Raw genomic sequence first — 46,800 nt, 5'->3', positions numbered from 1 at the left:
AACCAAAGCTGATGGTGCCCGACCAGACGGTTCGAGGCATGGCAGACCTCCACGACGAGCCCCGAGAAGGCCAGCCTACGAGCGTCCGCACGGTCCGGCACGCGCTGCGCGGGACGCTCCGAGCCCGCGGTCCGGATGCACATCCGGACGGGCCGGGCGAGCCTGAGACCATGTCCGGAGAGCTGCACGTGATCGTGTACCCGCCATCCCCGGTCGACGGCGGCCGCCAGGTGCGCGTCAACGGAGAGATCCTCGGCTTCGCACACTCACTGCGTGACCTGACCGCCTTCCTCCGGTACGCCGGGATGGAAGGTATCGACGAGATCGATGTAGCCGACTCGCACCTCATCGAATGGCACGGAGGCGGACCCGAAGCGTGGTCGCCGCCGACGTGACGAGGCCCGAAAACGTCAGGCAATGGCGCCCAGGTTCGATCCGTTGTCAGTGGCGGCAGCGATGACGCAGGCATGGCGACCGCGATGCAGAACTACGGCCTCACCTGGACCGACCCCGACGGCACACCCCGAGCCTCCGTCGTCAGCTACGACAAGACCAGCGCCGACCGGCGGAAGGCCGAGCTTGAAGCTGCGGGCTGCACCAGCGTGGAGGTCGTCGAGACCAAGCCCGGGGAACGGCTCACGCCGAAGGGCTGACGAGTGGACGCGCGAGCCCGCTACGTTGCCGCCCTCACCGCACGCGCCTTGGGGGGCACCATGAAAATCGTTGCACTGCTGCTCGCAATCCTGTTCATCTGCCTCGCCCTCGGCGGGCTCATGAGCGCAGCCCACGGAACGGACACCCCGTCCGTCGTCGGCGACCTCGTCATCAGCGCACTCCTCGGCTGGGTAGCCATCAGCCTCTGGAAGAAGGCGAGACGCTGACGCGCGAGCGCCCGCCCCAATCCGGGGCGGGCGCAAGGCGGACGCTGGTCCATGAGGCCAGTGCGACGGTGCGGATGCCGGAACGTGTGTCTGTAAGCACTTGTTTTGGGGTCTGGCCCAAGTCGTGTGGTCCGTCACTGAGGGTGTCAGCTCCTGAGGAAAAGCAAGCTCCGTAGTAGGGCAGCGACTCTCCCGGGCTGGCTGATGAAGGGTGAGTGGCTCGTGTGCCATGTCAACGTGCTGGAACAGTGCCTGCTCATCTCCCTCTGCAGGTCGGGTTCAATCGCGCGATCCTGAGCACATATGACGTAGGTGGAAGGCGTGTTCTGCCACGATTGGTGTTTCGGCACGCCTCGACCACATCCCGGTCTCTGGGGTCGCAGCAACGATGCTGCCCAGGTCGCACGCTCTATCGGGGCGTCGTCGTAGAACACTTCCACGGCCGCTGTGGAGTCCACGTGGGTCAGGCCGTCTCCGTCATGCACGATGGAGGAAGCGAGGAGCTTGGTCGAGCCACCGAGACGGGCCGCGCTTTCGCCTTCAGCAGGCACAAAGGCTGCCAGATACACCAAGTGCCCAGCGCCCGTCAGCCCGGTGATGACTGACCCGCCGTAAGAGTGGCCCATAACCAAGGGCGGTTCTCCCATGGCATCGACGACTGCTTGCACCGCTTCGGTGTCGGCCAGAAGCGAGCCACGATGCAGTTCCGGAACAGCAACCTCGACTCCGTCAGCACGCAACTTCCCAACGACCAAGTCGAAGTGTTGTGGGTCGTGGTACAGGCCGTGCACCAACACCACGCCGTTCATGAAAGTCCCCCAGTTCAACAGAGCAGTTCACTTCTCTCAGGTCATGATCGCCTGTGCGTCGGCGGTCATGCCAGAAGCACACGTTTACGGAGGAGGGGGAAGCCGGCTCGCCCGAACATTTGCCTTTTGAGCATCTTGATCCTGTTCACGGCGCCCTCGACGGGGCCGGAGTTCCAGTGGGTGGTCAGGCCTGCGTGGACCGCGTCGTAGTCGCTGTTCAGGCCGATGGCGAAGGTGCTGATGCCGGGCAGGCCGGAGGTCATGGCGTCGGTGATCCATTCGGTCAGGCGTCCTCCGTCGAGCGTGGTGAGCATCTCCGCGAACGAGCTGATCAGGCTCGCGGCGGCCTCCAGCTCCGGGCAGTGGGCGAGGACTGCCTTCCTGCGGACCTTCTCGTCCTCGGTGAGGGTGGCAGGGTGGCGGGTGAGCCAGCCGGTGACCTGCCGGATGGACGGCCTGACGGGCCGTGGTGGTGTGCTGTCCGGCTGCGGCAGGGCCTTGCGCACCCACAGCTGCACGGTGGAGTAGCTCCCGCGCCAGCCGCGTTCGGTGATCTCCCGGTGCAGGTCGAGGATGGTCACCCGGCCGTTCGTCTCGGTCCAGCGATGTTCCAGATACGCCTTGAACGGGTCAAGCTTGCTGGACTGATGGCGCTTGCGGCCCTTCACCATGTCCTGCCAGCAGGCAGCGCGGGCATACCTCTGGACGGTGTGACGTCCCCAGCCCAGGTGCCGGGCGGTCTCCCGCAACCCCAGCCCCTGGCCGAGGAGTTCATGGACGAGAGCGTGATGGGCGCGGGCACGTTCGGCGAACTTCCCAGAAGGCTCGTCCGGCTGCTCCGGAGCCGGCTCGGCGGCGCACTCCCATGCGGGCTCCGGCTCCGGTGCCGCGGTCGGGAGTTCGCCAAGTGCTGGTGGTGGGCAGCGACGGTCTTCTCGGCCGCCTGGGCGATGTTCTGTCACAAATGGAAACGATCAGCAACTTGCATGGCCTGCGGTGCGGCGGTGCTGGCCGCGTCCGCGTAGGCGCCGGCCCGATCCCGGCAGATCACTTCGATGTCCGGGTGGCCGGCCAGCCATGGGGCCAGTGTGGCGGTGTCGCGTTCCGGCAGCAGGTCCAGGACACGGTGGGTTTCGGCGTCGATGATCACGGTTCCGTAGACATGCCCCCGCCGCAGAGCGAAGTCGTCCACGCCGACCGCGCGCGGCTCGGTGGCGGCCGGGTCGGGCAGGTCCATCACCCGCCGCAGCAGCGTGCTGCGGCTCGTCGCGATCCCCATGAGTGCCGCGAGCCGGGCACCGGCGCGGCCGGCCAGCGCGAGCCCGATCGAGCCCATCGCCGAACGCAGCCGCTCAGTGACCTGGCCATGGTGCCGGGTCAGCCCGGCCACTTGCTCGACGAACGTCTTGCGCGGGCACGAGGGATCGGCGCAGAAGAACCGCCGGACACGCAGGGACAGCACCACCCGCTGTCCCGTACTCGGCAGATCGGCGGGGAACCGCAGGTAGGAGCCGTGAACTCGCGCCGACCAGGTGCCGCAATCCGGGCACCGGAACCCGCCGCGGTACACCGGGCCTCGATGCGTATCGTCCCGTCGCCCGTGCCCACGGACGTGACTGCGACACCGTCGACCGACGGAAACAGCATCTCTTGCAGCTGGTACGACACCTCGTTCACGGCGCCCGACTGTCGGCCACGTCAGCCGAACGAGGAGCGAAATCAAGGCGAGTTCACCACCACTCACCAAAAGATAAACAGTCACAACGCGTAGTCGGTCCACAGAACTTGGGCCAGACCCTTGTTTTGGGGTCTGGCACAAGTTCCGTGACCCGGTTGCTGACCGTGATGTCAGCGGCATGTGTTGAGATGACGGGACTCTGTTCGCCGACTTGCTGGGAGATCGTCTCGATGCCTGGTGCGTACCCCTCCTTGACGCGAGCTCTGGCCGAGGCTCTGGTCGATGTCCTCTGGTTCGTCGAAGGCTGCGAAGACGAGCAAATGGATCCAGACGACGCCGTCAAGGTCCTGGAGGGCGTCGCTCACGTCGTGAGCAAGCTGTCGCGTGAGCAGCAGGACGAGTTCCTCGGTCTACTCGCCACCATGGCCCGCGAGGAGTCTGATCCGTCGCGGCGAGCGTTTCTGGAGGAGTTCCCGGACGGCTTCGGACTGGTGGAGGGCGCGGTCTGACCGCACCCTCAGGAGAGAAGGACCCGTTTACGCAGCAGGCCGAAGCCGGCGCGGCCGAACATCTGCCGCTTGAGCATCTTGATCCGGTTGACTGCTCCTTCGACCGGGCCGGAGTTCCAGTCGGTGGTCAGTCCGGCGGTCACCGCGTCGAAATCGCTGTTCAGGCCGACGGCGAAGCTGCTGATGCCGGGCAGGTCGGCGACGGTGGCCTCGGTAATCCACTCGGGCAGGCGATCGCCGCTGAGGGTGGTGAGCATCTCCGCGAACGAGCTGGTCAGCTCTGCGGCGGAGGCCAGGTCCGGGCAGCGGTCGAGTACAGCCTTGCGGCGCAGCTTCTCCTCTTCGGTCAGGGTGGCGGGATGCCGGGTAAGCCAGCCGGTCACCTGTCGTATCGACAGTGGTGGTGGGGCGGGCGTGAAGCCTTCCTGCCGCGGCAGATCGCGGCGGATCCAGTCGCGGACGGTGGAGTAGTGGCCGCGGAAACCGCGCGTGGTGATCTCCCGGTGGAGACCGAGGATGGCCACGTTCCCGTCGGTCTCGGCCCAGCGGTCGGCCAGGTAGGGCTTGAACGGGTCGAGTTTGCTGGGGAGTTGCCGCTTGCGGCCTTTGACCATGTCCTGCCAGCGGGAGGCGCGGGCGTACCTCTGCACGGTGTGCCGTCCCCAGCCCAGGTGGTGGGCAACGCCCCGCAGGCTCATGCCCCGGGCGAGGAGATCGTGGACGAGAGCGTGGTGAGCGCGGGCCCGTTCAGCGAACTTGCCGGTCGGGTCATCCATTTCGGCCTCCTGGCCGGGTGCTGCCTCGGCCGGCGTCTCCCATGCGGGCTCGGGTTCCAGGCTGGGCGGCGGTAGGTCGCGCAGGCAGGAGCGGTGGTCGGCGACGGTCTTCTCGACCGCGGTAGCGAGGTTCTGCCAGAGGTGGAACCGGTCGGCGACCTGGAGGGCCTGGGGTGCTGCGGTGCTGGCTGCCTCGGCGTAGGCGCCGGCGCGGTCGCGGCAGACGACCTCGATTCCGGGATGGGCCGCGAGCCACGGGGCAAGGGTGGCGGCATCGCGCTCGGGCAGCAGGTCGAGAACCTGGTGGGTCTCGGCGTCGATCACGACCGTTCCGTAGACGTGGCCGCGCCGGAGCGCGAAGTCGTCCACGCCGACGGCGCGGGGCTCCGTCGCTGCCGGGTCGGGCAGGTCCATCACCCGCCGCAACAGCGTGGTGCGGCTGGTCGCGATGCCCATGACCCGGGCGAGACGGGCACCGGCCCGGCCTGCCAGGGCCAGCCCGATCTCACTCATCGCCTGGCGCAGCCGCTCGGTGACCCGGCCGTGCCGGCGGGTCGGCCCCGGCACCTGTTCCACGAACGTCCGCCGCCCACAAGCCGAGGCCGTGCAGAAGAACCGCCGAACCCGCAACGCGAGCTGTGCTCGTCGCCCGGCAGCGGGCAGATCTGCCGGAAACCGCAGGTAGGAGCTGTGGACCCGTTCCGTCCAGTGAGCGCAGTCGGGACAGGCGGCCCCGGTGGGCGTGCACCGGGCCTCGACGCGTATCGCCTCGCCGTGCGTATCTACGGCCACGACGGCGACGCCGGGGACCGACGGGAACAACAACTCCTGGAGCCGGGACAACACCTCGTTCACGGCCACCGAATGTCGGCCGTGTCACCTGCACCAGGAACGATTTCAAGGCGTCTTCCGCACCCACCGCAAGAAGATCAACAACTACAATGCGTGACCGTCTCACGGAACTTGTGCCAGACCCTTGTTTTGGCTCCAGTGCACGGAGTTCTTTTGGCTCCACTGACTGGTTGGAGGGGGCGTGTATTGGTGTGATTCACGCTCCTGCAGCAAGGTGATTTGGCCCCACTTCGGACGAGTGGTTCTGCTGGCCGGGACAGGGGGGTCGGCGCGGTAGTTTTGGAGTCTCGGTCAGACCAAAGAGGGCACGTCGCGGACCTGCCTGTCGGCGTAGGCGCGAGCTTCTCCGGCCTATGTTGCGGCGCGGTCCGCCGTGCTAATGGCGTCCGCCAGTAGGTGCTGGCTCGGGCGGTGGTGGCGTACTGGCACGCCTTGCCCGATCATCGAAAGCCTTCGCGCTTTTGTGATTGCCGGGGTCCGTGCCAGCCGTTCCGGCATGCGTTTTTGGCCCGACCCGTATCCAGTTAGCGTGGCTTCTCCTTCGGGACGACCGTCATCTGTGGGGTTGCTCCTCATTGCGAGGCTTGCCCGTCCCGTGCCAGATCGACAACGGTGAGCACCGATGTCGTGACGGCTTCAGGCTGGCTGTCGTGTATGTAATGGGCTGCGTCGGGCACCACGACGTGCTCGCCTCGAACGGTCGTGGCGGCGATCTGGGCCTGCAACGAGGTCCACCGAGTCCGCAGGCCCTTCGGTAAACCCCGGGTCGCACTCAGGACGACCACCGGCACGTCGGGCAGCTGCGAGCAGGCACGTAGCCGCCGGACAGCCGGGATATGGGTGCGGAGCAGCCGGCTCTCCGCAGTGCTGGTCCGCGTTTGGTACTCGTGCGTGTTGCAGGCCAGCTCCGCCTCGACGAGCAGGTCCTGGACGTGCGGATCGCCGCTCCTCTTGCCCGCTTCCTGCGCGGCCTGCTCGCGAAGAGAGCGATCAGCTGACCCCAGGGCCCTCCTTAGGACCGACGGCCAGGTAAGTACTGCTTCAGCTGCGCGGATGGTCCAGGGCTGGAAGTCCTCGTGTGCAGGGTCCACGAGGACCAGCCCCGCTATCAGCTTCGGGTGGGCCCAGGCCACGAGTTGGGCCAGCATGCCGCCCCAGCTGTGGCCGACCAGGACGCATGCCCCGTTTCCCGTATGAGATAAGAGCGCGCTCAGGTCGTCGACCTCAGAGTCGATCGTGACCGGCATCGCGGGATCACTCGCGCCGAGCCCGGCTCGGTCATAAGCGACGACACGGGTGTGCTCGGCAAGCGCGGATAGAACCGGCGTCCAGGTCAGCGCGGGCGTGCCACTAGCCGCGTCCAGGACCACTGTCGGGCCGCCGGTACCCGCCTCGACCCAGTGCAACACGCGCCCCCTGCGGACCAGTTCACCGCGCTTCACCCCACCGGGGATCATGGCGGACATTGCCTGCGCGATGACGTCCATGCGTCGAGCCTTTCACGGCTCGGCCGATCGCGTCAGGACCCCCTCTCACCATGAGGCCCTGTACCCGGCTTCCGCCCATCGCCCACCGAGTGGAGCCAGATTGAGTATGTCGATGACGGGGAGCAACGCCTGTCGGTGAGTTCCAGCAACGGCTGGGTGGGGTCGGCGTCTGGAATGTCGGTGAGTTTCAGCAACACCGCCGCCACCGCCATCTGCGCACTCGCCACCGCTGGCTGCGGCATAACCGACGACACCGATCCCATCGTCCCGGCCGTCGCCATCGATGCCCTGCCTCCCGTCCTCGTCGGCGAGGACTCCAACTCCGTCACCCTGATCGAAACCACCACGCGGTACGGCAACATCACCGGCACCATGACACGACGGAGTTCAGCGACGACGGCCCCCAGCGTCAGACCGCCACCCTCAGTGGAAGCGTTGGTGGCCACCAGATTCTGCTCACCGCCACCTTCCCGACGGGCACCACCGTCTTCACCGGCACCATCTTCGGCACCACCCTCACGCTACAAGTGCCGAAGCAGAACGGTCAGATCGAGAACTACGTACTCAGGCCCGGCGCCGCCGCCGACTATGACCAGCGCAGCGCTCAACTGCACCCAGGCTGGCAGTAGACAGCACAGACCCCGCCTCGACGGGGGTGCAAGGCGGGCGCGAGGAGAGTGTGACGCCGGTCACTGGCAGGACGGTCATATTCCGCTTAGCGTGTCCGGGCGGCCCGCGGTCGTTCGCAGCGACACGGGCGCGGGGAATACCCGCTCGGCGGGCCGCACCAAACAGTGCACGCCCCCGCAGCTCGACGACTGCGGGGGCGTTCGCATGCTCAGCTCTCATCCTTCTGGAGCCGCTCCCCCAGCTTGGCGGCGAGGGCGTAGGCGGGGTGGTTGTCGAGCTGCCTCCGGCGCCGGTTGTACCGCTGGGTGGTGCGCGGGTCGGAGTGGCTGACGGCGTCCTGGACGTCTTGGAGCGGGACGCCGTTGGCGAGGTTGTCGGTGATGAACTGGTGCCGCAGCGTGTGGGGCTTGATGCTGGCGGCCTGCGGGATTCCGGTGCGGCGGGCGAGGACGCGGAGGTGCTTCCACACTTCGGGCTGGGACCAGCGACGGCCGGACTCGGTGGCGAAGAGCGGGCCGTCGGCGCGGTCGCCGAGGTAGGCGAGGAGCGCGTCGAGGGCGAGCGGCGGGACGGGCGCGGGCCGCGCACCTGGTCGCGCGCGTCGCGGGATGGTCTGGTGGAAGCCGAGGGCGCGTTCGAGCGCGGTCTGGGCGGCGGTGATGCAAGCGAAGTCAGCCTCGGTGCGCAGGACGCGGACGCGGTGGTCCACGCTCATGCCGCTGGTGCCGGCGTCTCGTATGAGGGCGGCGATCTGGGTGGTGAGGTGGTGGCGCGCAGGCCGAGACAGGCCAGCAGCTGCTGGGTGTGAGTCCTTCGGCGGTTGTGCACAAGTGAGCCCCGGCTGGACGGGGGAGACCAGCCGGGGCCGCAGGTGGTGGCGTGCGGAGGGCGGTCGCCTCGCGGCGGAAGGCTCCATGGGGCTTCAGCCGGACGATCGTCCCCATGGGCTATAGGTGAGGCCCGGGGACACTGGCCCCTCCGCAGCCACATGTAGATGAACGGTGAACTTCCCCTCCTTGTTCCGGTGTTGCCGCTGCGGGCCGTGTGAGGTGAGGCACGTCCCGCAGGTGTCATCGCAGTGAGCCCAGGTGCTCGCGCCGCGCGGTGACCAGGGCCCGCCAGCGGCTGCGGGTGGCTGGTTCGCCGTCGATCCACTGTGCTGGCGACGGGTCATCGAGGGGCAGGCCGGCCATGAAGTGGGCGATGTCGACGAAGTAGGCGTGATCTTCGTCGGACGTCTGTTCTCGTAGCCGGGTGAGGGTGGCGTTCAGTGCGATGTGGTCGTCGAGGACGGTGTGGTGGAAGGCGCCGGCCAGCTCGATCGCGGGTGTCAGCGAGGCGAGGCCCGCGATATCGAGTTCGGTGCGCAGCGTGGCGATCTGGTCGTCGACACTGTCGCTGCCGGCATCGCGGATGAGTTCGGCCCGGCGGACGTTGATGGTGGTAGCGCGCAGATTGAGGCTGGCCAGGAGCTGGTAGGCGAGGTCGATTTCCGCGGTGGCCTGGTCGGGGGCGTAGAGGGCGATGGCAAATGCGCGCAGGGCCTGATTGTGGGCGGCCTCGCCGGCTTTGCCGTGCTGTTCGGCTTCGGTGCGTCCGGCGAGGTAGGCCGCGGCGGCAAGCTCGGGTTGGCCCTGAAGCCAGTACAGGTCACCCATCACGCGTTGGTGGCGGCCTTCCCAGCCGAGATTCTGGGCGGCGGCGAGGGCGGTGGGGAAGTCGCCGGTCAGGCGTGCGGCGTGGGCCAGGCCGCGGCGGGCGGCCGGAGCGAGGCGGCCGCCCTGGTCGGCGACCTGTTGGTAGTCGCGGCGGGATTGGGCGGCTAGGCCGGTGTCACGCAGGGACTTGGCCCGGTAGTAGAGCGCCATCTCCTGCAGGTCGGCGGGCAGCAGTTCGGCGTCGAGGACGGCGGTGAGTCGGCTGACGGTGCGAGCACGGTGTTCGTGTTGGCGGCGGGTGAGGGTGCTGAGGAGTTCCACGAGGGCGTCGGCGGACGTACCGGGCGCCGGGACACCGGCGGCGGGTGGGGTGATCGGCTCCCAGACGGAATCGCCGACGTAGGCCCAGGCGGCGTCGGTGAGCCAGTCGAGGTCGAGGTTGTAGTCCCGGGCGAGCGGCAGTCCCTGCTGCAGGCAGCCCACCAGCAGCAGGCGGTCCGGCGCTTCGCTGGCGCTCCACTGCTCGCCCAGCGCGCTGAACGCCCGCTCGGCTGCGGCGCGCCAGTCCCCGTCGGACCAGCGGTCGTCTGTCTGGTCGTCGGCGTTGCGGATGGAGGAGCGGATCAGGGCGTGCAGGTGGAACGGCCACTGCCCGAAGGGGTTTTCGCGGATGAACGGGCGCTCGGTCAGCCGCTGTGCGGGTGCCTCGTGCGTCAGGCCCGCGGCCCGGGTCGCCAGGGCCAGGTCGAAGGCGTCCAGGAGGCTGACCGAGCGCAGAACGTGCCGTTCGTCTGTGGTGAGGTCGGTCAGGGTGCGGGCGATCAGGGCCGGGAAGTCGTGGGCGAAGTCGGAAGGCCGGGGGGGGGTGCGGCCGGTGCGGCGGATCTCCAGGAACCGCATGACGGCCAGGTCGAGGTAGAGGGGCAGGCCGTGAGAGCGGGAGGTGATGACCTGGCGGATGTGGTCGCCGATGACCGGTTGTCCCTCGCGGGAGAGGCGGCGGGCGAGGTAGTCGTCGCAGTCTTCGGGCGAGAAGTCACCGACCAGGATCTGCCGTCCGTGGCTGGCGGTGCCCGGTGTGGTGCGGGCGGAGGGGAGGGCTGGGGCGGCAAGTCCCGGCCAGGCCGCCGGCCCGGTGTAGTCGAGCCGGCCCTGCAGGGCGGGGTCGGCCCACTGCAGGCGGGAGCGGCCGGTGATGACGAAGAGGGCGTTGGGCATGAGCCACACCACGCGCTGCAGGAGGCGCTCCAGATCGCGGTGGGTGCGGTCGCCGATGTCCTCGAATGTGTCGAACAGGACGACCGGCGTGACGCGCTTGCCCGTGGGGAGGCGGGCGAGCTCCCACGCCAGCAGGTGCGGGTGGTAGGAGAGCGTGTCCAGGTCAGGTTCGGCCTCCAGAAGGTCGGCCAGGCGCGTGCAGGCGGCGAGCGCGCGGACGGTCTGCCGCCGCTCGCGCAGGGCGCGCACCAGCGCACCGGTGGCCTGGCCGACGACCGAGCCGACGGTGCCGGGCAGCAGCAGCGTCTGGGCGACGTCGGCGAGTGCGGACTGCATCTGCTGGGGCAGCGCCTGGCCGAACTTGGAGGCGAGGCCGCCGCGGCGCATGTACTCCTCCAGCGGCTCGCCGGGATGGTTCGCGTCCCAGTAGCGGCGCAGCGCCAGGTCGAAGGCGGGCAGCGGCCGGCCGATCCCGGCGAGGGCGGCCCGGATCGTCAGGACGATCTGCTCGAAGTCGGTGCCGGCGGAGCGGGCGAGGTCGATCCGTACGGGCAGGATCCGGCCGGTCTGCCAGGTGGGTTCGCCCCATTGCGCGGGCCGGCCCCCCGGCGTCGGCGAGGGTCGCCTCCAGCTTCCTGGACAGGGTGGTCTTGCCGATGCCGCCCACCCGTGGAAGACGAGCACGTTGTGGCGGGGCGCTTCGAGGTCCTCGACATTGAAGCCGGGGGTGCTGGTGCGCCGCAGGTGCTCGGTGAGCGCGGCCGCGACCAGCTCCCACTGCGCCTGCCGGTTCGTGAACGCCTCGTCAGCCCGCACGCTGCGGTCGTTTGTACTGAACAGGTCCCTGAGATCCCGGCCTGCCACATCCACCCCCGAAAAAAGATCACTCGCAGGTCAACCTACGCCCGCCCTACGGGATTTGGGGAGTCCGCCCCGCTGCCATGGCCCGCCTGAGCGACGGATTCAGGCCTGCCCGCGCCTCGGAGCGCCATGGCGGCACCGAACCGGGCAGGCGGACCGGGAGGACAATGAACCATCCGATCAAGATCACAACAACGAGGGGTTTGCCATGCCCGGTACACCAGTCGAGCAGTCCTGGGAACCGTGGAACCCGGCCTGGAGGGCGATCAACGATGTGCCGGCCGAGATCTACAAGCGGTGGCACCCCGGAACGTTCTTCTCCGGCGTCGGGCCGCACTCGTGGTTCGAGCCGGTACCGGAGTTACTGTCCTGGACCATCGACTCTGGCGTCGAGGAGCTGCCCTACCTGGACATCAAGGCCGCCAACGCGCTCTCGCCCGGTCCACCACGACCGGCCACCGCACCCGCTCACGCGCCATGCGGTACCCCTTTGCGCCGGGCACGGCCCGTAGGCCGTGTCGGATCAGGCATTCGCCGCCGAGGCGACCGCCGCGCGGAACTCCTGCGTCATGAGGGTGACTGAGCCGCGCTGGACAGGAGCCTCGCCCGGCTCGCCCCACACCTTGGCAAGCGCGGCACTCATGCGTTCCTCCATCGCCGCGTCGACCACGGCCCGGAATTCCTCGGGGACGTCCCGGGTGTCCTGGACGGCGACCGTCGTGCCGAAGCGGGTGCCGATCCACCCGATCGTGGTGACCTTCCAGCCGGGCTGACGGGCCGCCTTGCGCGCGGCCCTGATGAGTTCCACTCCGCCCAGGCCGACGGCCTCTTCGTCCTCCAGATTCACCTGGTACGAGCCGCCGTAGCCGCCGGCGCCCTCGGGACAGGCGCGGCGCAGCAACGGGACGAGGGCCTCGGCCATGACGTTGCAGCGAGGGTCCTTCGCATAGGAAGCCATCAGCGCACCGTAGGGCTGAGCAGACATTGCGGGCTGGCGTTCCACGGGGCCGCTCACTCGAAGAGGGCCATTCCACCCGGGGGCGTACGCCGCGCTGGGGTCCCCGTTTCGAGGTGCGGCACCCCGCCTGCTACCACCCTGCTACCATGAGGGTGTGACTTCCGCGAAGAAGCAGACGCAGGTCCGGCTGGAAGAAGAAGTGCTCGTGGCCGGCAAGGCCGCCGCGGCCGCCCGCCGGCTGGACTTCAACAAGTACGTGGAGCGGCTCATCATCGAGGACACCACCGGTGCCCGCGCCGCCGGCATGACGGCTGCCCAGCGGCTCATCGATGAGCACGGTGACTTCCTCAACGATCTGGAAGAGCAGCTCGACGCCTCGTACGCCGAGCCGCAGCCGGGCGCCGCCGCGTGATCCTGCACGTCGACGAATCCTGGATCCTCGAAGTGGCGGAACGGGCCGGCCACCGCGACCCGGCCGCCGACGACTACGGCGTCCCCATCGCCGCCGTCGCCCGCCATCGCGGCGAACTCCTCGACACACCCGTCTACGACGGCGCCTACTCCCGCGCCGCTGCCCTGGTGCACACCCTGGGCCGATGCCGCTGGCTGGAGCGCTCCAACCTCACCGTCGCCTGCGCCGCCGCCGTCATGTATCTCGAGGCCAGCAACATCCCCGTCAACCCCACCCGCGAACAGCTCACCGCACTCGCCCACGAGCTGAACAACCCGCGCTGCACCGCCGAGGGGATTGCCTCCTTCCTGCGCACCTGGAAACCCTGACCCCGAACCACAGGCCGTCGCTACTCAGCTCGCTGACCACAAGCTCACGGGCGACCGCTTCTTCGACACCTACGCCGAGGCCGCGCGAACCAGCGCGTGACAGTCACACCCCACCCGCAAGCCGACGATCACCTGGTACGTTCGCTGGAGACTTGAAGGGGCACCCGCCGTCCAACGGCCGCTGCCCCTCTCTTCTGCCCGAACGCATGCTCGCGGGCCGGGCAGGCCGGGAGACCAGGATCCCGTTCGGTCCGTTTCTTCTCGCCGGGGTGCTCCTGGGTTCCTACGCCCAGTGAATCCGGGCCTGCGGACTCGAGGAGGATGCCGCTCTGCGGTGTCTGTGCTGATGGCGCACGAGGCGAGGTTCCGCCTGGCTAGCCTGGTTTCGTGGCTCCCGTCGCGGGCGCCTGCACGGCGAGAGGAAGTCGATGACCGACCAGGCAACCCGGTCCCAGCCCAAGGCGGATCCCAGCACACTGAGGCTGGTCCGGCATGTCCACCGGCTTATCGACCCCGCCGCGGAGGGCGTCCAGACCTGGCAGATCGCCCTCCTTGCCGACGACGAGACGGTGGGCAGTCTGCGCGCTACACGCGGCCTGTACTGGAAGGGCCACAACCTTCGCCAGCGCATGGCCGACGAGCAGTCCTTCGCCGCGGTGGTGGCGGAGCAACTCCTCGATGCCGCCGGTCAATTCCGCCCGGAGTTCGAAGAGTTCGTCGACCTCCCGGGCAGCGTCCTCGTGATCGACAACCTCCACATCGCCGCGCCCTGGGACGATCCCCAGGTCGTCGCCGCCCTGACATCCAGCGTCATTGACCGACTGGCGGACAACCCGTTCGCCGTGGTCCTCCCTCGTGTCTCCGGTGACACAGAGGAGGCCCTCCTCGCAGAGGCGGGCGTACTGCTGAGCGCCGAGGCGTTCTCCGACGAGCTGCTGATCATCGACACGTCGCTCGCCGCCCCCGAGGAGTCCGCGCACCGGGTGCGCGAGCACCTGCGCTCCCGCGCCCGCTACGGCGGAGCCGACCCCTGGAACGACGACTGGGACGAGGAAGGCGAAGAAGGGGACGAGGTACTCACCGCCCGCACCCGCGAGGTTCTGCGCCTGGCCCTTCAGGAACTGTCGGACCAGGCATGGCAGGAAGTGTCCACGCTGGGTGACCAGCCGCTCCAGCGGGGCGCCGACGGGCTCTTCGGCTCCTTGCCGCGGGTGACCTGGCACCAAGACCGTCTCTGGCGGCGGCAGATGGCCCGGGCCTTCGACGATCTGGCCGCCGATTGCGCGTCCACCGACGGAGTCGAACTGCGCAGCACCAGCGAGGAGATGACACTCCACCTTGGTATCGCCCGCGCCCAGGACCTGACGCGCAACCGGCCGCGGCTCGTGTCCGACGCCGTGGCGGCCCTGCCCGAAGAACGTCAGGATTTCGACTGGGATGCCTGCTCCGACGTCCTTTTCCAAGATTTTTCCAACCACTCTCCAAGTGTCCGCGTCACTCGTTTGGTCCCTTCGTAGGCTCATGCCGTTCCGGTTAACCGACTGCTTCCGTTGCCTACTTCACGGAGAGGGCGACGGCCGGGGAGGTCGGGGTGGCGCGAAGCCGGGTGGTGCTTGATGACCTACGAGTACAGGTGCTCAAGCGGGCGGGTGGTGGGGTGTCGTACGCGATCCTTTGGCCGGGTGGATCCGTTGATGAGGAGGCGGACGACTACCTGCGGCCGTTCGAGGGGTCGGGAACACAGAAGACGTACGCCTACGCCTTGGTTGATCACCTGCGGTGGCGAGTCCGTGAGGATCTGACCAGCGAGACCATCACGATGCTGGACCTGCAGCGCTACATGGGGGCGGTGGGCGCCAGGGTCCCGATGCCCTATGGGCAGCCGTGGCGGACGCCGCCGAAACGGCCGTACGGGGCGTCGGCCCTCCAGGTCGCGGCCGCGTGCTTGAAGGGCTTCTATCTGCGCACGTGCTCGCGGAGCGGCTCGAACCCCGAGCTGGTGGCGGCGTTCTCGGCGGAGCGTCTGCCGACCAAGGTGGACCGGGACCGGGCCCTGCTGGGGCACGTGAAGAAGTCGATGCCGACCAATCCTCTGGCGCCCGCGCGGCCGGCCCGGCGCCGGCATCCGAAGATGCTGCCCGAGGGGGCCAAGCCGGAGCTGTTGGACGAGGTGACCACGGCCCGCGACGCGATGGTCGTGCGGTGGCTGTCGGACACCAGCTTGCGGATCGGCGGTCTGACCGGGTTGCATCTGGTCGATCTGCATCTGCGGGACAACGCGGCCTGCAACGAGTGTCAGAGTCCTCACCTGCACGTCTGCCACCGATGGGGCAACCCGAACAAGGCGGCGGCGAAGATCAAGCCTGACTGGTCGATGGTCGATGGGGTGATCACCGGCGGGGAGATCTACCGGGTCAGCCCCGCGATGATCGGCACCTATTTCCAGTACATGACGACGGAGTACGCGAAGTACGCCGCGGGGCACGGCATGCTCCTGATCCAGCTGGCCGGCCCGCACCGCGGGGAGCCGTGGACGGCGGACGCGGCACGCGGGATGCTCCGCCGGGCCGGCCGCAGGGCACAGCTGCCAGGGCGGATCACGCCCAAGGCGTTTCGTCATCAGTTCACCAACGACGTCATGGACGCTTCCGGCGGCAAGCCCTTGGTGGCGAAGGCGGCCGGAAACTGGGCCTCGATGCAGATGGTCGACGAGGTCTACGGCCACCCCGACCTGCACTCGCCAGAGTTCACGACCGCGCTGAAGAGCGTCTGGGGTGAGGAATGAAATCGCTCCACCTCATCAGCACGGCGCCGAACGGGACCGCGAGATCGCGGACGACATCCGACCGCCTGGAACTGCTGCGGGCCCTGATCGCGGCGCCCACCTTTGACCCGCTCTTCCGCGAAGACGTCATCATCGTCCCGGGGCACCATCCCGCCTACGGCTGGCTCTGCAAGGTCGGGGGCTGCCAAAGAGCTTCGGACTCCGGCCGGGAGTTCTGCCAGGCTCACAAGCGGCAGTGGTTCGAGCTGCGGAACAACGGCGGGAACGTCACCGAATTCCTTCACGTCGCCGAGCCCTTGAAGTCTGCCTCCTCCTGGCACGTCACCCCGGACTGCCTGGTCTGCCCGGATATCCCCGCGTTCAGTGGCAACCAGCTGTGTTACCTCCACGAGCATCAGTGGGACCAGCGGCGCAGGGATCATGAAAAACGGACAGGCCACCCACTCGCCTTCGAGACGTGGGTGGCCGCCGCCAGAGCCTATCCCGCGTTCGGTGACTGCCGGGTTGCGGGCTGCGCCGAGCGTGCCGGCTCCCCGCTCTGCCTGTGCTATCGGCACGAGAGGCAGTACCGCCGTGATGGCCGGCCGGGCGGCGCCCACATGGAGACGAACTGGTCCCGGATACTGGCAAAGGGCGGACGACCGAAGCTCCTCTTCACCGACGAGGAACGGTTCCGCCGGTGGTGCACGCAGTGCGTGATTCGGCATCGCCGGGCGAACGGAAGGTTGTCCCTCAAGGGGCTTCGGCCCCTGGCCAAGGCGGAGATCCAGTGGGCTATGGTCCACCACGCCCAAGGCGCTGAGGAAGGAGCTTGCTGGCCGCTGCTCTGGGCCCAGGCCGCCGCCGACTCCTGCCGGGAACAGGACGTGAACACTCTGGTCGACCTTGACCTGGACGCCTGCCCTCAGCAGGGCCGGTATGTCGCCAAGGCGATGCTCAAGCACCTGCGGCTGATCTACTTCACCCGCGAGGACACCAAGGACGCCGGCTTCATCGAGACCGAACACTTCGGAGTCCGCTTCCCGCACACCGAGAGCCACATCGACCTCACCGAGATCTCGCAGCGGTGGCTCCGCGACTTGCTCTGGGACAACTTGGCAGCCGAGCTCACCGCCAAGCCGCCCCGCTCCCGCAACCCCTTCGACGCCAGACGCCGCGGCTGCATCGAGCTGTCCGCCTTCCTGCAGGCGCAGGCTCCCGGTGGCGGCCACGACCCCACCACACTCACCGAGACCCACATGGTCGACTTCATCGCCGACCAGCGGCATCGCGCCCAGCACGGTCTGGAGTCGCTCGGGCTTCGCAAGCAAGGACGCAACGGCACCAGCGTGATGACGGACGGCATCGCCTGCGACAACCTCAACGGAGCTCGGCGGCTGCTTCGCGACGCGTTGGAGACCGGGGCGGCGGACCGGATCGGCCTGGACCGGGCCTTCATCGTCGTCCTGCCCCGGGTCCAGAAGAAGGTCGGTCGCCGCAAGCCGTTCTCCGACGACGTCGCCAAGGCCCTGGCCTCTGCGCAGAGCCTCGCGGACCTCGAGGCTCTGGACTGCGACGACCGCGGGCTGCGGGATGTCTGGGAGGCCCTCGTCGTCACCGGCCGCCGCTGCAGCGAGGTACTCAACCTCCGTCTGGAGTGCATCGACCGGCACGGGAAGATCCCGATGTTCTGGCACGACCAGACGAAGGTCGGGAACTTCGACGAGGGCATCCGCATCTCCGAACGGCTCTTCCAGCAGCTGGAGTCCAGGCAGGCGGAGACCATCGACCGCTTCATCCAGCGCAACGGCCGCCTGCCATCCGCCACCGACCGGCTGGAACTGGCGCTCTTTCCCCGCGCGACCTCCAACAGGCGGGGCCTGAAGGGCGTCTCCTACGGATGGTTTTCGACGCAGTTCAGTACCTGGGTCAAGGGCCTCGACCTCGGCGGGGCGGTTCCCCACCAGGCTCGCCACACGCTGGCCACCAATCTGCTGCGGGCCGGTGCGAACCTGACGCACGTCAAGCGCTACCTCGGCCAGATCTCCGAGGCGATGGCCGAGCACTACGTCCACATCGCCAACACCGATCCCGTGCTCAACGCCGCTCTTGAGGCGGTCTGGGTCGGCGGCCCCGGAGCCGCCGAGCCCGGAGTCCTCCTGGCGGGCGGTGAGCCGCTGACACGCGCGGAAGCCGAGGCCCTGGCCATCGACCTCACCCGCAGATCCACGCCCGCCGAGGGCGGCTTTTGCACCTTCCAGCCCGTCGTCAACGGTGACGCATGTCCATGGGGTCTGAACTGCCACAGCTGCCAGGAGTTCGTGATGTCCGGAGCGGACCTCGTCTACTGGCACCGCAAGCGCGAGCAGTGGCGGATGCTCGCCGAGCGAGCGCCGGACAGCGCGACCGCCGACTATCTGCACGAGGTATTCGAACCCACGGCCCGTGCGATCGCCGGCCTGGAGAAGGCCCTGGAGGGCTTCGGGCTCCTTGAAGAGGCGCTCTCGCTCGACCTCCGCCGCCCGCAGGACTACTTCGGGCGGGTCTGGAGCACGACGTTCCGGGCGCGTGAGCTCGCGGAACTCGACACGGAGGGCGAGGCTGCATGAAACCTCACGCCACTACGGCAGCGATCGACGCACGCCGCCGCCAGACCGCGCAGAAGCTCGCGCAGGTCGAGAAGGCCATCGGTCAGCTTCGCCGCGAGCGCGGTCGGCTGACCGTCCGGGCCGTCGCAGAACGGGCCGGCGTGTCCGTCACGTTCCTCTACGAGAACTCCAAGGCCCGCGCGCTCGTGAGCAATGCAGTCGACGGCAGCCGCACCCACCGGCTCCGAGCAGCCCAGGCCGAGCACGAGCAGATCGAAGCGTCCTGGCGCGAACGCGCGCTGAACGCGGAGGCCGAACTCGGCCGCACGCAGAAGGAGGTCTTCGCGCAACGGCAGCAGATCGGCGAGCTGATGGGAAAGCTCTGTGACCTCGACCAGATGGTTCCGGGGGAGTCGGTTCAGGCCCTGACCTCCGAGAACATCACGCTCAAGCGCCGTGTGCAGCAACTCACCCGGGAACACCGCACCTTGCAAGAACGTCTTGAAGGCGCCAGGTCGAACCTGCGCTTCGCCGACAAGCGCATCGCTGACCTCGAAGCACAAATCCTCGAACTCCAAGAGACGACTTCCTCTCGTTGATGAGTGGCTACGCCCGGAAATCACCCGACCGGGAGGTTGCCCGGTGTACCCCGCCACATAGGTCACGTGAGGGACACGCTCCAGCTGATGCGGTCGTGGAGCTCCGCCTTTGGGGTGGTTCTCGGCACGCTTGAATGTGGGGGTGACGAAGTGGGGGCGCCCGTACGTACCTCGGACCGCCGAGCTCCTGCCCGTACTGCTGGATCAGGTAGAGGCAGGGGCCGGCAGCGAGAGCGTGTGGCTCGAGCTATGGACCATGCTGTGCATCGAGGGAGAGACCCTCGTCCCAGGGAGTCTCGGCGCGCTGCCACGTCTGGTCGCGCTCGCCCGGAGCGAAACGCAAGCGCTGGAGATGGCCGGGGCGATCGTGCGCAGCGCGATGACGGACGACCAGGGCGAGCGCATGTTCGTGGAGAGCCCCGACGCCATCGCGGAGCTGCGGGAACTGGTGGACCAGCGTCTCCAAACGCGTCCGGCCGACTACATCTGGGGCTTTCGCACCCTCCTCGCGATCGAGGGGCAGTTCCACTGGAGTGCCGCCCTCGGTGACTTCAGCGACGACTTCTACGAGGTGGCCTGTCCCCACTGCTCCCTGAATGTGACCATCGCCATCGGCGGATACGGGTACTACTCGGCCTGCCGGGACTGGGACGCGGGCGATGTCGACCGGCGCGACTTGCGGCCGGTATCCGTTGCGGAGCTGCACGGCATGGGGCGGTGGATGTACGACCTCGCAGTCCGTGACGGCCAGGACCGACTGGCTGAGGGGATCACGTATCTCATGGGCCGCGCAGAGTGCCCACGTTGTGCCAGTGTGTTCCACGTGGCGGACGAGTACGCAGCCGCCAACCTCCCCCCAATGCTTTCTGTTTGACTTGCACGTTCCAAGATCGGTTGAGAGACGGCTTCTCAAGAAGGTGGCAGCTCAGTGTTGAGCCTGTCGGCAGGCACTCGCTCGATGCGGGTCCAGCCGCTCCAGCCACGCTCGTTCAGAATCGCCAACACCAGTTCGGCGCCCGGTGCGGACTCAAGCATGGTTGAGTCCATCAGGGCGACGAACTGATCGTCGAAGCCGTCGGCACCCACCTCGCCGGCCTCCACGGCGCGAATCATCAGGCGCTCTAGGATGTCGGCGACCTCGACGATCCGTGGATCGCCGGCCAGCCAGTCGGGCTCCCCGGTGAAGAAGCTGTAGAGCCTCACCATGTCGGGGTCGTCCAGCTCCTCGTGCTTCTTGGCAATCACGGAGTCGATCAGGTCCGGCACCTGCGCAGCGATCATGATCCAGGCATCCCGCTCCAGCTCGATGTACCGCTCCCCGACGCCGAGACCGCGCAACCGGTCGAGGTAGTCCACGACGCTCTGCGGGAGCGCCAGGTGCTCTCCGGCGGCGAGCCGGGCGAGTCGGCTGCGAGTGTCCTGCAGCCGCCGGATCTCAGCGCGCAGATCCTTGTCGATCTCCTGGACACCACCGGCGAACTCCTCCGGGCCGGCGTCGAGGAGTTCCTGCACCCTGGCCAGCGGTACGCCGGCATCAGCCAGGTTGCGGATCCGGATCAGTCGCACGACCGCGGCGGCGTCGTAGGTCCGGTACCCGGACCGGTCGCGCTCGGGCAGCAGCCCGATCTTGTGGTAGTGGCGTACCGCCCGTACCGTCACCCCGGCGTACGTCGCCAGCTGGCTGATGGTGAGCATGGGTCCCAGCCTGCCTCAGGCGATCTTCCGGCGATAGGCGGCCATCGCGAAGACGTACGCCACGACGAGGATGGCCACACACCACGCGAGCGCGATCCAGATGTCGTCGCCGACCGGCTGCCCTGTGAACAGAGCACGGATCGTGTTGACGATCGACGTCACCGGCTGGTGCTCGGCGAACCAGCGCACCGGGCCAGGCATCGTCTTTGTGGGCACGAACGCCGAGCTGACGAACGGCAGGAAGATGAGCGGGTAGGCGAACGCGCCCGCTCCCTCGACCGACGACGCGGAGAGCCCGGGGATCACGGCGAGCCAGGTCAGCGCCAGGGTGAACAAGAGCAGGATGCCGGCGACCGCGAGCCATGCCGACACTCCTGCCCCTGAGCGGAAGCCCATGAGCACAGCGACGCCCACCACCAGCACGAGCGCGATCAGGTTGGCGACCAGAGAGGTGACGACGTGGGCCCACAGCACACCCGACCGCGCGATCGGCATGGACTCGAATCGCTCGAAGATCCCGCTCTTCACATCGGTGAACAGCCGGTACGCGGTGTAGGAGATGCCCGATGCGATGGTCATGAGCAGGATGCCGGGCAGCATGTAGTTCACGTACGAAACCGACCCGGTATCAATGGCGCCGCCGAACACGTAGACGAACATCAGCATCATGGCGACCGGTGTGATGGCGGTCGTGATGATGGTGTCCATGCTGCGTGTGACATGGCGCAGGGTTCGCCCCGTGAGTGCGGCAGTGTCGCTGAAGAAGTACGCGGTCATCCTTGTCCCCCAGTTGTCGTGCCAGTGGTGTCGCTCTTGTCGCCGCCGCCGATGACCGCGAGGAAGATCTCCTCCAGAGTCGGCTGCTTCTCGACGTACTCGACCTTGGCGGGCGGGAAGAGCTGCTTGAGCTCGGCGAGTGTGCCGTTCACGATGATCCGACCCTGGTGGAGGATCGCGATCCGGTCGGCCAGCTGTTCGGCCTCGTCTAGATACTGCGTGGTGAGCAGCACCGTCGTCCCGTGGCCGGCGAGCTCCTTGACCGCATCCCACACCTCGATGCGCGCCTCGGGGTCGAGTCCGGCCGTCGGCTCGTCCAGGAAAATCACCGGCGAATTCCCGATGAGGCTCATCGCGATGTCCAGCCGACGGCGCATCCCACCCGAATACGTGGACACTCGCCGCGCGCCCGCCTCGCTCAGCGAGAAACGTCTCAGCAGGTCATCCGCGATCGCGCCCGGGTCCTTGAGGTGGCGCAGCCTGGCGACGAGGGCGAGGTTCTCCCGACCGCTGAGGATCTCGTCGACGGCCGCGAACTGCCCGGTGAGACTGATGGACTCCCGCACGTTCGCCGGTTGCGTGGCGACGTCGAAGCCATTGACGCTCGCTATCCCCGCGTCGGCCTTCAGGAGCGTGGCGAGGATCCTCACGGTCGTGGTCTTGCCCGCCCCGTTGGAGCCGAGCAGGGCGAAGATGCTGCCCGGCGCCACGTCGAAGTCCACACCGCGCAGCACTTCGAGCTTCCCGTACGACTTCTCCAGACCCTGCACGCGCATCGCCGGACCGGCGATCGTTTGGGTCGTCATGGTCATCTGCCTCCTTTGCGGAGCTGTTCCACGCGTCTGCGAGGACACCCCTGCCGGAAGGATGGAGGGTTGACCCAGCGTCAAGGTCAAGCCCGCTCCGACCACGGCATCCAGGTCTTGCCGGAGACGAACGCCTTGCGGCCCGGGCGGCCTGCACTGTGGGCGGCGGAGTTGCACCTCGGTGCCGTCGAGCCGCAGCTTCACGCCTTCGGCGTCGGCGTAGGAGAACAGGTCCTCCAGCGTGCGCTGAGTACGTCCCGGACGCTTACGCGACGCGTTACTCCAGGTCAGCATCAATGCCGCCAGTCGCCCGTTCGGAAAAGAGGACCACGACGTGCTGATGCTGTTCGACAACACCCTCGACGGCATCGAGGACCCCGGCAACGGCATCCATCAGGCCATGGGCATGGTCAACCTCGCCCCGAACGAGTGGTTCGCCCCGTTCGACCAGGGCCGCGACCCCAACCGCGGATTCCGGCACTCCTGATCGCAGAGCTCGTGGGTAACGGTGCGGCGTCCAGCTCGGTCACCGAGGCCGGGCGATCAGGTGGGCGGAGAGGAGGCGCAGGTTGGGGTTCAGCAGGCCCACGACGTCCTCATACGCCGTGGTGCTACCTGCAGTCGGGTCGTCCCCGCATCGCTTTGTGCTCCAGCACGAAACGAGGCGAGCGGGGACACAGCGGGGTCCCGCCCGGAGGCCTCGGTAAGGACTCCTAACAAAAGTGCTGGGCTTGGCCTGGTCAGCGGTCGGTGCCGTGCACGAGGCCGCCGGGCAGCGGGATGCAGTCAGCCGCGCAATCGCACGCGATAGACCCGGCGACGTCGACGGTCATCCGGGATATTGGTCGCCATGGAGGAGGTCAAGGTCGTAGGCGCCCATTCCGAGCGCGCGACCCTGCGCGTCGGCGACGTGTTCCTGAAAGTGGACGCCGATCAGGCACGCATCGACGTCCAGGTCGAGGCGATGACTTTGGCGCCGGTCCCGACCCCCGGAAGTCCTGTGGCACAAGTCGCCCGTGCTCGCGATCGCCGCGGTTGGCGCTTTGTCACGAGGACTGGGACCGCCGTGGGTGACAGAAAGCTCGAAAAGTCGGCGTATTTTAGGCCGGTCGTCACGACAGCGAGCGGGACCGGATCAACCGAGACGACGCCGACCATCCACACTCCCGCGACCAGCGGGTGAGATTGCCGGCGCCCCGGCGCCGCTCAGTCACAGCCCCCTATGGCTGAGTGGGTCCGGCTGACGGGACGCGTTGTCGGCGCAGGAGCAGCCCTGCGGGCCGCCACAGGGCGAAGGTCAGGCCGAGGCCGAGCGGGATCTGCAGGAACTGCTGGATCACCGGGGGCCCGGGCTTGTCCCCCCGCCTGAGCGGGGCAATGCCCTGCGGATCGACGGTCACCGTGTAAGTGCCGCCTACCACCCACTTCCAGCCCATGAGCCCGTTCTCCTCGATCGGAGCCAGCGGTGGGCCGTCGAGGACGGTGACCGTGTAGAGGTGGGCGCTGTCACCCATGCCGTCGCCGGCGGACCACTGAATCTGTCGGACCCTGACGTGTTCGGTACGCCCGTGCTGGTGCAGTACCTGCTGATCCAGCTCCTTGTTCTGCAGGAACAGCACCCCGAGGAGGCACACCGCACACAGCAGCCACCGGATGTCCAAGTACCAGCACGTGCCAAAGAACACGCAGCCGAGGAGGATCACCAGCGCGCACAGCACGTCGATCCACCGGGCGTGCGCGACGACGGCTGTGCGCACGATCGCCCACAGCGCCAACGCTGCGCCGGTGCTCGCGGCGCCCACCAGCACCCGCCAAGCCACGCCTGTCCGCCCTGTGCCTGCTTCCTCCGCGCTCACCCTCACCCCTGCTCTCGACGAAACCGCCGGCCTGATGGTGCACGCGCTCAATGTATGGATTGTTCAACGATCCTTCAATAGGATGGTTCAACATTGAGTCGTCTGCTTCGCGGACGCGGAACCGCAACCAACCGAAGGGCTGCAGGAGATGAGCTGGTATCAGTTCGAACAGGTCGACGACCTCGGGCAGATCCTGTTCTGCGACGACCCCGCGCTGCAGCTCGAGTGCGTGCTGGGGGGCCTGGAGACCGCGGAAGGCACAATCACCATCGATCCCGCACAGACACCCCGCATGCCCACTGCCCTCTTCGAGTTCAGGCATGCCGTGGGCGTGGGCTACTTCGGGTACGTCGTGCCGAAGGGAGCCTCGCTCGACGAGATACCCGAGGAACCGCAGCTCGAAGGCGCCATCCTGTTCGGCATGAGGCGCCTACCGCCCGAGGTCTTCTGCGACCTGCCCTCGATCCCCGGATGGGAGCTGCACGAGATACCCGATGAACAGCCAAAACTGGAGGAGTGCTACGGATACACCTACTCCCGGCTGGAACTGCGGACGCCCGACGGTGAGATCTACTCCCGGACCTGGGTCCCGCACGACCCCGAGTGGGAGGCCGCCGCCCTGCGTCACGGCTACGTCGTGTGCCTGTGCGGCGTGGAACTGGGGATCCGCGCACCGTACGCGATGACCGACGCCCAGCACACCCCGGTCATGCGCTACGAGTCCTTCCGCCGCGGATGCGCGCTGGGCCTGACCGTCGGCGGGCTCGTCGCCTACGTCGACCACCGCTGACTCGAATCACCGAGCCGGCACGCTTCGAGTACGAACTGGGCTGCGACGCGGCGTGCGAGCGGGCCCGGCGGACGATGTGAGGTCGACGTACCGAAATCCCGGCTGTGAGGCTGCGCGGGCTCGACTGCTACGAGTGCGTTCTGACGCATCGAGCAGGCCATCTCCTCAAGCACATCGCCTGCCCTCACTGCCAGCACGCGCCGCCGCGGACCGGCGTCCGGGCCCGTCCAGCTGACGGGGTGGGCGGGGCGATCGGGGCGACGGCGACGTCGACGCCGAAGAGGGGCCGTATGCCCGCGGCGGCTGCGGCCTTGGCGAAGCGGGCCGTGCCCGCGACGGTGTCCCGGTCGGTCAGGGCGAGCGTCGTCATCCCGCGCTCGGCGGCGCGCTGCATGAGCGTGTGGGGGAGCGAGGCGCCGTAGCGGGCGGAGTAGCCGGAGGCGACGTGCAGATGAGTAAATCCACGGCTCTGCACCTCCTGTCTCCGCGTGTCCCTCCCCTGACCTGTGACCTCTCCAGGTATCCACCATAACTCATAATCGCACAGGTGTTCGAAAGAGTGAATCGGCGCTGCCCCCGCCACTGTGACGTTGTGTGACTGAGCGCTCCACATGGCCACTGTGGCGCTCAGGCTGCATCCGGGGAGGCAGGCGCCGATCACACAGGCCCACTCCAGGGCGCGCACTGGAGTGTCAGAGGTGGGTGCCATGATCTCGTGATGGCCGCCGACTCCCTCACCTTCCAGCAGCTCACGACTCCAAGCGACGTCACGCCCCAGCTCCAGCGCGCCCTTGCCGAGTGTTGGGTCGAGGTCACCAACGCGGGCGGCGCAGCTGGCTTCCCCTTTCCGCCGGTCGATGCCGCCACGGTGGCTCCGACCCTCGCCCGGATCATCGACCTGCTTTCCCCGGACAGCAACCGACTTCTCACGGCGACCTTGGATGGGAAACTCGCGGGCTGGCTTTGCCTCCGCCGCGACAGGTTCGAGCTGATCTCGCACTGGGGCACCCTCCACCACGTCCAGACCCGCACCGCCGTACGCGGGCGCGGCATCGGGCTCGCACTCATGAATGAAGTGCGCAGGATCGCCCGGGACGAGATGGGGCTGGAACAGCTGCGCCTCGCAGCCCGCGGTGGCGTTGGCCTGGAAGACTTCTACGGGCGGCTCGGCTGGAAGGAAGTCGGCCGGTGGCCGGGCGCCCTCCGGCTCGCCCCAGGGGACGATCGCGACGAGATCCTGATGATCCTCGCCCCGCTCTGAGCTTCCGCCGTCCAGTCGGCGATGCCTCGGTTGCCGAACCGCTTGCCCCGTCCGGCCAACCAGGACGCTCAGAGTGGCCAAGTGGAGCACCCAGTCACACGTTGGCTGTGGCGGAGCACAGCCGTTTGCGAGTGGAGCGCGCTGCCTTGTGAGTGGCCTTGCAGTGACGCACGTAGCCAAGGAAGAGCTGGCGAAAGGGCCTCTGGGTGAAGGTGTCCGGGCCGCTAGGTTGTCCAGGTGCGCTACCTAGCCTCGCCGTTTCACTTGGGGACGGCTGACTCCGGGGCGGAAATGCGAAAGTGCCTTCCTGACCTGGGACGATGAACCTTGCTGAGGGGTTCTGTCGGTCCAGGCGGAGGGCACTTTCTACGTGCAGGCTATCGGGTTGCGTCCCAAGGTCCATGTCACTGCTGATGGTTCGGGGGCGATCGGGCATGCCGGGGCACGGTTGCTGGCGGATCTCGCTGATGTCACCGGGCTGAGCGCCGCGTACTCCGCCGCTCTCAGGCCGCTTCGGCCGCGTGGGACCGGGCGTGATCCGGGCCGGATCGCCACCGACCTGGCGGTGATGCTCGCTGACGGCGGCGAGGCCATCGCGGATCTGGCTGTACTGCGGGACCAGGCAGGGGTGTTCGGCCCCGTCGCCTCGAACCCGACGGCCTGGCGGCTGCTCGCCGACACCGACGAGAGGACACTGGCGTCGCTGCGCTCGGCCGGCGCCCAGGCCCGGGAAGTCGCCTGGCTGCAGGCCGCGGGGCACGGCGAGGGCATACCCGCAGCCCGGGCCGCGGGACGCATTCTGCCCGGGCTGGTCCTGGACCTCGACGCCACGCTGATCACCTGCCACTCCGAGAAACAGCAGGCCGCACCCACCTATAAGGGCGGCTTCGGCTTCCACCCGCTGCTGTGCTTCCTGGCCAACACCGGCGAGGCACTGGCCGCCGCCGACCACGTCACGGTGCTCGACCAGGCGCTCGCGCAGATCCCCGACGCCCACCGGCACGGCACCGACATCCTGATCCGCACCGACAGTGCCGGATCCGCGAAAGCCTTCCTCGCCCACGTCCGCGACGTGCAGAAACGGGGAATCCGTACCTTCTTCTCGGTCGGATACGCCATCACCGAGCCGGTCCGCCGCGCTGTCCGGGCCATGCCCGACTGCCTCTGGCATCCCGCCCTTAGCCAGGACGGGACGCTGCGTGATGGCGCCGAGGTCACCGAGCTGACCGGCATGGTCGACCTGACCGGCTACCCCGTCGGCACCCGCATCATCGTGCGCCGGGACCGTCCGCACCCCGGAGCCCAGCTGTCCCTGTTCGATCAGGACGAGGGCCTGCGCCACCAGGTGTTCCTCACCGACACCCCGTACTGCGATGGCGGCTCCGCCCAATTCCTGGAGGTCCGTCACCGCGGGCATGCATGCGTCGAGGACCACATCCAGTGCGGCAAGACCACCGGCTTCGGCCGCTGCCCCTCCCGCGACTTCGCCATCAACGCCGTCTGGCTCGAACTCAGCCTCGCAGCGATCGATCTGCTGGCCTTGCGTGTCCTGCTGCTGGGCGGCGAACTCGCGGCTGCCGAGCCGAAGAAGCTCCGCTACCGGCTGCTGCACGTCGCCGCACGCCTCACCCGCGGCGGCCGCCGTCTGCGCTTGCGGATATCGGCGACCTGGCCCTGGAGAAACGAACTGGCCACAGCCTTCCACCGCCTCGCCGCACTGCCCCGTCCCACCGGCTGACCGGCAAACCCCGCCCGCCACGACCCGAAGGACCCTGGAGAACCCGACCAGCGCGCCGGGACTCCGCCATGCCCGAGCACCGAAATCACCTCGGCCACCCGGCAGTTACCCCTCGGCGACGCCTCATCACCCCAACCGAAACGGCGAGGGTAAGAGTCTCGATCAACGACGGCACCGCACACCCACCCTTGCTCAGCACCCGCACGCCTCACGGCGGGCTCGACCCCGGCGACGGTAGAAGCCGACACGACCGGCCACATCCCAAACCCCTGCGAATCACCCCAACGAGGCACCCTCACAAGATCTGCACCCATTGACGTTCGTCCCTCCCGAGCCAGTCCTGCATCGCGTTCACCGTTTCAGGCAGCGGGCAGGACGGGACACCGTCCGTTCAGCGGCGCGGCGTCGGCGGCTGCAGACCGAACGCCGCGGTGTTCAGCCAGCGCCGCATGGCCTGTGCGATCGGCCGCTCGACGAACCGGTGCACGAGGTACGCCAGGACGATCAACGCGCTCACCGTGACCCCGACCAGGGCCCAGGGGGCGACCCGGTCGCCGTAGTAGTGCGCGATGGTCATGCCGATGGTGTCGTGCAGCAGATACAGCGGGAAGGTCATAGTGCCGGCGACGGTCAGGCCGCGCCAGCGGATCCAGCGGGTCCAGCCGAGTGCGATGGCGGCGATCAGCAGGAAGAACACCGTGGTCACCACGATCAGCCAGCCGCGCCAAGGTGCCCAGGTGTCCCAGTTGTTGCGGCCGCCGCCGGGTGCCAGCAGGAAGTGCAGCGCCAGCAGCCACGACATGGCGACGATGCCCCACAGCAGCGGTGTCGGCCGGTACCGGTGCATGAGGTAGAAGGCCATGCCCGCGATGAAGTACGGGGCGGACGTCGGGTTGACCATCAGTGAGAGCAACGGGATCCGGGCGCCGGGCGCCAGCACCGCGGCGACCGTCCACAACCCGCAGAAAATCACGACCCGTTGGTAGCTGAGGCCCTTCCACACCACGACCGCGAAGGTGAGGTAGAAGCAGAGTTCCGGCCAGAGCGTCCAGTAGACCGAGTCCAGGTTGTCCACGCCGAGCGGGGTCTGCAACATCGTGAAGTTCGCGAAGAGCAGCCGCGGGTTGGGGTGCCCGAACGGGCTGTCGGTCAGGTAGATGACGCACGCCGACACCACGATCGCGATCCAGTACATCGGGTACAGGCGGGTGACGCGCGAGATGAAGAAGTCGCGGGGTGCGCCCCCATGCGCTCATGCAGATGACGAACCCGCTGATCAGGAAGAACAGGTCGACGCCGAGCCGGCCGTAGGCGAAGTACCCATGAGCCTCGGGGAACGTGCTCCGATAAGGGCGGCCCCAGATCGTGATCATCGACCAGGGGGTCTGGCCGACGAAGTGGAACAGCACCACCGCCAGCGCCGCCAGGAACCGCAGGCCGTCCAGCGCGGCGAGCCGGTCCCTGCGGACGGCCGGCCTGGCCACGATCACCCGCCCCGCAGGCGCCGCCATCGGGAGCGGCACATTGGGTGCGACCGCCCCCTCGTTCCCACGCCTCGTGGCCACGTCGACCCGTCCCCTGTGCTCCGCCTGGGTCATGCATCCCCGTTCCAGTGTTGTTCTTTGCTGTCAGGGCCCTATGAACCCCGATCACATGACCAACGGGCAGACGAAATGGTTGCCGAGCACACGATCTCCTGTTGCGGGACGCGTGACGGCCCGTCCGGTCGACCTCATCAAGACCGAAGCAGAACAGCGCGCGCGGACATCCACATCTTCGTCGACCTGATCCACGTGCTCGAATATCTGTGGCGAGCGGCCTGGTGCCTGCACGACACCGGCGACGCCTCCGCCGAAGCATGGGTCGCCCGCCACGCCCGCACCCTCCTGGCCGGTGGCGTTCAGCAGACCGCCGCCGCGCTCAAAGCGGCCGCCCGAGCCGCAAGACTGCGCGGCACCAAGCGCAAGGGCATCGACGACGCCGTGAACTACCTGACCAGCAAGGCCGAACACCTGCGCTACGACACCGCTCTGGGACGCGGCTGGCCGATCGCCACCGGCATTATCGAGAGAGCATGCCGCCACCTGGCCAAAGACCGCCTGGACATCACCGGCGCCCGTTGGGGCCTCTCCGGCGCCGAAGCCGTACTCAAACTGCGCGCCGTCCGCGCCAACGCCTTCCACCGCCTCGCGGCATTGCCCCGACCCATCGGCTGACCGGTAAACCCCCGACCGCCGCAACCGAAAGACCTTGGAGAACCCGACCAGCGCGCCGGGACTCCACCATGCCCAAGCACCGAAATCCCATCGCCACGAGACACTCGACCCCTCAGCCACGCCTCATCACACCAACCGAAACGGCGAGGCTAGTGGAGTCTTTCGTCTTCGGCGCCCTGGGCCGAGGCCGATCCGTCGAACAGTTCCTCGGTCCTGCTGGTGATGCCGACACCCTCGGCATCAGCTGGGTTGAGGTCGTGCCAACGCACTCGGGGTTCAAGGATGTCCTGCACACGGCGGCAGATGTGGGCAGTGAGGGCTTCTGCGACCTCGGGGAGTTCCCTCCGCTCGATGCCGACGATGAGGACGAGGAGTTCGGTCGGGAGATCGCCAAGGTGATGGCGGCACCCGACGCCGTCGCCCTTGCGGAGGCTCGGACTGGAGCCGTTCGTGGCCGCTGGGTCAACGAGGGTGTCACTCAGGATGAGTACCGGGACTTCCTGCGAGCCGGCCGTCCAAGGCACTGGCCCCCAACGGATGACGCCTCAGTCGATCACGATGAGTGACATTCCCTGCGTCGAACCCGCAACCTATCGTGCTCCGCATTCGCGAACTATCGCGCTCCCCGAAGCCCGTGGCCAGCGGATTCCGCGCGATTGACGAGGAAGTCGTCCTCGCCCAGTTCGAATGCGACGCATTGGGACTCTTACTGGTCGATTTCGTTCTGGCGCGTGACTCCTCCTGTGGCAGCCAGATTCAGCAGTTCGTCAGCCTGGCCCGCGACGATCATTCTCCTGCGCTCCAGCAGGTTCCTGTACGCGCTCAGAGCGACGTGCTCACCGCTGGATATCGCCTGCGTCAACGCGAAGCGAGCCTCGGTCTCCAGCACCAGAAAGGCGTTGCGGTATGCCCGCGCCTTCCGTTCACGTGCTTCGGGTTTGAGGAATGCGATGGCTGCGCCGAGGCCTGCACTGATCAGCGCCAGTACGGCTGCTGGAACGCGGGCAGACTCAGACGACAGCCCAGTCGCGCCCGAGATCCCGGCCAGCACGGCGGACGGAAGCCCGAGAAAGGTGTGGACGAACCACCACAGGCGCCGGTGGAAGCGAGACTTCTCCGACTGCCATTCACACTCAGCTCGAAGGCCCTCAACCTCTTGGCCCACGGTGTCGTCTGACGGCACGTCATAGCGTGGAGCGACATGAAGTTCCCGGCCCCATAAAAGAATCCCCCATCTCATAGGGGGAGCGTGACAGCCGTGTCCTCACTTGCACAGGGGGCAATTTTCACTCGGTTGCCTGTGGCCAACTGTGACGCTCACAGTGGCCGGCTGAGCGGTTCTGACCGTGATTGCGTGATGGCTCCGATCTCTGCCCTGCCGGGCTGTACCTCGGCGGGGCGATCCCTAACGCAGCCTTCAGTTGGCCGTCGCAAGCGTCACGATTGGTTGTGGTTTGTCGAGGCCGGCAAAGAGGACCGGAACGGCGGCGGCCACGTGCAGCCGCTGTTCACCCATGCGAGCGTGTTGGCGCCACTCGCACGGGTGATCGCCAACGGCACGCGCCGCTGTGGTGATCACCAGGCCCTACCGTCAGCCTCGGTTTGCTTCCGAATGAAAGGCAGGCGAGGAGATCATGGCGGACGATCACGTGATCGTGCATGGCGAGCGCGGCTGCAAGGGCAAGAGCCAGGCCCTGAAGCCCGGTGCCTACGACACGAGCGCGCTGGACGACAACGACTTCATCAGCTCCGTGACCATCCCCAAGGGGTGGACGGTCACGCTATACGAGGACTCCATGTTCGGCGGCCGCAGCAAGGCCCTCACCGTGACGGGGGACGTCGGCGACGACTTCGACAACATCACGTCCTCCCTGACCGTATCCAGCCCGGAAAAGGAAGCGATCGTCAAGGTCGGCAATGTCCACAAGGACAGCAAGGGTGGCACGATCACCATCGAGCAGAACGACGTGGACGTCGACGCCAAGTCTCTCCTCAGGCTGTCCCAGAAGTTCCCTCCGAAGTACGAGCAAATCATGGTCCTCAGCTTCACCATGACGATCGACCAGCCGGACATCTAGGCGTCCCGACCCGATCCCCGTGGCCTTGCCGGCTCGTCCGGCGGGGCCACGTTCGTCTCGGACGCACACGGCCCGGAAGACTTACCCATCAGTTGGCCACCCGCGCTACTGGCCGTGCCGTCGTGAGGGATCGCCCCGACGAGGTACAGCCCGACAGGGCAAAGATCGTAGCCATCACGCAATCGCGGTCAGAACCCTTCAGTTGGCCAGTTGAGCGCCCACTACAAGGAGCTGACGCCCCTGCTCGCCCCCCCACGCCAACCGACTCGCGCCACGATGGACACCACACGCTCAACTCGCGCTCAACTCGCGCTGAAGCGCTCAGTCAAAAGCTGCGAGTCTGGGCCCTTACGGGCGGATGGAGTCTGCGGTCACGGCTTCCTTGACGTAGGAGGGCAGCACCAGGCTGGTGCGCAGGGCCTCCGCGACCACAGCGTGCAGGTCTTCACCCTCGACGCCGGCCGGGGCGGCGTTGCGGATCCGGGTCCATGCCTGCGTCGCCCGCACCGCGAGCGCGAGGACCGTGTCCGGGGAGACAAGGTAGAGATGGGACTCCGCAGCGGGAACGGCCAGGTCGCTCACCATCCCGCGAGGGGAGACGACGAGGCTGATACTGTCGCTCGGCGCCTCGGCGCCTCGGCGCCTCGGCGCCTCGGCGCCTCGGCGCCTCGGCGACCCGCTCGTCGCTGGCGAGCTGACGGAGCTGGCTGTTCGACTGCCTGATGTACTTCAGGCTGACGCCTCCTTCGGACTTCTGCTCGCTCTTGGCCTCGACCGTGAGCCACCAAGATGGCCACAGCCACGCCGCGTCCGTGCGTCCCTGACCTGTCGGCTTGAACGAGCGGGCCCCCAGCAGTTCCCCGAGGGAGACCAGCCCCGCCTCGTACTTCACGGAGTACTGCTCGCGTAGGTTGGCCAGCATCTCGTTGGCGAACGTGTTGAACTTGGCGGCCGTCTTTAGCTTCGAGGACGACCGGTATGCCTCGGCTACGGCTGCTACGGCCTCGGTGTCCAGGGCGCCGAGTTCGGGCGCGGCCACCGCGTGCCCCTCGATCTCCCGCAGCCACGTGGTGCCGAAGGCGGCCTTGCGGGCCCGCTCCAGCAGTTGCTCGGCCCGCGCTGTCGCGCCCGGGGCGTCTGCCGCCAGCCGGGCCCAGACTGATCCGAGGTAGGCCCACATCGCCTGGTAGGGGCGCAGCTCTCTGCTGGTCAGGAGATCGAGGACCTGCACCGCGCTGCGGGAGGCGGTGTCCCAGTCCTCTTGCCAGGCGGCCTGCCAGGCGTTGACCTCATGTTCGGCGCTTGCGGCCAACATGCCCACGTAGGCAGGGGCTTGTTTGGCGCACTCGGAGCGGCGCTCGACGATGTCCGGCTCGGCGACCTGCTGCCGCATCTGGTCACGATCGAGGGCGCTGCGTGCTAGGGCGACGAGATCAGACGGGGGTACTTCACTGTTGTCGCGGCCGAAGGCGATCTCGGCCTGGAGCTCGGGCGGCAGTCCTTCGCGGACGTCGAGGCGGGAGAGGAAGCGCTGGAGTTCGCGTCCGGTGACGATGACGAGTGCGAAGTCGCGGGGTCCGCGGGTGCAGCGGCCGGCGCCCTGGATGACGCGGGTGCGGACCCGTTCCAGGGCCACGCGGCCGGCGCGCAGCCGGGACTGAAGGAACTTGTCCTGGAGGTGAAGGGCGTCGGGGAGGTCGTGCATCAGGATGATGTTGCACGACTCGTCGGGGAGGTCCATGCCGTCGAAGCGGCTCGGGGCGAGCAGCATGCCCCGGTCGGCGGTCTTGAATGAGCTCGCACCACCATGAACGTCCTGGTCGGGGTGCTGGTGTGACAGGGTTCGTGGGTACTCGTGCTGGTGGTGGGCGGGTGTCTGTGGTCGTGATCGTCTGTCATCGGGCGATTTCGAGGTTGGTCAGGACGAGAAGCGCCCGCAGCAGGTTCGTGGCGCGGGAGGGATTGGTGCGCAGTTTGGTGCGGACGCGCCAGTTCTTCAGGTTTGCGAAGCCGTGCTCGACGGGGGCTCGGGCGGCGGAGATCACCTTGTTGGCGGTCTTCTGGCCGGTGGTGAGCTTGCGGGCGCGGGTGGCCTTGTAGCCGGTGATCACCACCTGGTCGTCGCCGTCGGGGTCGAGGCCGAGGAAGCCGAGGTCGGCCAGGGCGCCAAGTCCGGCGGCGCGCAGGTGGTCGAGGATGTGGTCGCGGCGGGCGGCGGTGATGTCGTGGGTGCGTCCGGGCCGGGCGGCGGAGATCCAGATCAGGCGGCCGCGTTCGTCGGTGAGCGCGAGGAAATGCAGGCCGTGGCGTTTGTGTTTGCCGCTGAAGTTCGGTCTGTTGTCCCGGCCGGTGCGGCGGCGGGTGGGGATGAGGGTGCCGTCGATCAGCACGACTTCCCCGCCGCGTCTCGCCACTTTCCGTATAGCGCGGTCCAGGCGCGGGGCCTTGGCCGCCAGCAGGGCGACGACCTCGTCGCACCAGCGTCTCATGGTCGTGGCCGAGATCTGGTTGCCGCCGGCGAGGTCGGCGGCGCGCTGGTCGTGGCGCAGCACGGCCAGCACGAGCACCGCGATCCGGCCCGTGGGCTTGGACCGCCACCGTGATCCGATCGCTTTCAGGTGTCGTCGCAGCAGATCGGCGACGTAGGCGACGGTGGTCGTGGACAGCGGCAGACGGCACTGGTAGACCAGGGAGACGGCGTCCCCGGCCTGCTTCTTGTTCTTCGTCACACAAGTTCAACGAGCACTGGGGACGCCTTGCGGAGGGATTTCACGCCCCTTACTGTCCGGCCCCGCCGGACGCCCGGTTCGGGTAGATATCAGCCTCCGCATAATCGCTGCTATGCGGGACGCCCACCGATAGGTCGGGCTGGTTCCCGGCACCCCGGGCAGCACCGTCGGGCTCCAAATGAAGTCTCATAGGCGAACAGCCGCATGCCGTTAAAGTGGTACGGCAGCGACTTGCGCCGGTGCAGCACCAGGTCGCGGTCCCCGGTGAAGGCGATCTCGGCCTCGGCGCCCTTCTCGGTGCCCAGCAGCACCGCCTTCGGGGTGCAGTGGCCGCGGCCGGTGCCGCCGAGGAAGCCGAGCAGTTCTGCGCGGACCCTGGTCACCCGGGGCAGCGGGCCCTCGTTGTCCAGGCGCTTGACGGACATCCGGGCCGCGCGCATCGGGCCGACTGTGTGTGAACTCTACGGGCCGATACCGATCGAGAACAGGTCGAAAACGCTGACCGCCATGCTGGGTGCCTCTCACGCCTCTGTGTTGAGGGAAAAACGCCGGAATGCCGACCTCCCGAGGGTATTAACCGGGGAGGTCGGCATTGGCGTTCTTGGCGCGCCATGCAGTGCCCAGCACCGCTTTTGCTGCGGCGACCGGCGGCTCTGCTCGGTCCTACTCGGTCCGCAGCGCGGTGGCGGTCCGGGTCCGTGCCGCCCAGCTGGCCGGGAGCAGTGCCCCGCGCAGGGCGATCACGATCCCGCCGGCCAGCAGGGGGATGAGCAGAGCGGCGGTGTAGGTGTGGGACACGCTCGGCGGCAGGTGCCGGCCGATCGCGTTCCCCATCGGGGTCAGCGTCGCCTTCTCCACCGCGACCCCGAGCGGGACCCCGATCAGCCCGGCGATCAGGCCGGTGAGGCACACCGAGGTCAGAACCATCGCGATGGTCTGCTTGGGTGTCATCCCGAGGGCCTTGAAGATCCCCAGATCATGAACCCGCTCCCGGGTGTCCTGCACCACCATGCTCAGCACCCCGAGCGCGGCGACCGCCACCATCATCAGCGTGAGCGTGGCCACCAGGGTGCCCATGATGATCACCACGATGTTCTTGCCCCCGTCCGAGTGCGGCTGGACCGAGGCGTTCAGCGGGGTCAGCGCGGCGGCGGCTGAGGTGGACCAGTCCGGTCCGCTGACGTTCGAGGCCAGCTCGACGTTGAACTGCTCGATGTGCGGGGCCAGACCGGCGGCGGTGAAGGTGGCCGCATCCGTCATGACCGTGTAGTCGCCCACGTTGGTGTCGAAGTTGATGCCGACGACCTTCAGCGGCAGTTGCTTGTTCTGCTGCACCACGGTGACGTTGTCACCGACGTGGATCCCCACCGTCGTGGCCAGCTTGTCGCCGACCACGGCCTCGCCGGGCGCCGAGAACCAGCGGCCGGACAGCAGCTCCATGTTCGTCCAGGAGAAGTCGCCGGTGACCGTGAACACCTTCGGCGGTTCGCCGCCGGGCGGGGCGCCGACGATGGTCGCGCCGCTCTCGCCCCAGCCGAACGCGGCCTTCGTGCCCGGGGTCTCGGCGAGCGCGGCGGCCACCTTGGCGGCATCCAGGTGCGGCCTGCGCGGGTCGTTGGGGCCGTAGAAACCCCAGGTCACGCCTACGTCGGCTGTGGGTTCCACGAACTTCGACGCGACGTTGAAGCCTGCGGTGCTGGTGTCCAGGTACTTGTTGAACCCGGTCTCCAGCCCCACCGCGAACGTGGCACTCACCACGCCGAACAGCACCGCCGCACCGACCAGTACGGCCTGGGCCGGCCGGGCGAACGGCTGGGCCAGCCCCAACGACATGGCCCGGGGCAGCGGCAGCCGCGAGGCCAGACGCTGCGCCGTCTGACCGCCCCCGGCCTTGGGGGCGCGGCCGACCACCAGAGCGCGCACCGTCGGCATCCGGCCGGCCCGCAGTGCCGGGATCAAAGCCGTGACGCCGACGATCAGCAGGGTGCCCAGCGGCACCACGGCGCTGACCCACAACGGAATCGTGGCACTGGCCGCGCCGAGCTGCTTGGTGGCCCCGCCCAGGATCGGCACAGCCAGGAGGTTGCCGAAAACCGCGCCGAGCACCAGGCCGAGTGTCGCCGGGATCATGGCCTGCGCGGTGTAGGCGCGGGCCACCTGCGAAGGGGTGAAGCCCAACGACTTCAGAATCCCGATACGCCGGATTCCCGAGGCCACAGCCCCGCTGACCACGATCGAGATGATCAGCACCGACATGAACAGCCCGAGGATCCCGAAGCCGATCAGGAACGGCACGTAGGCCCTGGCGTTGCCGCCGGCCTGCTGCTCCGCGGTCAGGTACGACTGTCCGCTCTCGACCGAGCCGGCCGGCGCAGCGGCGGCCACCGCCTGCTTGTCGGTGGCGATGTCGGCGTCGGTCCCGGCCTTGGCGAACCGGTAGAGCATCTGCTCGTCGGACTTGGCACCGGCAGCGGTGAGCCGCCCGAAACCGTCGGCGGTGACGAAGGCGGTCGCGCTGTCGGTCACCGAGTTGGCGAAGCCGACGACCTTGAACGACGGCTTGCCCGGCAGGGAGGAGAACACCACCGAACTGCCGAAGCAGGCGATGGCATAGTGCTGCCACGGCAGGGCGATCTCGCCCGGGCTCGTCGGCCAGCGCCCCTGGGTCAGCACCAGCTGGTCCATCCCGGAGGTGCTACCCAGGTCGGGCCGGGTGGTGACGGTGATCGGATGGTTGTCGTGACCGGCGAAATCCTTCTTGGGGCAGTCCGTGCCGACGGTCGTGTCCAGGGCGGCGGCGATCGGGTACGGTCCGGCCGCCTCGGTGACGCCGGCGGCGTGCGCGGTGGCGGCGGCCTGCGCGGCCGTGGCCTTCGAGCCGTCGAACTGGACCGCCAGGTGCGCCCCGTTCCGAGCACTGAAGGCGTGGTCGAACGGGGCCTGCACGACGGCCAGCAGGCCGAGGGAGAGTACTGAGGACGTCACCGCGGCGAACGTTGTCAGGGCCATGACGAGGGACTGGACCCGACGCCGGCCCACGCCGGAGCGTACGACCTTGCCCAAGGCGCTCACCGGCTCACCGCCGGCAGCAGGCGGGCCACGGCCCGGAATCCGACCTCGAAGAGGCGCCGGGGCATCGGCGGCTTGCGCAGTATCATCCGACCGCTCCCGCCGGACGGGTCAGCGGCGTGCGGGCGGCCAGGCCGGCACCGCTGCCCTCGTTGACGACGTCCCGCTTGACCGCGCCGTCCACCAACTCGATCGTGCGGCGCGCGGTGCTCGCGGCCAACTGCACATCGTGGGTCACCAACAAGATGGTCTGGCCCTCGCTGTTCAGGTCCAGCAGCAGCTGGCGCACGTCCTCGGCCGAGCTCGAGTCCAGCGCGCCGGTGGGCTCGTCGGCCAGCAGCAGCGCCGGCTTGTTCATCAGAGCCCTGGCCACCGCCACCCGCTGCCGCTGACCGCCGGACAGCCGCTGCGGGTAGGCCTTGGCATGCCGGTCGATGCCCAGCGAGCCGAGCAGCTCGATGGCCCGCCGCTTCGCTTCGCCCTTGCCCATCCCGGCCAGCTGCGCCGGAACCATGACGTTGTCCAACACGGTCAGGTCGTCGAGCAGGTTGAAGAACTGGAAGATCATTCCGATCGAGGCCCGGCGGTACTTCGCCGAACCGGCCTCACCGAGCTGGTCGACGCGGGTGCCGTCGACGGTGACACTGCCGCTGGAAGGCTTGTCCAGACCCGCGACCAGGTTCAGCAGCGTCGACTTGCCACTGCCGGAGTGCCCGAGGATCGCCACGCACTCACCAGCCGCCACGGACAAGGTCACACCGGCCAGCGCGGGCGGGCCGTCGTCGTACTTCTTTGTCGCGTCTTGGAGATCGATCATCGGTGCATTGGTCATGGCTATGAACCTAGGAACGGATCGTGATCCCTCGCGTCGGCCGGCGGATGTCACCTCCCCCGCGGGCCATCGGCCCGGGGATGTACCCGCGTACATCCCCGGGGCGACGCGCAGAGCCGACGCCACTGAATACGATCTCCGTGTGGAAGAGCTTCTCCAGCGTCTCTCGACATCGAAGCGCGTGACCTGGCTGATGTCACAGGCCGTGGTGCTGGCCATCGCCGGCTTCTACGCGCTGATGCTCGCCTTGACGACGCCGAGCCCCGACGACGGCCTGTTCCGGTTCCCCGACCTCGGGCGCTACCAGACGACGGGTCTCTGCGTCGTGCTCGCCCTTCCGATCCTGCTGGTGCGCCGTCTGCCGGCGGCCGTCTTCGCGGCGGTCCTGGGCGAATCAGCCCTCGGCGACATTTTCGGCGCGCGGCCCTTGGTCGTGTTCATCCTGCTCGTCGCCTTGAGCGGGAACATCGCCGCCCGGCGGCCGAAGGCTGCCGCCGTCGGCTCCGTCGCGGGCGTCGCGGCCGCGTTCGTCAACGACATCCACGTCAGTGTCGGCGACGCGGCCCAGTGGGCCGGGTGGCTCGCGTTGTGGTTCGCGGTCGCGTGGGTCTTCGGGGGGTGTATCGCAAACGCCGTGAATACCTCGAATCCCTGCACGAGCAGACCGAGGCCCGCGTCGTCATGGCCGAGCGGCTGCGGATCGCCCGTGAACTGCACGACAGCGTCGCGCACAGCATCGGGATCATCACGGTGCTGTCGGGAGCGGCGGCGCGGGTGGTGGAGACCAAGCCCGAGCAGACGCGGCGGGCGCTGACCGGCATCGAGACCACCAGCCGGGAGACGCTCCTCGGGCTGCAGCGCATGCTCGGGGCGCTACGCCGCGCCGAGATGGACGACGCCATGCCGCGGGCCGCTCCGCTGGCGCCGGCCGGCAGCCTGGCCGACGTCCCGCTACTCGCCGAACGCACGGCCGACGCCGGAGTGCGGGTCCACGTGACCTGGCGGGGCGAGCAGCGTCCACTGCCGCCGGAGATCGAACTGTCGGCGTTCCGGATCATCCAGGAGTCGGTGACGAACGTGGTGCGGCATTCCGGGGCGCGAACGTGCCGGGTCGCGGTCGATTACGAGCCGGAAGGAGTGAGCATCGAGGTGGTGGACGAGGGGGACGACGGTCTCGGCGGGCCGGGCCGTCCGAGGTCCTCGGCGGCGACCGGCGGGAGCGGCTTCGGCCTGGTCGGCATGCGCGAGCGGGTGACGTTGCTGTCCGGCCAGTTCAGCGCGGGCCGGCGTCCGGAGGGCGGATTCCGGGTGGCGGCGAGGCTTCCGGCATGAGCGTGCGGGTGCTGCTGGTCGATGACCAGCCACTGATGCTGGTCGGGCTCGGAATCCTGATCGGCGACACCGACGACCTGGAGGTGGCCGGGGAGGCCAGCGACGGCCGCGAGGCGGTGCGCCTGGTGCGTGAGCTGCGGCCGGACGTCGTGGTGATGGACATCCGGATGCCGGGCATGGACGGGATCGCGGCGACCCGGCAGGCGACCGCCGAGCCGGACCCGCCCAAGGTGCTGGTCCTGACGACCTTCGACGACGACGAGTACGTCTACGGCGCACTGCGCGCCGGGGCCAGCGGATTCCTGCTCAAGAGCATGGCCCTGAACGCGATCCTGGACGCGATCCGCGTGGTGGCGGCCGGCGACGCGTTGATCGCGCCGAGCGTGACCCGGCGGCTGATCGCGGACTTCGCCGGAACGTCCGGCCCCGCGGCCCCCGAACCGGACGCCGAGCCCGCCGCGGACTCAAGTCTCATCGCGGGGATCACCGACCGGGAGCGCGAGGTGCTGGCACTGGTCGGACAGGGACTGTCGAACGCTGAGATAGCCGAGCGGTTGGTGATCAGCGCGGCGACGGCGAAGACGCATGTCGCGCGTCTGTTCGCCAAGCTCGAAGCTCGGGACCGCGTCCACCTGGCGATCATCGCCTTCGAGGCCGGACTCGTGACGCGTAGACGGTAGGGCAGGATGAGAAGAACGATCGAGACCACGAGTTCGCCGCGTTCCCGATGCGCCAGCACACCCACCTGGCCGCAGCGGGATTCGAGTCGAGGTTGTTCAGGAAGTCACGGACCCCACCTGCGCCTCCTCGGGCGGCGGCGCGGGGGACAGATACTCCCCGAAGCCCTGCTCGCTGATCCGCTGCGCCACGCGTTCGGCCACCACCAGCTCGTCCCGCTCGACCCGCACCTCGGCGAGCTGCTTCACCAACTGCTCCTCCAGGAGATCCAGGTCAGCACGTCGCGCGGCGATCCGCTCCAGCATCACGGCATCCGTCATAAAACCTCAGCGTAGGAACAGCGCCGGACGCAACGGGCCGGAACCACCACCAACCACCCTGACGAATGATCTACACCGAAGACACCCGCCCACGACCAGCACGAGCACCCGAGAACTCTGACACGCCAGGCATCTGACCAGGAGCTTCAGGATGGTAGATCTTCAATGGTTGGAGGCCGTCCAGGGTGTCGCCGGGTCGGAATCGTTCGGTCTGTGGCACCCCCAGGGTGTCGGCGATCATCGTGGCCGACTTTCCGTCGGGTGTTAGCACCACGCATTTACCGCGCAGGCCGATCAACCGGCCGACCAGGCCACCCTTGTCCGCTGGATTGGCCGACGCCTCGGCAGGACCGGTTTGCGCTGCTGGCTGGTGGGTGTCGGCCGAGTGCAGACCGCCGGGGCCGAAGGGGTCGTTGGTCGACTCCGCCAGGTCGGGAAAGACGAAGAAGCGTCGGCCGCTGCCGATGCTCTCCCACTCCGGGGGCGCCGCGATCCGGGTGATCATCGGGCGGCCGAAGGCCCGCTCCAGCTCGCCGCCTTCACCGAGGGTCGCCGAGAGGTAGATCCGCTGCTGCGGGCCCATGAACGGGGTGTGGGCGAAGGTCGGCGGGATCATCGGCCGGATGTACCAGCCCTGCGGGCTGACGTAGAACAGGCAGGCACGCAGCTGCGAGCGGACCATCTTGAACCGGTGCCAGGAGTTGCCGACCAGGGTTGACAGGACCCTGTCCAGCTCGACGGCGTGCTTGGCGACGGTCGGCACCGGCACAAGCCGTACATCCGTGCCGCCGTACGCGTCGGTCAGTCGGGACACCAGGTGGGGGTCGAGGTCGTCGCCGAACACGTCCAACAGCGAGGTGAACTGGCTGACGGTGGCCGGGATGTCCACTGCCCAGGCATCCGCTACGAAGCCTTCGGCAGCGTACGCGTCGTCGAACAGCAGGCTCTGCGCGTCCGGAAAGGCCGGATTGGTGTTGAACACGTGGCTGTAGACGGTTACGGCCACAACCTCGGCGCCCGCGTAGCGGGCCAGGTCCCGGTCGTCGAAGTCGGAGCGCGAGCCGATAAACAGGGCGGCGGGGATGCCTTGGGCCCGGGCGGCAGCCCAGACCTGGTGGGCGAGCTGCTTGGTCGGGCAGGCCTAGACCGAGCGGTGCTTGTAGTAGCGCCGCCTCCAGTCAGCGATCAGCAGGCCAACCAAGGTCTTCCCGGAGCCGGTCGGGAGCTCCAGGGCGACGTCCGACTTGTTCAAGAGTGAGGGCGAGGCGTAGGCGCGCAGCATGTCGGCCTGGTGCGACCACAGAGCGCCGTGGCTGGTGGTCGTTCGAGGGAGTACTCCGAACAGTGCCTCCGGCGTCGGCGGCGCCGTCACCTGCTTCGTCCGCTGCCGGAACCGGACCGGCTGCTTGCTGTCGTCCACGCTGACCCCCTCAACGCCGGATGGCCGACGCACACGTACTGCTCGACACAATGATCGTAGTCCTGTATCCCTCGGCCACCGGCGAAACGTACCGACCGATCAGGGCAGTCAGTCGACGGCAAATCGAAACTTGGTGTCCGTGCGCTTCTTCAACACCGCAGCCACGACGGGTGCTTGTCTGCGGCGGCGGGCACGCGAAGGGCTGGGAGCAAAACCGAACGCTCAACCGGCCAAATCAAACGCTCACTGGCCAAATGAAGAGTACTCGACGGCCAACTGGGGGCTCAGTCACACGCGCATGTAACTCAGCGCCCCAGTTGCCACTCCGGCCATCAGCGTCGTTCTGTGCGTGACGAGTCGGCACCGTCCTAGCGCCTACCTGACTACGGCGTCAGTCTCGCGGATGGGCTGCTCTTCTCCTCACGCACGCTCACGCTGTGGTCGGGGCGACCGCAAAGACGGATCCCGTGCTGGCTCCCGCGTACACCACGCCGTTCAGCACCACGGGTTCAGGACGCTCGTCGACGGGACTCTCGATGGTCAAGTTCGGGTCGCGTCGTGCCGCACTGCGCCACAAGGTCTTTCCCGTCGCAGCATCGACACAGGTGATCCGCCCATCAATGGCCGAGCTGTACAGCCGGCCGCCGGCAAGCACCGGGCGAACGGGAGATTCGCCTCTCGTCTCCATGGTCCAGTTTCGCCGGCCTGTCCGGAGGTCGTACGAGGCCAGCATGCCGTCAGCCCGGCTGATGTAGAGCGTGTCCCCCTGCGTGCGTGCAGTGCCCTTTGGGGCATCCCGGAGGGGAAGGCGTTCCGTGCTTCCGTCCGCCCTGGTGACGCGGGTGACGCTCTGGCCGTCGAGCAGGAAGGACACCGTGTCGCCGTCGGCCGCCACCGGCGTGCCGGGGTCCTTGTCGAAAGTGGCGAGAACCTTGGTCGTGCGCAGCGTGGCGTCATCAAGGACGGCGAGGGATGTGATGAAGCCTTCATCTGCCCCGGCCTTGAGCAGATACAGCGCACCGTCTTCACCGCAGAAGACGGTGTAGTACTCGCCGACGGGAAAGGTTCTGGACCCGACCAGCTTTCCCGTGCGCGCATCCCTGCGGTCGATCCGGAGTCGGTCCGCCTCCGGGTGGTCAACCGTCGTGACCGTGGACTTCTGCACGCTGAAGCTCGGCGATGTCATCCAGGCGGACCACAGCAGGTTACCGGTCTTCACGTCGAAGCCTTTGAGCTGTTCCCTGCCTTTTGCATCGATCCGTGCGTCGTCGACCAGGACCGTGTCTCCGGCGAACCCCACGACCGAGCCTGTATCCGTGGACGGGCCTGTGTACGGCTTGCTCCACATGGTCCGTCCGGAGGCGACGTCGATCCGTTCAGCCACCACACCGACCTCCGTGCACACAAGTACATCCCCGGTACCGGCACAGGAGGGGAGGCTGTCATAGTCGTGGTGCCCTGTGGTGATGGTTGGCTTCTTCTCCCACAAACCCCACCCTTTCGGCCGCAGAGCCGCAACTGGTTCGAAGGCGGGGGCAGTTCGTGTCGACGAGGCGTGGACCGAGGGCGATGCCGAGCCCTTGGCGTCACCCTGAGCTCCTCCCGCATCGCCCCCCAGAAACACTGGGACCGCCGCTGTCACCGCAATAGCGGTGACAGCGACAAGCAGGTAGGTGCGCGTCCGGGGCCATCGCCGGGGACCATGTGCGGAGCCTTCCGGTTCCGTCGTCTTCTCAGGTTCCTCTGACCCTGCTGTCTCTATCCCCTGTTCCTGAAGCAAAGCGAGCAGATCGGCGGCGGAGGGTCGGCCGGTGGGGTCCTTGCTTAAGCACTTCTCGATGACGGGACGCAGAGCCGACGGGACTCCCGCGAGGTCCGGAGCGTCATGCGCAATCTTCATCGCGACCGCTATGGGTGGGGCGCCCGTGTCGCCGTCGAACGGTCCCCGGCCCGTCGCCGCATAGGTCAGGACCCCGCCCAGTGCGAACACGTCGGCCGCCGTCCCTACCTCTCGCGGCGTGCTCAGCTGCTCCGGTGCCATGAAGGACACCGTGCCCAGGACCTTGCCGCTCCGTGTCAGCGGTTCCGCGCTCAGTACCCGGGCGACACCGAAGTCGATGACACGGGGGCCGTCCTCGGGCAACAGCACATTGCCCGGCTTGAGATCGCGGTGCACCAGACCGGCCCGGTGGATGTCACGCAGGGCCTCGGCGAGCCCCCGGCCCAGCCGTCGCACGGCGTCCTCGCCGAACGCGCCGTTCTCGCGCACATGTTCCGAGAGCGTCGGGGCGTCAAAGTACTGCGTCGCCATCCAGGGAGGATCGGCATCGGCATCGGCGCCCACTACCGAGGCCGTAAACGCCCCACTGACCTGCCGAGCGGCCTCGATCTCGTGCCGGAACCGGGCGCGGTAATCGGCGTCGTCCGCAAACTCCCCTCGGATGATCTTCAGGGCGACACGTCGGCCCGACGGCGACACAGCCAGATGGACGACCCCCATGCCACCCGCGCCGATGCGGCGCTCAACACGGTACTCCCCGACCACCGGCGGCGTATTCTCGTCCTGCCAGCTCAAGGCCCCTCCTGCGACTCTGCGGTAATCGAGCCCTCCCCACACCTCAAGGTGGGTTAGAGGCTTACAGTCCCGGCTGCTGCGGGCAGCACGGACGCTAGCGCATTTCGTGACGTCGCTAGACGGAGTGCGATCACAAGGCGGGGCATGGTGGCGCACCGCCGAGGAGCTAACCGTGGCCCGCCCCAACACGGCACCGCGTCACCGTCGGGCAAAGCTTTCGGCGCGACTCTGACCGCGTTTCCGTGGTGTGACAGCCGGATGTAGCAGTGGGCGATAGGCATCTGGCGAAGCCATCACGTAACCACGGTCAGAACCGGCTGAGGCGCTCAGTCACATTCGGCGATAGATGCCCACGTGCAGTGATAGTTGGCCCTGAGCGGTTCAGCGTCTGATGCGCCCGTGTACGGCAAAGGCGGCGAGGGCAAAGAGGGCGGGTTCCAGAGGGCGGGAGGCCATCTCGATGTAAGTGCCGTGGTCCGCGCGGTCACGGGCTGGACTCATCGAATGCGGCCTTGATGCCGTGGGCCCCACTCTGGACCTCATCGGCGCTCATCGAAGGCGCAGCGGGGTCACGACGGCGTGGCGGGTGGTGCCCGCGAGGACTTCCACGACGGCGAGGCCAGAAGGAATCCTGGTGTAGGTCTCACTGGTGTCTGCGCGGCCCTGTTTTGCTGGACCGGCCGCAACCAGGACCTGCGCGATCTGCGCAGCGAGCGGCGCTGACAGCGTCTGCGTGAGTGCGGTACGTCCGTTCGGAAGCCGTACCGCGAGCGCGCGGGGCCGGGTCTGCGGCCCGGTGTAGCCGATCACGTCGGCATCGACAGTCTCGGCGTGCCGGATCTTCTGCCATCCTCCGGTGCGGCCGGCCCGGTAGGGGGAGGTGGCACGTTTGGCGACGATGCCTTCGACGCCCTGGTTGTGGAGGGTGGTGTACCAGGTGAGTGCGGTGTCGCGGTCGGTGGTGGCGGAGACGGCCTGGATCGGGGTGGGCGCGGGCAGTTCTGCCAGGAGGCTCAGGAGGGCTGCGCGGCGCTCGCTGTACGGGCGCGCCCGGACATCGCCGGACGGCAGCTGCAGGACGTCGAAGGCGATGTAGTGCGCGGGGCGTTGGCCGGCCAGGCGGTGGGCGCGGGCGGGGGAGGAGGCGGCTCGGGCCTGTGCGGCCTCGAAGCTGATCCGGCTGTCCTCGGCGGTGATGACAGCCTCGCCGTCGAGGACGGTCCCGGCCGGGAGGTGGTGGCCGGCGAGAGCGAGGTCGCCCCATACGGCGGTGACGTCGCGTCCGGAGCGGGCCTGCAGGCGGACCCCGTCGCCGGTCCGCCACATGATCATTCTGTGGCCGTCGAGTTTCACCTCGTAGCTCCAGTCCGTGCCGGTGGGCAGTTCCGGCACGGACTGGGCGAGGGCGACGGAAACGGGCCAGTCCACCCGTCCAGCCTGCGGCGGCCATGGCTGCGGCGCCCGCCGGTGTTGTGGGGGAGCGGGCCGTGTCGGGGACTTTTAAGCTGGTGGGGGCTCGGGGTTGTCGTGGAGGTCCGTGATGCTCCGACCACTGTGGAGCGGCGCCATTTCCTTTGGCC

At 68.1% G+C, this 46,800-nt stretch carries 45 protein-coding genes and 4 pseudogenes; 22 read left to right on the top strand and 27 right to left on the bottom strand.

The features are described from left to right. The 3 genes from ACFZDJ_RS53585 to ACFZDJ_RS53575 all read left to right on the top strand — a co-directional run. On the top strand, nt 1–395 hold a 395-nt coding region (locus ACFZDJ_RS53585; protein ID WP_391070486.1), incomplete at its 5' end, for a hypothetical protein. A 72-nt stretch (nt 396–467) separates the two neighbouring features. Next, a complete protein-coding gene (locus ACFZDJ_RS53580) occupies nt 468–653 on the top strand; it encodes a hypothetical protein (RefSeq protein WP_390940916.1) in 186 nt (61 codons plus the stop codon). A 60-nt stretch (nt 654–713) separates the two neighbouring features. Further along, on the top strand, nt 714–881 hold the full coding sequence (locus ACFZDJ_RS53575; RefSeq protein ID WP_391070484.1) for a hypothetical protein: 168 nt from the start codon (nt 714–716) through the stop codon (nt 879–881). Nucleotides 882–1,027: 146 nt separating this feature from the next. Here ACFZDJ_RS53575 and ACFZDJ_RS53570 read toward each other — a convergent pair whose 3' ends face one another. From ACFZDJ_RS53570 to ACFZDJ_RS53560, 3 genes are all read right to left on the bottom strand, one after another. Next, a complete protein-coding gene (locus ACFZDJ_RS53570; RefSeq protein ID WP_391070483.1) occupies nt 1,028–1,690 on the bottom strand; it encodes an alpha/beta fold hydrolase in 663 nt (220 codons plus the stop codon). Nucleotides 1,691–1,755: 65 nt separating this feature from the next. After that, a complete protein-coding gene (locus ACFZDJ_RS53565) occupies nt 1,756–2,652 on the bottom strand; it encodes a transposase (RefSeq protein WP_391070481.1) in 897 nt (298 codons plus the stop codon). Continuing rightward, nucleotides 2,649–3,548 carry an ISL3 family transposase gene (locus ACFZDJ_RS53560; protein ID WP_391070479.1) on the bottom strand — a complete coding sequence of 300 codons (900 nt, stop codon included), beginning with the start codon at nt 3,546–3,548 and terminating at the stop codon, nt 2,649–2,651. The genes ACFZDJ_RS53565 and ACFZDJ_RS53560 overlap by 4 nt, the downstream gene beginning before the upstream one ends. Nucleotides 3,549–3,688: 140 nt before the next feature. Here ACFZDJ_RS53560 and ACFZDJ_RS53555 point away from each other — a divergent pair, with 140 nt between their 5' ends. Beyond that, a complete protein-coding gene (locus ACFZDJ_RS53555; protein ID WP_391070478.1) occupies nt 3,689–3,877 on the top strand; it encodes a hypothetical protein in 189 nt (62 codons plus the stop codon). 8 nt (nt 3,878–3,885) lie between these two features. Here the strand turns inward: ACFZDJ_RS53555 and ACFZDJ_RS53550 are convergent, their stop codons facing one another. The 6 genes from ACFZDJ_RS53550 to ACFZDJ_RS53525 form a co-directional block, all read right to left on the bottom strand. Further along, entirely contained in the window at nt 3,886–5,508 is a 1,623-nt protein-coding gene (locus ACFZDJ_RS53550; protein WP_391070476.1) for an ISL3 family transposase, read from the bottom strand. A gap of 569 nt (nt 5,509–6,077) precedes the next feature. Further along, on the bottom strand, nt 6,078–6,992 hold the full coding sequence (locus ACFZDJ_RS53545; protein WP_391070475.1) for an alpha/beta fold hydrolase: 915 nt from the start codon (nt 6,990–6,992) through the stop codon (nt 6,078–6,080). A 32-nt stretch (nt 6,993–7,024) separates the two neighbouring features. After that, entirely contained in the window at nt 7,025–7,438 is a 414-nt protein-coding gene (locus tag ACFZDJ_RS53540; protein WP_391070473.1) for a hypothetical protein, read from the bottom strand. Between the two features lie 392 nt (nt 7,439–7,830). Beyond that, nucleotides 7,831–8,337 (bottom strand): tyrosine-type recombinase/integrase, encoded by a 507-nt coding sequence (locus tag ACFZDJ_RS53535; protein ID WP_391070471.1) that lies wholly within the window; start codon nt 8,335–8,337, stop codon nt 7,831–7,833. A gap of 355 nt (nt 8,338–8,692) precedes the next feature. Further along, nucleotides 8,693–11,314, bottom strand: a complete 2,622-nt coding sequence (locus tag ACFZDJ_RS53530) for an ATP/GTP-binding protein (protein ID WP_391070469.1) — start codon at nt 11,312–11,314, stop codon at nt 8,693–8,695. 568 nt (nt 11,315–11,882) lie between these two features. Next, nucleotides 11,883–12,317: a hypothetical protein gene (locus ACFZDJ_RS53525; RefSeq protein ID WP_391070467.1), complete on the bottom strand. Its 435-nt coding sequence runs from the start codon at nt 12,315–12,317 to the stop codon at nt 11,883–11,885. Between the two features lie 154 nt (nt 12,318–12,471). Here ACFZDJ_RS53525 and ACFZDJ_RS53520 point away from each other — a divergent pair, with 154 nt between their 5' ends. The 7 genes from ACFZDJ_RS53520 to ACFZDJ_RS53490 all read left to right on the top strand — a co-directional run bounded on the left by ACFZDJ_RS53520 (nt 12,472) and on the right by ACFZDJ_RS53490 (nt 19,922). After that, the gene (locus ACFZDJ_RS53520) at nt 12,472–12,729 is read left to right on the top strand and encodes a hypothetical protein (protein ID WP_391070466.1); all 258 of its coding nucleotides are present in this window, start codon (nt 12,472–12,474) and stop codon (nt 12,727–12,729) included. Further along, nucleotides 12,726–13,097, top strand: coding sequence for a fic family toxin-antitoxin system, toxin component (locus ACFZDJ_RS53515; protein ID WP_391070464.1), 372 nt, complete (start codon nt 12,726–12,728; stop codon nt 13,095–13,097). Before ACFZDJ_RS53520 ends, ACFZDJ_RS53515 begins: the two co-directional genes overlap by 4 nt. Nucleotides 13,098–13,525: 428 nt before the next feature. Continuing rightward, nucleotides 13,526–14,614, top strand: coding sequence for a hypothetical protein (locus ACFZDJ_RS53510; RefSeq protein ID WP_391070462.1), 1,089 nt, complete (start codon nt 13,526–13,528; stop codon nt 14,612–14,614). A 74-nt stretch (nt 14,615–14,688) separates the two neighbouring features. After that, complete coding sequence (locus tag ACFZDJ_RS53505) at nt 14,689–15,882, top strand: integrase (protein ID WP_391070460.1); 1,194 nt, start codon at nt 14,689–14,691, stop codon at nt 15,880–15,882. Then, nucleotides 15,879–18,470, top strand: a complete 2,592-nt coding sequence (locus ACFZDJ_RS53500) for a tyrosine-type recombinase/integrase (protein WP_391070459.1) — start codon at nt 15,879–15,881, stop codon at nt 18,468–18,470. The genes ACFZDJ_RS53505 and ACFZDJ_RS53500 overlap by 4 nt, the downstream gene beginning before the upstream one ends. Then, a complete protein-coding gene (locus ACFZDJ_RS53495) occupies nt 18,467–19,048 on the top strand; it encodes a DUF6262 family protein (protein ID WP_391070457.1) in 582 nt (193 codons plus the stop codon). Before ACFZDJ_RS53500 ends, ACFZDJ_RS53495 begins: the two co-directional genes overlap by 4 nt. 142 nt (nt 19,049–19,190) lie before the next feature. Then, on the top strand, nt 19,191–19,922 hold the full coding sequence (locus tag ACFZDJ_RS53490; protein WP_391070455.1) for a hypothetical protein: 732 nt from the start codon (nt 19,191–19,193) through the stop codon (nt 19,920–19,922). Between the two features lie 35 nt (nt 19,923–19,957). On the opposite strand, the gene ACFZDJ_RS53485 is transcribed toward ACFZDJ_RS53490, so the two are convergent. From ACFZDJ_RS53485 to ACFZDJ_RS53475, 3 genes are read right to left on the bottom strand one after another with little or no spacing between them, the layout of a single operon-like run. Beyond that, entirely contained in the window at nt 19,958–20,743 is a 786-nt protein-coding gene (locus ACFZDJ_RS53485) for a MerR family transcriptional regulator (protein WP_391070453.1), read from the bottom strand. A gap of 15 nt (nt 20,744–20,758) precedes the next feature. After that, nucleotides 20,759–21,520 carry an ABC transporter permease gene (locus ACFZDJ_RS53480; protein WP_391070451.1) on the bottom strand — a complete coding sequence of 254 codons (762 nt, stop codon included), beginning with the start codon at nt 21,518–21,520 and terminating at the stop codon, nt 20,759–20,761. Then, entirely contained in the window at nt 21,517–22,326 is an 810-nt protein-coding gene (locus tag ACFZDJ_RS53475) for an ATP-binding cassette domain-containing protein (RefSeq protein ID WP_391070449.1), read from the bottom strand. Before ACFZDJ_RS53475 ends, ACFZDJ_RS53480 begins: the two co-directional genes overlap by 4 nt. Nucleotides 22,327–22,660: 334 nt before the next feature. On the opposite strand from ACFZDJ_RS53475, the gene ACFZDJ_RS53470 reads away from it, so the two are divergent. Both ACFZDJ_RS53470 and ACFZDJ_RS53465 read left to right on the top strand, forming a co-directional pair. Further along, nucleotides 22,661–22,813, top strand: a complete 153-nt coding sequence (locus ACFZDJ_RS53470) for a hypothetical protein (RefSeq protein ID WP_384924151.1) — start codon at nt 22,661–22,663, stop codon at nt 22,811–22,813. Nucleotides 22,814–23,176: 363 nt separating this feature from the next. Beyond that, nucleotides 23,177–23,393, top strand: a pseudogene (locus ACFZDJ_RS53465) (aminoglycoside phosphotransferase family protein); the annotation flags it as partial. 153 nt (nt 23,394–23,546) lie between these two features. Here ACFZDJ_RS53465 and ACFZDJ_RS53460 read toward each other — a convergent pair. Next, nucleotides 23,547–24,146 (bottom strand): hypothetical protein, encoded by a 600-nt coding sequence (locus ACFZDJ_RS53460; RefSeq protein WP_391070448.1) that lies wholly within the window; start codon nt 24,144–24,146, stop codon nt 23,547–23,549. Nucleotides 24,147–24,330: 184 nt separating this feature from the next. On the opposite strand from ACFZDJ_RS53460, the gene ACFZDJ_RS53455 reads away from it, so the two are divergent. Beyond that, complete coding sequence (locus ACFZDJ_RS53455) at nt 24,331–24,972, top strand: hypothetical protein (protein ID WP_365880488.1); 642 nt, start codon at nt 24,331–24,333, stop codon at nt 24,970–24,972. A gap of 196 nt (nt 24,973–25,168) precedes the next feature. On the opposite strand, the pseudogene ACFZDJ_RS53450 reads toward ACFZDJ_RS53455, so the two are convergent. Next, a pseudogene (locus tag ACFZDJ_RS53450) lies at nt 25,169–25,447 on the bottom strand (PHP domain-containing protein); the annotation flags it as partial. Nucleotides 25,448–25,690: 243 nt separating this feature from the next. On the opposite strand from ACFZDJ_RS53450, the gene ACFZDJ_RS53445 reads away from it, so the two are divergent. Continuing rightward, nucleotides 25,691–26,233 (top strand): GNAT family N-acetyltransferase, encoded by a 543-nt coding sequence (locus tag ACFZDJ_RS53445; RefSeq protein ID WP_391070446.1) that lies wholly within the window; start codon nt 25,691–25,693, stop codon nt 26,231–26,233. Nucleotides 26,234–26,573: 340 nt separating this feature from the next. Further along, nucleotides 26,574–27,971 carry an IS1380 family transposase gene (locus tag ACFZDJ_RS53440; protein WP_391070490.1) on the top strand — a complete coding sequence of 466 codons (1,398 nt, stop codon included), beginning with the start codon at nt 26,574–26,576 and terminating at the stop codon, nt 27,969–27,971. 391 nt (nt 27,972–28,362) lie between these two features. On the opposite strand, the gene ACFZDJ_RS53435 is transcribed toward ACFZDJ_RS53440, so the two are convergent. Together ACFZDJ_RS53435 and ACFZDJ_RS53430 are read right to left on the bottom strand one after the other, a co-directional pair. After that, entirely contained in the window at nt 28,363–29,166 is an 804-nt protein-coding gene (locus ACFZDJ_RS53435) for an acyltransferase family protein (RefSeq protein WP_391070445.1), read from the bottom strand. Nucleotides 29,167–29,269: 103 nt separating this feature from the next. Then, nucleotides 29,270–29,482 (bottom strand): annotated as a pseudogene (locus tag ACFZDJ_RS53430) (acyltransferase); the annotation flags it as partial. A gap of 282 nt (nt 29,483–29,764) precedes the next feature. Between ACFZDJ_RS53430 and ACFZDJ_RS53425 the strand changes: the two are divergent. Both ACFZDJ_RS53425 and ACFZDJ_RS53420 read left to right on the top strand, forming a co-directional pair. After that, the gene (locus ACFZDJ_RS53425) at nt 29,765–30,187 is read left to right on the top strand and encodes a hypothetical protein (RefSeq protein WP_391070492.1); all 423 of its coding nucleotides are present in this window, start codon (nt 29,765–29,767) and stop codon (nt 30,185–30,187) included. 68 nt (nt 30,188–30,255) lie between these two features. Beyond that, nucleotides 30,256–30,753 carry a hypothetical protein gene (locus ACFZDJ_RS53420; protein ID WP_391070443.1) on the top strand — a complete coding sequence of 166 codons (498 nt, stop codon included), beginning with the start codon at nt 30,256–30,258 and terminating at the stop codon, nt 30,751–30,753. Nucleotides 30,754–30,893: 140 nt separating this feature from the next. Here the strand turns inward: ACFZDJ_RS53420 and ACFZDJ_RS53415 are convergent, their stop codons facing one another. Then, entirely contained in the window at nt 30,894–31,370 is a 477-nt protein-coding gene (locus ACFZDJ_RS53415; RefSeq protein ID WP_391070442.1) for a hypothetical protein, read from the bottom strand. Between the two features lie 451 nt (nt 31,371–31,821). Here ACFZDJ_RS53415 and ACFZDJ_RS53410 point away from each other — a divergent pair, with 451 nt between their 5' ends. After that, nucleotides 31,822–32,265: a hypothetical protein gene (locus tag ACFZDJ_RS53410; protein ID WP_391070441.1), complete on the top strand. Its 444-nt coding sequence runs from the start codon at nt 31,822–31,824 to the stop codon at nt 32,263–32,265. Between the two features lie 445 nt (nt 32,266–32,710). Here ACFZDJ_RS53410 and ACFZDJ_RS53405 read toward each other — a convergent pair whose 3' ends face one another. From ACFZDJ_RS53405 to ACFZDJ_RS53385, 5 genes and pseudogenes are all read right to left on the bottom strand, one after another. Beyond that, nucleotides 32,711–34,036 (bottom strand): hypothetical protein, encoded by a 1,326-nt coding sequence (locus tag ACFZDJ_RS53405; RefSeq protein WP_391070439.1) that lies wholly within the window; start codon nt 34,034–34,036, stop codon nt 32,711–32,713. Nucleotides 34,037–34,160: 124 nt separating this feature from the next. After that, entirely contained in the window at nt 34,161–34,994 is an 834-nt protein-coding gene (locus ACFZDJ_RS53400; protein WP_391070437.1) for a transposase family protein, read from the bottom strand. Between the two features lie 185 nt (nt 34,995–35,179). Further along, a pseudogene (locus tag ACFZDJ_RS53395) lies at nt 35,180–35,503 on the bottom strand (serine dehydratase beta chain); the annotation flags it as partial. 154 nt (nt 35,504–35,657) lie between these two features. Beyond that, nucleotides 35,658–38,003, bottom strand: a complete 2,346-nt coding sequence (locus tag ACFZDJ_RS53390; protein WP_391070435.1) for an FtsX-like permease family protein — start codon at nt 38,001–38,003, stop codon at nt 35,658–35,660. A 145-nt stretch (nt 38,004–38,148) separates the two neighbouring features. Continuing rightward, nucleotides 38,149–38,895, bottom strand: a complete 747-nt coding sequence (locus ACFZDJ_RS53385) for an ATP-binding cassette domain-containing protein (RefSeq protein WP_391070434.1) — start codon at nt 38,893–38,895, stop codon at nt 38,149–38,151. Between the two features lie 142 nt (nt 38,896–39,037). Here ACFZDJ_RS53385 and ACFZDJ_RS53380 point away from each other — a divergent pair, with 142 nt between their 5' ends. From ACFZDJ_RS53380 to ACFZDJ_RS53370, 3 genes are read left to right on the top strand one after another with little or no spacing between them, the layout of a single operon-like run. Beyond that, nucleotides 39,038–39,709, top strand: a complete 672-nt coding sequence (locus tag ACFZDJ_RS53380; RefSeq protein ID WP_391070433.1) for a hypothetical protein — start codon at nt 39,038–39,040, stop codon at nt 39,707–39,709. Further along, entirely contained in the window at nt 39,595–40,227 is a 633-nt protein-coding gene (locus ACFZDJ_RS53375; RefSeq protein ID WP_391070488.1) for a histidine kinase, read from the top strand. Before ACFZDJ_RS53380 ends, ACFZDJ_RS53375 begins: the two co-directional genes overlap by 115 nt. Then, nucleotides 40,224–40,907, top strand: coding sequence for a response regulator (locus ACFZDJ_RS53370; RefSeq protein ID WP_391070431.1), 684 nt, complete (start codon nt 40,224–40,226; stop codon nt 40,905–40,907). Before ACFZDJ_RS53375 ends, ACFZDJ_RS53370 begins: the two co-directional genes overlap by 4 nt. Nucleotides 40,908–41,003: 96 nt before the next feature. On the opposite strand, the gene ACFZDJ_RS53365 is transcribed toward ACFZDJ_RS53370, so the two are convergent. The 5 genes from ACFZDJ_RS53365 to ACFZDJ_RS53345 form a co-directional block, all read right to left on the bottom strand. After that, nucleotides 41,004–41,225 carry a hypothetical protein gene (locus ACFZDJ_RS53365; RefSeq protein WP_391070430.1) on the bottom strand — a complete coding sequence of 74 codons (222 nt, stop codon included), beginning with the start codon at nt 41,223–41,225 and terminating at the stop codon, nt 41,004–41,006. A 70-nt stretch (nt 41,226–41,295) separates the two neighbouring features. Then, the gene (locus tag ACFZDJ_RS53360; RefSeq protein WP_391070429.1) at nt 41,296–42,231 is read right to left on the bottom strand and encodes a hypothetical protein; all 936 of its coding nucleotides are present in this window, start codon (nt 42,229–42,231) and stop codon (nt 41,296–41,298) included. 135 nt (nt 42,232–42,366) lie between these two features. After that, entirely contained in the window at nt 42,367–42,645 is a 279-nt protein-coding gene (locus tag ACFZDJ_RS53355; protein WP_391070427.1) for a hypothetical protein, read from the bottom strand. Between the two features lie 430 nt (nt 42,646–43,075). Continuing rightward, nucleotides 43,076–45,220, bottom strand: coding sequence for a protein kinase (locus ACFZDJ_RS53350; RefSeq protein WP_391070425.1), 2,145 nt, complete (start codon nt 45,218–45,220; stop codon nt 43,076–43,078). A 549-nt stretch (nt 45,221–45,769) separates the two neighbouring features. Further along, nucleotides 45,770–46,648, bottom strand: a complete 879-nt coding sequence (locus tag ACFZDJ_RS53345; RefSeq protein ID WP_391070424.1) for a DNA ligase — start codon at nt 46,646–46,648, stop codon at nt 45,770–45,772. Between the last annotated feature and the right edge of the window lie 152 nt (nt 46,649–46,800).

Origin of the sequence: Streptomyces sp. NPDC007896 (assembly GCF_042959425.1) — a bacterium.
In the GTDB taxonomy this organism is placed as follows: Bacteria; Actinomycetota; Actinomycetes; order Streptomycetales; family Streptomycetaceae; genus Streptomyces.
Note: the sequence above shows the minus strand (reverse complement) of the source record. Positions and strands in the feature narration are given on the sequence as shown.

What these genes read in the sequence shown, in the direction of transcription:
- ACFZDJ_RS53580 (WP_390940916.1), top strand. Translation starts at nt 468, where the DNA reads ATGGCGACCGCGATGCAGAACTACGGCCTCACCTGGACCGACCCCGAC.
- ACFZDJ_RS53575 (WP_391070484.1), top strand. Translation starts at nt 714, where the DNA reads ATGAAAATCGTTGCACTGCTGCTCGCAATCCTGTTCATCTGCCTCGCC.
- ACFZDJ_RS53570 (WP_391070483.1), bottom strand. Translation starts at nt 1,690, where the DNA reads ATGAACGGCGTGGTGTTGGTGCACGGCCTGTACCACGACCCACAACAC.
- ACFZDJ_RS53560 (WP_391070479.1), bottom strand. Translation starts at nt 3,548, where the DNA reads ATGCCGCTGACATCACGGTCAGCAACCGGGTCACGGAACTTGTGCCAG.
- ACFZDJ_RS53555 (WP_391070478.1), top strand. Translation starts at nt 3,689, where the DNA reads ATGGATCCAGACGACGCCGTCAAGGTCCTGGAGGGCGTCGCTCACGTC.
- ACFZDJ_RS53545 (WP_391070475.1), bottom strand. Translation starts at nt 6,992, where the DNA reads ATGGACGTCATCGCGCAGGCAATGTCCGCCATGATCCCCGGTGGGGTG.
- ACFZDJ_RS53535 (WP_391070471.1), bottom strand. Translation starts at nt 8,337, where the DNA reads ATGAGCGTGGACCACCGCGTCCGCGTCCTGCGCACCGAGGCTGACTTC.
- ACFZDJ_RS53525 (WP_391070467.1), bottom strand. Translation starts at nt 12,317, where the DNA reads ATGGCTTCCTATGCGAAGGACCCTCGCTGCAACGTCATGGCCGAGGCC.
- ACFZDJ_RS53510 (WP_391070462.1), top strand. Translation starts at nt 13,526, where the DNA reads ATGACCGACCAGGCAACCCGGTCCCAGCCCAAGGCGGATCCCAGCACA.
- ACFZDJ_RS53500 (WP_391070459.1), top strand. Translation starts at nt 15,879, where the DNA reads ATGAAATCGCTCCACCTCATCAGCACGGCGCCGAACGGGACCGCGAGA.
- ACFZDJ_RS53495 (WP_391070457.1), top strand. Translation starts at nt 18,467, where the DNA reads ATGAAACCTCACGCCACTACGGCAGCGATCGACGCACGCCGCCGCCAG.
- ACFZDJ_RS53485 (WP_391070453.1), bottom strand. Translation starts at nt 20,743, where the DNA reads ATGCTCACCATCAGCCAGCTGGCGACGTACGCCGGGGTGACGGTACGG.
- ACFZDJ_RS53480 (WP_391070451.1), bottom strand. Translation starts at nt 21,520, where the DNA reads ATGACCGCGTACTTCTTCAGCGACACTGCCGCACTCACGGGGCGAACC.
- ACFZDJ_RS53475 (WP_391070449.1), bottom strand. Translation starts at nt 22,326, where the DNA reads ATGACGACCCAAACGATCGCCGGTCCGGCGATGCGCGTGCAGGGTCTG.
- ACFZDJ_RS53455 (WP_365880488.1), top strand. Translation starts at nt 24,331, where the DNA reads ATGAGCTGGTATCAGTTCGAACAGGTCGACGACCTCGGGCAGATCCTG.
- ACFZDJ_RS53445 (WP_391070446.1), top strand. Translation starts at nt 25,691, where the DNA reads ATGGCCGCCGACTCCCTCACCTTCCAGCAGCTCACGACTCCAAGCGAC.
- ACFZDJ_RS53435 (WP_391070445.1), bottom strand. Translation starts at nt 29,166, where the DNA reads ATGTACTGGATCGCGATCGTGGTGTCGGCGTGCGTCATCTACCTGACC.
- ACFZDJ_RS53420 (WP_391070443.1), top strand. Translation starts at nt 30,256, where the DNA reads ATGCCCAAGCACCGAAATCCCATCGCCACGAGACACTCGACCCCTCAG.
- ACFZDJ_RS53410 (WP_391070441.1), top strand. Translation starts at nt 31,822, where the DNA reads ATGGCGGACGATCACGTGATCGTGCATGGCGAGCGCGGCTGCAAGGGC.
- ACFZDJ_RS53405 (WP_391070439.1), bottom strand. Translation starts at nt 34,036, where the DNA reads ATGCTGCTCGCCCCGAGCCGCTTCGACGGCATGGACCTCCCCGACGAG.
- ACFZDJ_RS53390 (WP_391070435.1), bottom strand. Translation starts at nt 38,003, where the DNA reads ATGGCCCTGACAACGTTCGCCGCGGTGACGTCCTCAGTACTCTCCCTC.
- ACFZDJ_RS53385 (WP_391070434.1), bottom strand. Translation starts at nt 38,895, where the DNA reads ATGACCAATGCACCGATGATCGATCTCCAAGACGCGACAAAGAAGTAC.
- ACFZDJ_RS53370 (WP_391070431.1), top strand. Translation starts at nt 40,224, where the DNA reads ATGAGCGTGCGGGTGCTGCTGGTCGATGACCAGCCACTGATGCTGGTC.
- ACFZDJ_RS53365 (WP_391070430.1), bottom strand. Translation starts at nt 41,225, where the DNA reads ATGACGGATGCCGTGATGCTGGAGCGGATCGCCGCGCGACGTGCTGAC.